The 55,961-nt window shown below is 70.7% G+C and carries 59 protein-coding genes and 4 pseudogenes (1 of these 63 only partly in view); 45 read left to right on the top strand and 18 right to left on the bottom strand.

Annotated elements, in window-relative coordinates; all coding sequences use genetic code 11:
• From AB0M97_RS03100 to AB0M97_RS03090, 3 genes are all read left to right on the top strand, one after another.
• Positions 1–271: the 3' portion of a HAMP domain-containing sensor histidine kinase gene (locus tag AB0M97_RS03100; protein WP_365958943.1), read on the top strand. 962 nt of this gene lie to the left of the window's left edge; only the last 271 of its 1,233 coding nucleotides appear in the window; its start codon lies beyond the left edge, outside the window; the stop codon is at positions 269–271.
• A gap of 392 nt (positions 272–663) precedes the next feature.
• Complete coding sequence (locus AB0M97_RS03095) at positions 664–960, top strand: DUF4193 domain-containing protein (protein WP_003993510.1); 297 nt, start codon at positions 664–666, stop codon at positions 958–960.
• Between the two features lie 13 nt (positions 961–973).
• Complete coding sequence (locus tag AB0M97_RS03090) at positions 974–1,891, top strand: hypothetical protein (RefSeq protein WP_365958942.1); 918 nt, start codon at positions 974–976, stop codon at positions 1,889–1,891.
• A 28-nt stretch (positions 1,892–1,919) separates the two neighbouring features.
• Here AB0M97_RS03090 and AB0M97_RS03085 read toward each other — a convergent pair whose 3' ends face one another.
• Positions 1,920–2,393: a DUF3093 domain-containing protein gene (locus AB0M97_RS03085; protein WP_365958940.1), complete on the bottom strand. Its 474-nt coding sequence runs from the start codon at positions 2,391–2,393 to the stop codon at positions 1,920–1,922.
• A 58-nt stretch (positions 2,394–2,451) separates the two neighbouring features.
• Here AB0M97_RS03085 and AB0M97_RS03080 point away from each other — a divergent pair, with 58 nt between their 5' ends.
• The 7 genes from AB0M97_RS03080 (at position 2,452) to AB0M97_RS03050 (ending at position 9,052) form a co-directional block, all read left to right on the top strand.
• Positions 2,452–3,036, top strand: a complete 585-nt coding sequence (locus AB0M97_RS03080; protein ID WP_365958939.1) for a PaaI family thioesterase — start codon at positions 2,452–2,454, stop codon at positions 3,034–3,036.
• The gene (gene dut / locus AB0M97_RS03075) at positions 3,033–3,584 is read left to right on the top strand and encodes a dUTP diphosphatase (RefSeq protein ID WP_365958938.1); all 552 of its coding nucleotides are present in this window, start codon (positions 3,033–3,035) and stop codon (positions 3,582–3,584) included. The genes AB0M97_RS03080 and dut overlap by 4 nt, the downstream gene beginning before the upstream one ends.
• 1 nt (position 3,585) lies before the next feature.
• Positions 3,586–4,350 (top strand): DUF3710 domain-containing protein, encoded by a 765-nt coding sequence (locus AB0M97_RS03070; protein WP_365958937.1) that lies wholly within the window; start codon positions 3,586–3,588, stop codon positions 4,348–4,350.
• Positions 4,351–4,573: 223 nt separating this feature from the next.
• Positions 4,574–7,126: an ATP-binding protein gene (locus AB0M97_RS03065; protein ID WP_365958936.1), complete on the top strand. Its 2,553-nt coding sequence runs from the start codon at positions 4,574–4,576 to the stop codon at positions 7,124–7,126.
• A complete protein-coding gene (locus tag AB0M97_RS03060) occupies positions 7,123–7,803 on the top strand; it encodes a response regulator (protein ID WP_365958934.1) in 681 nt (226 codons plus the stop codon). Before AB0M97_RS03065 ends, AB0M97_RS03060 begins: the two co-directional genes overlap by 4 nt.
• Positions 7,804–7,876: 73 nt before the next feature.
• Positions 7,877–8,275 (top strand): OB-fold nucleic acid binding domain-containing protein, encoded by a 399-nt coding sequence (locus AB0M97_RS03055; RefSeq protein ID WP_365958933.1) that lies wholly within the window; start codon positions 7,877–7,879, stop codon positions 8,273–8,275.
• 3 nt (positions 8,276–8,278) lie between these two features.
• The gene (locus tag AB0M97_RS03050) at positions 8,279–9,052 is read left to right on the top strand and encodes a DUF3159 domain-containing protein (protein ID WP_365958932.1); all 774 of its coding nucleotides are present in this window, start codon (positions 8,279–8,281) and stop codon (positions 9,050–9,052) included.
• 104 nt (positions 9,053–9,156) lie between these two features.
• Here AB0M97_RS03050 and AB0M97_RS03045 read toward each other — a convergent pair whose 3' ends face one another.
• A complete protein-coding gene (locus AB0M97_RS03045) occupies positions 9,157–9,834 on the bottom strand; it encodes a TrkA family potassium uptake protein (RefSeq protein WP_365958931.1) in 678 nt (225 codons plus the stop codon).
• The gene (locus AB0M97_RS03040) at positions 9,834–10,505 is read right to left on the bottom strand and encodes a TrkA family potassium uptake protein (RefSeq protein ID WP_365958930.1); all 672 of its coding nucleotides are present in this window, start codon (positions 10,503–10,505) and stop codon (positions 9,834–9,836) included. The genes AB0M97_RS03045 and AB0M97_RS03040 overlap by 1 nt, the downstream gene beginning before the upstream one ends.
• Before the next feature lie 398 nt (positions 10,506–10,903).
• On the opposite strand from AB0M97_RS03040, the gene AB0M97_RS03035 reads away from it, so the two are divergent.
• The 7 genes and pseudogenes from AB0M97_RS03035 (at position 10,904) to AB0M97_RS03005 (ending at position 17,842) form a co-directional block, all read left to right on the top strand.
• Positions 10,904–12,952 carry an APC family permease gene (locus AB0M97_RS03035; protein ID WP_365958929.1) on the top strand — a complete coding sequence of 683 codons (2,049 nt, stop codon included), beginning with the start codon at positions 10,904–10,906 and terminating at the stop codon, positions 12,950–12,952.
• Positions 12,953–13,042: 90 nt separating this feature from the next.
• On the top strand, positions 13,043–14,371 hold the full coding sequence (locus AB0M97_RS03030) for a TRAM domain-containing protein (protein WP_365958928.1): 1,329 nt from the start codon (positions 13,043–13,045) through the stop codon (positions 14,369–14,371).
• A 117-nt stretch (positions 14,372–14,488) separates the two neighbouring features.
• Complete coding sequence (locus tag AB0M97_RS03025) at positions 14,489–14,683, top strand: ribbon-helix-helix protein, CopG family (RefSeq protein WP_359553012.1); 195 nt, start codon at positions 14,489–14,491, stop codon at positions 14,681–14,683.
• On the top strand, positions 14,680–15,072 hold the full coding sequence (locus tag AB0M97_RS03020; protein ID WP_365958927.1) for a Fic family protein: 393 nt from the start codon (positions 14,680–14,682) through the stop codon (positions 15,070–15,072). Before AB0M97_RS03025 ends, AB0M97_RS03020 begins: the two co-directional genes overlap by 4 nt.
• 48 nt (positions 15,073–15,120) lie before the next feature.
• Positions 15,121–15,444 (top strand): annotated as a pseudogene (locus AB0M97_RS03015) (glycogen debranching protein); the annotation flags it as partial.
• A gap of 37 nt (positions 15,445–15,481) precedes the next feature.
• Positions 15,482–15,760, top strand: coding sequence for a DUF5710 domain-containing protein (locus AB0M97_RS03010; RefSeq protein ID WP_365958926.1), 279 nt, complete (start codon positions 15,482–15,484; stop codon positions 15,758–15,760).
• A gap of 141 nt (positions 15,761–15,901) precedes the next feature.
• Entirely contained in the window at positions 15,902–17,842 is a 1,941-nt protein-coding gene (locus AB0M97_RS03005) for a DUF2075 domain-containing protein (protein ID WP_365958925.1), read from the top strand.
• A gap of 370 nt (positions 17,843–18,212) precedes the next feature.
• On the opposite strand, the gene AB0M97_RS03000 is transcribed toward AB0M97_RS03005, so the two are convergent.
• Positions 18,213–18,881, bottom strand: a complete 669-nt coding sequence (locus AB0M97_RS03000) for a class I SAM-dependent methyltransferase (RefSeq protein WP_365958924.1) — start codon at positions 18,879–18,881, stop codon at positions 18,213–18,215.
• Positions 18,882–19,008: 127 nt separating this feature from the next.
• On the opposite strand from AB0M97_RS03000, the gene AB0M97_RS02995 reads away from it, so the two are divergent.
• Complete coding sequence (locus AB0M97_RS02995) at positions 19,009–19,347, top strand: non-heme iron oxygenase ferredoxin subunit (protein WP_365958923.1); 339 nt, start codon at positions 19,009–19,011, stop codon at positions 19,345–19,347.
• Between the two features lie 412 nt (positions 19,348–19,759).
• The gene (locus tag AB0M97_RS02990) at positions 19,760–19,885 is read left to right on the top strand and encodes a hypothetical protein (RefSeq protein ID WP_365958922.1); all 126 of its coding nucleotides are present in this window, start codon (positions 19,760–19,762) and stop codon (positions 19,883–19,885) included.
• A gap of 30 nt (positions 19,886–19,915) precedes the next feature.
• Here AB0M97_RS02990 and AB0M97_RS02985 read toward each other — a convergent pair whose 3' ends face one another.
• Complete coding sequence (locus AB0M97_RS02985) at positions 19,916–20,524, bottom strand: TetR/AcrR family transcriptional regulator (protein ID WP_365958921.1); 609 nt, start codon at positions 20,522–20,524, stop codon at positions 19,916–19,918.
• A gap of 141 nt (positions 20,525–20,665) precedes the next feature.
• On the opposite strand from AB0M97_RS02985, the gene AB0M97_RS02980 reads away from it, so the two are divergent.
• The 10 genes from AB0M97_RS02980 (at position 20,666) to AB0M97_RS02935 (ending at position 31,816) form a co-directional block, all read left to right on the top strand.
• Entirely contained in the window at positions 20,666–21,265 is a 600-nt protein-coding gene (locus tag AB0M97_RS02980) for a hypothetical protein (protein WP_365958920.1), read from the top strand.
• A 144-nt stretch (positions 21,266–21,409) separates the two neighbouring features.
• Entirely contained in the window at positions 21,410–23,023 is a 1,614-nt protein-coding gene (locus AB0M97_RS02975) for an MFS transporter (protein ID WP_365958919.1), read from the top strand.
• 16 nt (positions 23,024–23,039) lie between these two features.
• A complete protein-coding gene (locus tag AB0M97_RS02970) occupies positions 23,040–24,152 on the top strand; it encodes an FAD-dependent monooxygenase (RefSeq protein ID WP_365958918.1) in 1,113 nt (370 codons plus the stop codon).
• 46 nt (positions 24,153–24,198) lie between these two features.
• Positions 24,199–24,765 (top strand): ester cyclase, encoded by a 567-nt coding sequence (locus tag AB0M97_RS02965; protein WP_365958917.1) that lies wholly within the window; start codon positions 24,199–24,201, stop codon positions 24,763–24,765.
• A gap of 110 nt (positions 24,766–24,875) precedes the next feature.
• Entirely contained in the window at positions 24,876–25,436 is a 561-nt protein-coding gene (locus AB0M97_RS02960) for an ester cyclase (RefSeq protein WP_365958916.1), read from the top strand.
• Between the two features lie 109 nt (positions 25,437–25,545).
• Positions 25,546–27,060: an NAD(P)/FAD-dependent oxidoreductase gene (locus AB0M97_RS02955; RefSeq protein ID WP_365958915.1), complete on the top strand. Its 1,515-nt coding sequence runs from the start codon at positions 25,546–25,548 to the stop codon at positions 27,058–27,060.
• Between the two features lie 62 nt (positions 27,061–27,122).
• Positions 27,123–27,671, top strand: a complete 549-nt coding sequence (locus tag AB0M97_RS02950) for an ester cyclase (protein ID WP_365958914.1) — start codon at positions 27,123–27,125, stop codon at positions 27,669–27,671.
• Between the two features lie 28 nt (positions 27,672–27,699).
• Positions 27,700–29,094: a cytochrome P450 gene (locus AB0M97_RS02945; protein WP_365958913.1), complete on the top strand. Its 1,395-nt coding sequence runs from the start codon at positions 27,700–27,702 to the stop codon at positions 29,092–29,094.
• A complete protein-coding gene (locus tag AB0M97_RS02940) occupies positions 29,094–30,671 on the top strand; it encodes a cytochrome P450 (RefSeq protein WP_365958912.1) in 1,578 nt (525 codons plus the stop codon). The genes AB0M97_RS02945 and AB0M97_RS02940 overlap by 1 nt, the downstream gene beginning before the upstream one ends.
• A gap of 470 nt (positions 30,672–31,141) precedes the next feature.
• On the top strand, positions 31,142–31,816 hold the full coding sequence (locus AB0M97_RS02935) for a sigma-70 family RNA polymerase sigma factor (RefSeq protein ID WP_365958911.1): 675 nt from the start codon (positions 31,142–31,144) through the stop codon (positions 31,814–31,816).
• Between the two features lie 228 nt (positions 31,817–32,044).
• Here the strand turns inward: AB0M97_RS02935 and AB0M97_RS02930 are convergent, their stop codons facing one another.
• The 13 genes from AB0M97_RS02930 to acpS form a co-directional block, all read right to left on the bottom strand.
• Entirely contained in the window at positions 32,045–32,317 is a 273-nt protein-coding gene (locus AB0M97_RS02930) for a hypothetical protein (protein WP_365958910.1), read from the bottom strand.
• Positions 32,318–32,461: 144 nt separating this feature from the next.
• Positions 32,462–33,424 carry an ACP S-malonyltransferase gene (gene fabD / locus AB0M97_RS02925; protein WP_365958909.1) on the bottom strand — a complete coding sequence of 321 codons (963 nt, stop codon included), beginning with the start codon at positions 33,422–33,424 and terminating at the stop codon, positions 32,462–32,464.
• A 93-nt stretch (positions 33,425–33,517) separates the two neighbouring features.
• Complete coding sequence (locus AB0M97_RS02920; protein WP_365958908.1) at positions 33,518–34,054, bottom strand: flavin reductase family protein; 537 nt, start codon at positions 34,052–34,054, stop codon at positions 33,518–33,520.
• Positions 34,055–34,068: 14 nt separating this feature from the next.
• Positions 34,069–35,157, bottom strand: coding sequence for a 3-oxoacyl-ACP synthase III family protein (locus tag AB0M97_RS02915; RefSeq protein ID WP_365958907.1), 1,089 nt, complete (start codon positions 35,155–35,157; stop codon positions 34,069–34,071).
• Between the two features lie 13 nt (positions 35,158–35,170).
• A complete protein-coding gene (locus AB0M97_RS02910; RefSeq protein WP_365958906.1) occupies positions 35,171–35,572 on the bottom strand; it encodes a phosphopantetheine-binding protein in 402 nt (133 codons plus the stop codon).
• A 332-nt stretch (positions 35,573–35,904) separates the two neighbouring features.
• Positions 35,905–37,446: an acyl-CoA carboxylase subunit beta gene (locus AB0M97_RS02905; protein ID WP_365959035.1), complete on the bottom strand. Its 1,542-nt coding sequence runs from the start codon at positions 37,444–37,446 to the stop codon at positions 35,905–35,907.
• A 59-nt stretch (positions 37,447–37,505) separates the two neighbouring features.
• Positions 37,506–38,273, bottom strand: coding sequence for a 3-oxoacyl-ACP reductase family protein (locus AB0M97_RS02900; RefSeq protein WP_365958905.1), 768 nt, complete (start codon positions 38,271–38,273; stop codon positions 37,506–37,508).
• A complete protein-coding gene (locus AB0M97_RS02895; protein WP_365958904.1) occupies positions 38,270–40,660 on the bottom strand; it encodes a beta-ketoacyl-[acyl-carrier-protein] synthase family protein in 2,391 nt (796 codons plus the stop codon). The genes AB0M97_RS02900 and AB0M97_RS02895 overlap by 4 nt, the downstream gene beginning before the upstream one ends.
• Positions 40,661–40,662: 2 nt before the next feature.
• Entirely contained in the window at positions 40,663–41,964 is a 1,302-nt protein-coding gene (locus AB0M97_RS02890) for a beta-ketoacyl-[acyl-carrier-protein] synthase family protein (protein ID WP_365958903.1), read from the bottom strand.
• On the bottom strand, positions 41,961–42,344 hold the full coding sequence (locus AB0M97_RS02885; RefSeq protein ID WP_365958902.1) for a hydroxymyristoyl-ACP dehydratase: 384 nt from the start codon (positions 42,342–42,344) through the stop codon (positions 41,961–41,963). Before AB0M97_RS02885 ends, AB0M97_RS02890 begins: the two co-directional genes overlap by 4 nt.
• Positions 42,341–43,624 (bottom strand): beta-ketoacyl-[acyl-carrier-protein] synthase family protein, encoded by a 1,284-nt coding sequence (locus AB0M97_RS02880; RefSeq protein WP_365958901.1) that lies wholly within the window; start codon positions 43,622–43,624, stop codon positions 42,341–42,343. Before AB0M97_RS02880 ends, AB0M97_RS02885 begins: the two co-directional genes overlap by 4 nt.
• Positions 43,625–43,647: 23 nt before the next feature.
• On the bottom strand, positions 43,648–44,109 hold the full coding sequence (locus AB0M97_RS02875) for a hotdog domain-containing protein (protein ID WP_365958899.1): 462 nt from the start codon (positions 44,107–44,109) through the stop codon (positions 43,648–43,650).
• Between the two features lie 2 nt (positions 44,110–44,111).
• Entirely contained in the window at positions 44,112–44,501 is a 390-nt protein-coding gene (gene acpS / locus AB0M97_RS02870) for a holo-ACP synthase (protein WP_365958898.1), read from the bottom strand.
• Between the two features lie 266 nt (positions 44,502–44,767).
• Here acpS and AB0M97_RS02865 point away from each other — a divergent pair.
• From AB0M97_RS02865 to AB0M97_RS02790, 16 genes and pseudogenes are all read left to right on the top strand, one after another.
• Positions 44,768–44,896, top strand: a pseudogene (locus tag AB0M97_RS02865) (ribbon-helix-helix protein, CopG family); the annotation flags it as partial.
• Positions 44,896–45,039, top strand: a pseudogene (locus AB0M97_RS02860) (toxin); the annotation flags it as partial. The pseudogenes AB0M97_RS02865 and AB0M97_RS02860, both read left to right, overlap by 1 nt.
• 155 nt (positions 45,040–45,194) lie before the next feature.
• Positions 45,195–45,647: a DUF4383 domain-containing protein gene (locus AB0M97_RS02855; protein ID WP_365958897.1), complete on the top strand. Its 453-nt coding sequence runs from the start codon at positions 45,195–45,197 to the stop codon at positions 45,645–45,647.
• A 195-nt stretch (positions 45,648–45,842) separates the two neighbouring features.
• Positions 45,843–46,385 (top strand): hypothetical protein, encoded by a 543-nt coding sequence (locus AB0M97_RS02850; RefSeq protein ID WP_365958896.1) that lies wholly within the window; start codon positions 45,843–45,845, stop codon positions 46,383–46,385.
• A gap of 91 nt (positions 46,386–46,476) precedes the next feature.
• Positions 46,477–47,532, top strand: a complete 1,056-nt coding sequence (locus AB0M97_RS02845; protein ID WP_365958894.1) for a YihY/virulence factor BrkB family protein — start codon at positions 46,477–46,479, stop codon at positions 47,530–47,532.
• 91 nt (positions 47,533–47,623) lie between these two features.
• A complete protein-coding gene (locus AB0M97_RS02840) occupies positions 47,624–48,142 on the top strand; it encodes a phosphatase PAP2 family protein (protein ID WP_365958893.1) in 519 nt (172 codons plus the stop codon).
• A gap of 216 nt (positions 48,143–48,358) precedes the next feature.
• The gene (locus AB0M97_RS02835) at positions 48,359–48,730 is read left to right on the top strand and encodes a phage holin family protein (RefSeq protein ID WP_365959033.1); all 372 of its coding nucleotides are present in this window, start codon (positions 48,359–48,361) and stop codon (positions 48,728–48,730) included.
• On the top strand, positions 48,727–49,173 hold the full coding sequence (locus AB0M97_RS02830) for a DUF3618 domain-containing protein (protein ID WP_365958892.1): 447 nt from the start codon (positions 48,727–48,729) through the stop codon (positions 49,171–49,173). The genes AB0M97_RS02835 and AB0M97_RS02830 overlap by 4 nt, the downstream gene beginning before the upstream one ends.
• A gap of 3 nt (positions 49,174–49,176) precedes the next feature.
• Positions 49,177–49,443, top strand: coding sequence for a DUF4235 domain-containing protein (locus tag AB0M97_RS02825; RefSeq protein ID WP_365958891.1), 267 nt, complete (start codon positions 49,177–49,179; stop codon positions 49,441–49,443).
• A 241-nt stretch (positions 49,444–49,684) separates the two neighbouring features.
• On the top strand, positions 49,685–50,755 hold the full coding sequence (locus AB0M97_RS02820; RefSeq protein WP_365959032.1) for a glycoside hydrolase family 43 protein: 1,071 nt from the start codon (positions 49,685–49,687) through the stop codon (positions 50,753–50,755).
• A gap of 442 nt (positions 50,756–51,197) precedes the next feature.
• Entirely contained in the window at positions 51,198–51,587 is a 390-nt protein-coding gene (locus tag AB0M97_RS02815; protein WP_365958890.1) for a nuclear transport factor 2 family protein, read from the top strand.
• 415 nt (positions 51,588–52,002) lie between these two features.
• Positions 52,003–53,337, top strand: coding sequence for a hemolysin family protein (locus AB0M97_RS02810; RefSeq protein ID WP_365958889.1), 1,335 nt, complete (start codon positions 52,003–52,005; stop codon positions 53,335–53,337).
• Entirely contained in the window at positions 53,334–54,359 is a 1,026-nt protein-coding gene (locus AB0M97_RS02805) for a hemolysin family protein (protein WP_365958888.1), read from the top strand. The genes AB0M97_RS02810 and AB0M97_RS02805 overlap by 4 nt, the downstream gene beginning before the upstream one ends.
• Before the next feature lie 141 nt (positions 54,360–54,500).
• Positions 54,501–54,890 carry a cell division protein SepF gene (locus AB0M97_RS02800; RefSeq protein ID WP_365958887.1) on the top strand — a complete coding sequence of 130 codons (390 nt, stop codon included), beginning with the start codon at positions 54,501–54,503 and terminating at the stop codon, positions 54,888–54,890.
• 40 nt (positions 54,891–54,930) lie between these two features.
• Positions 54,931–55,266, top strand: coding sequence for a nucleotide pyrophosphohydrolase (locus tag AB0M97_RS02795; RefSeq protein WP_365958886.1), 336 nt, complete (start codon positions 54,931–54,933; stop codon positions 55,264–55,266).
• Positions 55,267–55,447: 181 nt separating this feature from the next.
• Positions 55,448–55,888, top strand: a pseudogene (locus AB0M97_RS02790) (DUF6099 family protein); the annotation flags it as partial.
• Positions 55,889–55,961 lie beyond the last annotated feature (73 nt).

Here is a 55,961-nt window from a genome sequence, read left to right as displayed (position 1 = left end):
GGAGGAGGGCTGGGTGGAGGTCTCCACCGACGTCCAGCACGGCCAGGCGGTGCTGGTGGTGTCCAACACGGGCCCGGTGGTGCCGGCGTACGAGATCGACAACCTCTTCGAGCCGTTCCGGCGGCTGCGCACCGAGCGCACCGGCAGCGACAAGGGCGTCGGGCTGGGTCTGTCCATCGCACGGTCGGTGGCCCGGGCGCACGGCGGCCACATCTTCGCCCAGCCCCGGGAGGGAGGTGGTCTCGTGATGCGCGTCACTCTGCCTGTCTGAGAGCATGGGCCCCGGACACGGGATGTTCGCTGTGCGCGGAATTTCGCAGCCACCACCCGGCGAACACATGTGTGATCGATCACAGCGGCGGTTTTCCGGCCGTCCACTCTCCGTGATCATGGCGCGCCCCGGAAAGCCGGGAAACTCCTGGTTTTCAGGGGTCCTGATCACGGGAAGTACACGGTGAGACGCCTTTGAGGTGCGGCATCCGGACCGTGTACGGTCCCCTTCGCCATCCACGCCGATCACTCGTGAGGAGTCCGGTTGGGTGTCGATTGAGTAACAGACCTTGATGTGAGGCAAAATCTCCGCCTCGGGTCGGGCACAAGTCCGGCCTCTCACGCGTTACGTGCGCTGGAGACACCGAAGACACCCAGAGGGGGAGAGCGACCATGGCCACCGACTACGACACCCCACGCAAGACCGACGACGACGTCGACTCGGACAGCCTCGAAGAGCTGAAGGCTCGACGGAACGACAAGTCGGCCTCCGCAGTCGACGTCGACGAGTTCGAGGCCGCTGAGGGGCTCGAACTCCCGGGCGCCGACCTCTCGAACGAGGAGCTGGCCGTCCGTGTGCTGCCCAAGCAGCAGGACGAGTTCACCTGCATGAGCTGCTTCCTGGTGCACCACCGCAGCCAGCTGGCCCGGGAGAAGAACGGGCAGCCCATCTGCCGCGACTGCGACTGAGGGCGGGTCGGCCGTGACTGGCTCGACCCCTCCTTGGAAGCGCCGCTTCACCAAGAGGGACACCCCGAGGGAAGCGGACCAAGGGCCGGACGGCCCGAACGGCGCGCGTGACGACGAGCGGGGCCCCACCACTTCGGGGGCGGCCTCGCTCGAACCGGCGGCGGGCCGGGGTGACCTCCCGGGACCACCGCGGGATGACGGGCCCGCCGGGCGACGGCGGGCCGCGATCCGTGACAGGGCCAGGGCGGGCGTCCGCAAGGGCGGCGACCGCGCCCGGGCCGGACTGACCTATCTCACCGACCGGATCATCGACCTCGCCCCCCGCGTGCCCGTGCGGGACCTGGCGACCCTGCGCAGACAGTTCCCCGGCCTCGGCCCCGAGCAGCTCGCCGACAGGCTGGTGGCCGGTGCCGCGAAGGCCAGCGCCACCGTCGGCGCGGGCGTCGGAGCGGCGGCGATGCTGCCCGTGCCGCCCGCGATGCCGACGGAACTGGCCGCCGAGATCACCGGAGTCGCCGCGATCGAGCTGAAACTGATCGCCGAACTCCACGAGGTGTACGGCCTGCGCCCGCCCGGCACCCTCAAGGAGCGCTCCGTCGCGTATCTGAACTCCTGGTCGGGGGAGCGCGGCGTCGACGTGACGAAACCGTCGACCGTGAGCTCCGCGCTGAACAGCCGCATGAAGCAGCAGCTGCGTCAGCAGATCATGAAGCGCCTCGTGCGCGACCTGCCGAACCTCCTGCCGTTCATGGTGGGCGCCGCCGTCGGCGCCGTCATGAACCACAAGGACACCCGCAAGCTCGCCGCCCGCATCAGAGCCGACCTGCGCAAGCACCAGGTGCCCTGGGACGCCCTCGGCCCGCTCCCCGCGCTCGAGACCCCGCCGGACGCCCTGGACATGGACAGGGGCCCGAAGGAACTCGGGCCCTGACAGCGGTCACGACGGGATCAGCGGCAGGTCAACTGCCGTTCCCGGGGCCCGTCTTCGCCGCCCGCAGCGCCTGGGCCAGCCGCTCCGGCTCCCGCGTCGACAGATACAGGTACGGCGTCGGGTCGTCGGGGTCGGTCACCTCCACGCGCAGCGCCGTCGGGATGTAGGCCCGCAGCAGCAGGAAGGCCCGGGCGTCCGCCTTGTAGGTGCGCCAGGCGCGGGCCTCCTCCGCGTCCAGCACCTGCGCCTCGCCCAGCGCCGACACGGGGACACGCGCGTCGCCCGCGATCAGGGCGCCGCCCACCACCCGGATGCGCACCGAGCCGTACGAACTGGCGACGACCGCCGCGGCGGCCGTGCCGCCGGCCAGTCCGCCGAGCATCGGCAGCGTGCCGAACGGCAGCAGCACCAGCCCCAGCGACATCCCCACGAGCACGGAGATCAGCCACCAGGAGCGGGGAGTGGTGAGGCGTTCTTCGTAGGCGGTGGCGGAGAGCTGCATGAAGTCAAGCTTGGCACGGTGTCGGACAGGCGCCGACGCGCGGGTAAGGTCTGCGGCTGTGAGTGGTACTTCCGCAGCCCTGCAACCCCCCGCCGACGCGACGCGTCCCGTGCGGCACCCCGACGCCCCCGCCCCCGGTGAACTCCTCGGGGCCCACTACGGCCAGTGCTTCGGCTGCGGCGGCGAGCAGCCCCACGGACTGCGCCTTCAGGCCCGCGCCGCCGAAGGGGTCCGCGTCACCGCCGAGTTCACCGTGCAGCCCGCCCACCAGGGCGCCCCCGGCCTCGCGCACGGCGGCGTGCTCGCCTCCGCCCTGGACGAGACCCTCGGCTCGCTGAACTGGCTGCTGCGCACCATCGCCGTGACCGGCCGCCTGGAGACCGACTTCGTGCGGCCCGTGCCGGTCGGCACCACACTGCATCTGACGGCCGAGGCGACCGCGGTCGCCGGGCGGAAGATCTACTCGACGGCCACCGGCCGGATCGGCGGCCCCGACGGGCCCGTCGCCGTCCGCGCCGACGCGCTGTTCATCGAGGTCAAGGTCGACCACTTCATCGACAACGGCCGCCAGGACGAGATCCGGGCCGCCATGAGCGACCCCGACCAGATCCGCCGGGCCCGCGCCTTCGAGGTGAACCCGTGAGCCGTGCCCCGGTCGAGGTGCTGATCCGCCGGGTCGACCCCGGCGTGCCGCTGCCCGCGTACGCGCATCCCGGCGACGCCGGAGCCGATCTGCGGACCACCGAGGCGTGCGAGCTCGCGCCCGGCGAGCGGGCCGTACTGCCGACGGGGGTGTCTGTGGCCCTGCCCGAGGGGTACGCGGCCTTCGTGCACCCGCGATCCGGTCTCGCCGCCCGCTGCGGCGTGGCCCTCGTGAATGCCCCGGGGACGGTTGATGCCGGGTACCGTGGGGAGATCAAGGTGATCGTGGTGAATCTCGACCCGCGCGAGCGCGTGCGGTTCGAGCGCTTCGACCGGATTGCCCAACTGGTCGTCCAGCAAGTCGAGAGGGTCCGCTTCCAGGAGGTCGCGGAGCTTCCCGATTCGGCGCGGGCCGAGGGGGGCTTCGGGTCCACCGGAGGCCACGCCTCGGTGGGCGGCGAGAGCGGCACAAACGGTCAGGCCGTCGTGGGCGGCCAGGCGGGTGGGAATCGATACGCTTCGGTCGTATCCGACCGGGAAGGACAGTGACGTGTTCGGACGTCGCAAGAAGAGGGATGCCGCCGAGGACGCGGCCGGCGAGGCCGAGCAGGTCGTCGACAGCGTCGACACTGAGGCGGACGAAGAGACCCGGCGCGAGCGCGTGAGGCTCGAGCCGGAGCCCCGGCCCGACGGGCCCTGGGACATCTCCGAGGTCCGCGATCCGGCCGAGGGCCGGGTGGACCTGGGCGGGCTGTTCGTGCCCGGCGTCGACGGCATGGAACTGCGGGTCGAGGTGGCCGGCGACGCGATCGTCGCGGCGACCGTCGTGCTCCGGGACAGCGCCATCCAGTTGCAGGCCTTCGCCGCCCCCAAGCGGGAGGGCATCTGGGGCGAGGTCCGCGAGGAGATCGCCGGCGGCATCACCCAGCAGGGCGGCATCGTCGACGAGGTCGAGGGTCCGCTGGGCTGGGAGCTGCGCGCCCAGGTGCCCGTACAGCTGCCGGACGGCACCGGCGGCTTCCAGGTCGTGCGGTTCGTCGGTGTGGACGGCCCGCGCTGGTTCCTGCGCGGTGTGATCTCGGGCCAGGGCGCCGTGCAGCCGGGCGCCGCCGGACTGCTCGAGCAGATTTTCCGGGACACGGTGGTGGTCCGCGGCGACGGCCCGATGGCCCCGCGCGACCCGATCGTCCTCAAGCTGCCGAACGACGCCCAGATGGTCCCCGAGAGCGTCCAGCAGGACGATCAGGCCGGCTCCCGCTTCTCCGGAGGCATGGGCCAGCTCCAGCGCGGCCCGGAGATCACCGAGGTCCGCTAGCACGCGGGCAGGGGCGACCGAGGGCCGTACCCCGCGGGGTACGGCCCTCGTCCGGTACCCGTGCGGCGGCCGGGCCGCCGGTCGGCACCCGAAGTCGTCCGTGCCACGCCCGTCACCGTCGCGTCAAAGGCCCCCTCCACGCCGTATCCCGGCCCTTTTCGCCGGGAGCGACGGCCGTAAGGTCGATCCTGCGAACGGCGGATGTGACCGGGAGACAGTGGCCATGGGACGCGGCACGTTACGGATCTACCTCGGTGCGGCACCGGGCGTGGGCAAGACCTACGCGATGCTGGCCGAGGCCCACCGTCGCGTCGAACGGGGTACCGACTGCGTCGTGGCGTACGTGGAGCCGCACGGCAGGCCGCGTACGCAGGGCCTGCTGCACGGGCTGGAGAAGGTGCCGTGCCGCAGGCTGGAGCACCGCGGCGCCGTCCGCACCGAGATGGACGTCGACGCCGTGCTGGAGCGCGCCCCGCAGGTCGCCCTGGTGGACGAGCTCGCCCACACCAACGTCCCCGGCTCCCGCAACCCCAAGCGGTGGCAGGACGTCACGGAACTCCTCGCCGCCGGCATCGACGTGGTGTCCACCGTCAACATCCAGCACCTGGAGTCGCTCGGCGACGTCGTGGAGTCGATCACCGGCGTGCGGCAGCAGGAGACGGTGCCCGACGAGCTGGTGCGGCGCGCGGACCAGATAGAGCTGGTCGACATGTCGCCCCAGGCGCTGCGCCGCCGCATGGCGCACGGCAACATCTACCGCCCCGACCACATCGACGCGGCCCTGTCGAACTACTTCCGGCCCGGCAACCTCACCGCGCTGCGCGAACTGGCGCTGCTGTGGGTCGCCGACCGCGTGGACGAGTACCTCCAGCAGTACCGCGGCGAGCACGACATCCGCTCCACCTGGCAGGCCCGTGAACGCATCGTCGTCGGCCTGACCGGCGGCCCCGAGGGCCGCACCCTGATCCGGCGCGGGGCCCGGCTGGCCGAGAAGGGCGCGGGCGGCGAGGTCATGGCCGTCTACATCGCCCGCAGCGACGGGCTGACCTCCGCCTCCCCGAAGGAACTCGCCGCGCAGCGCACCCTCGTGGAGGACCTGGGCGCCACCTTCCACCACGTCGTCGGCGACGACATACCGGCGGCGCTGCTCGACTTCGCCCGCGGGGTCAACGCCACCCAGATCGTGCTCGGCTCCTCGCGCCGCAAGACCTGGCAGTACGTCTTCGGACCCGGCGTCGGCGCGACCGTCGCCCGCGAGTCCGGACCCGACCTGGACGTGCACATCGTCACGCACGGCGAGATCGCCGAGGGCCGCGGCCTGCCGGGGGCGAGCGGCGCACGGCACGGCCGGGCACGCATCGCGTCGGGCTGGCTGGCCGGCCTGCTCGGCCCGGTCGCCCTCACCACGCCGCTCAGCGCCGTCCACCTCGGGCTCGCCAACGACATGCTGCTCTACCTGGCGCTGACCGTGGCGGCGGCGCTGCTCGGCGGCCTGCTGCCGGCACTGGCGTCGGCGGCCCTGGGCTCCCTGCTGCTGAACTGGTACTTCACCCCGCCGCTGCACCACATCGCGATCGCCGACCCCGCGAACGTGATCGCCCTGGTGACCTTCGTGGGCGTGGGCGTCTCGGTCGCCTCGGTCGTGGACCTGGCGGCCCGGCGCACCCACCAGGCGGCCCGGCTGCGCGCCGAGTCGGAGATCCTGTCCTACCTCGCCGGAAACGTGCTGCGCGGCGAGACCCGCCTCGAGGAGCTGCTGGAACGGGTCCGCGAGACCTTCGGCATGGACTCCGCGGCCCTGCTGGAACGCGCGAGCGACCTGGACCCGTGGACCTGCGCCGGCCGGGCCGGGCACGCGGGCGCGGTCGAGCGGCCCGAGGACGCCGACGTGGACGTCCCCGTCGGCGACCACATGGCGCTGGCGCTGACCGGCCGGGTGCTGCCCGCCGAGGACCGCCGGGTGCTGGCCGCGTTCGCGGCCCAGGCCGCCGTCGTCCTGGACCGCCAGCGCCTGCAGAAGGAGGCCGACCAGGCCAAGGAGCTGGCCGAGGGCAACCGCATCCGCACCGCGCTGCTCGCCGCCGTCAGCCACGACCTGCGCACCCCGCTGGCCGGCATCAAGGCGTCGGTGAGCTCGCTGCGCTCGGAGGACGTCGACTGGTCCGAGGAGGACCGGGCGGAACTGCTCGCCGGCATTGAGGAGGGCGCCGACCGCCTCGACCACCTGGTCGGGAACCTGCTCGACATGTCCCGGCTGCAGACCGGCACCGTCACCCCGCTGATCCGGGAGATCGACCTGGACGAGGTGGTGCCGGTGGCGCTGGGCGGTGTCCCCGAGGGCAGCGTCGAACTCGACGTCCGCGAGACCCTGCCCATGGTCGCGGTGGACCCCGGGCTGCTGGAGCGGTCGGTGGCGAACCTCGTGGAGAACGCCGTCAAGTACAGCCCGCCCGGCCGCCCCGTGCTGGTCACCGCCAGCGCCATCGCCGAGCGCGTCGAGGTGCGCGTCGTGGACCGCGGGCCCGGCGTGCCCGACGAGGCGAAGGACCGCATCTTCGAACCCTTCCAGCGCTACGGCGACGCCCCGCGCGGCGCCGGAGTGGGCCTCGGCCTCGCGGTGGCGCGCGGTTTCGCCGAGGCCATCGGCGGCACCCTCAACGCCGAGGACACCCCGGGCGGCGGCCTCACCATGGTCCTCACGCTCCGCGCGGCCCAGCCGCACACCGGGCCGGCGCGCGCCGCAGGCCCCGTAGGAACCGAAAGGCAGGCTTCATGACCCGGGTGCTCGTGATCGACGACGAGCCGCAGCTCGTGCGCGCCCTCGTGATCAACCTCAAGGCACGCACGTACGAGGTCGACGCCGCCCACGACGGCACCGGCGCCCTCCGGCTCGCCGCCGCCCGCCACCCCGACGTGGTGATCCTCGACCTGGGCCTGCCCGACATGGACGGCGTCGATGTGATCAAGGAGCTGCGCGGCTGGACCCGGGTGCCGATCCTGGTGCTGTCGGCCCGGCACTCCTCCGACGAGAAGGTCAAGGCGCTGGACGCGGGCGCCGACGACTACGTCACCAAGCCGTTCGGCATGGACGAGCTGCTGGCCCGGCTGCGCGCCGCCGTACGCCGCGCCGAGCCCGCCGGCGGCGAGGACGACCTGCTGGTGGAGACCGGCGGGCTCACCGTCGACCTGGCCGCGAAGAAGGTGCACCGCGACGGCAGGGACGTACGGCTGACGCCGACGGAGTGGCACCTGCTGGAGGTGCTGGTGCGCAACACCGGGCGCCTGGTCGGCCAGAAGCAGCTGCTCCAGGAGGTGTGGGGGCCGTCGTACGGGACGGAGACGAACTACCTGCGGGTCTACATGGCCCAGCTGCGCCGCAAGCTGGAGGCGGACCCGTCGCACCCGCGGCACTTCATCACCGAGCCGGGCATGGGCTACCGGTTCGAGAAGTGAGCCGGGTCTCCCCGGCGTCGGGGCGCCCACCGGGGGGTACGTAACTGTCGGTGCACCCCGGTACGCTTCAGACATGAGTGCTGTTCCTCGTTCCGAAAGGCCGACGGGCCGGTTCCGGCGGCTGCTCGACCGGCTCTCCTCGTCGCAGGAGGACCTGGAGTCCGAGGAGCTGCGGGAGGACGCCGAGACGGCCGGCTGTACGCGCATCGGCGACTGCAAGGACCGCCAGATCGTCACGGTTACTGGTACCTTGCGCACGGTCACCCTTCGGCCGCGCGCCGGGGTCCCGGCCCTGGAGGCGGAGCTGTTCGACGGCTCCGCCGCGCTGGACGTGGTGTGGCTCGGCAGGCGCTCCATAGTGGGGATAGAGCCGGGGCGCAAGCTGATCGCATCGGGGCGGATCTCGATGAGCCGGGGCCGCCGGGTGCTGTTCAATCCCAAGTACGAACTGAGACCCCTCGGACGGGAGTAGCCGGTGACGTCGCTCGACAAGCCGACCGAAGACACATCCGCGCAGGAAGCCCGGGCGGTGACGGAGGCCGCGCTGTTCGAGGCGTTCGGCGGGGTGCGGGGCATGATCGAGACGGTGCTGCCCGGCCTGCTCTTCGTCACCATCTACACGGTCAACAAGGACCTGCACCTGTCGGCGATCGCGGCGCTCGCCGTGTCGGTGGTGCTGGTCGTGGTCCGGCTGGCCATGAAGGACACCGTCAAGCACGCCTTCAGCGGTGTCTTCGGCGTCGCCTTCGGTGTCGTGTTCGCCATGATGACGGGCAACGCGAAGGACTTCTACCTGCCCGGCATGCTCTACACGCTGGGCCTCGGCCTCGCGTACATCATCACGACGCTGTGCGGGGTCCCGCTGATCGGCCTCATCCTCGGCCCGGTCTTCAAGGAGAACCTCTCCTGGCGCACCCGCAACCCGGGCCGCAAGAAGGCGTACGCGAAGGCCAGTTACGCCTGGGGCGCGATCCTGCTCGCCAAGTGCGCGATCCTCTTCCCGCTGTACTGGTGGGCGGACACCACGCAGCTGGGCTGGGTGCTGGTCGCGCTGAAGATCCCGCCGTTCCTGCTGGCCGTGTGGCTGACGTGGGTGTTCCTGGCGAAGGCGCCCGCGCCCATCGACGTGTTCGCCGAGATGGAGGCGGAGGAGAGGGCCGCGGAAGCCGCGAAGGCGGCGGGGGCGGCCGGGGCCGGGGAGACGGCGGAGGCGGCGGATGCCACGCGGGCCCGGTCGGTCGAGAAGTGATCGCATGGGTCGAGTGCTGACCGGCAGGTGATCAGAAAGGGGCGCCCTGGGCTCGCAGGGCGCCCCTTCTCGTACGTCCGTCCCGGTCGGGTCAGCCGCTCGGTTCAGCTGCCGGCGTCCTCGCGGCGGACCGACAGCAGGTCCTCCAGCTGCTCCTCGCGGGCCTGCGCGGCCACGAACAGCAGCTCGTCGCCCGCCTCCAGGGAATCCTCCCTCGACGGCGTGAGCACCCGGGTGCCGCGGATGATCGTGACCAGCGACGTGTCCTCCGGCCAGTCGACGTCCCCGACCTGCGTGCCGGCCAGGGCCGACTCCTCCGGCAGGGTCAGCTCGACGAGGTTGGCGTCGCCGTGGCTGAAGCGCAGCAGCCGGACCAGGTCGCCGACGCTCACCGCCTCCTCGACCAGGGCCGACATCAGCCGCGGCGTGGAGACGGCGACGTCCACGCCCCAGGCCTCGTTGAACAGCCACTCGTTCTTCGGGTTGTTCACCCGGGCGACGACGCGCGGAACGCCGTACTCCGTCTTGGCGAGCAGGGAGACGACCAGGTTCACCTTGTCGTCGCCCGTCGCGGCGATCACGACGTTGCAGCGCTGGAGCGCCGCCTCGTCCAGGGACGTGATCTCGCAGGCGTCGGCGAGCAGCCACTCGGCGAGCGGGACGCGCTCCACCGAGATGGCGGTCGGCGCCTTGTCGATCAGCAGGACCTCGTGGCCGTTCTCCAGCAGCTCGCCCGCGATCGAGCGGCCGACCGCGCCGGCTCCGGCAATGGCGACCCTCATCAGTGACCGGCCTCCTCTTCGGGCCCCTTGGCGAACGCCGCCTCGACCTTGTCGACCTCGTCGGTGCGCATCATCACGTGCACCAGGTCCCCCTCCTGCAACACCGTCTGCGAGGAGGGCAGGATCGCCTCGCCGAGCCGCGTCAGGAACGCGACGCGCACGCCCGTCTCCTCCTGGAGCCGGCTGATCTTGTGACCCACCCAGGACGGGGCGGTGTACACCTCGGCGAGCTGGACGCCGCCGGTGGGGTCGCGCCACAGCGGCTCGGCGCCCGACGGCAGCAGCCGGCGCAGCATCTGGTCGGCCGTCCAGCGGACGGTGGCGACGGTGGGGATGCCGAGGCGCTGGTAGACCTCGGCGCGGCGGGGGTCGTAGATGCGGGCCGCGACGTTCTCCACGCCGAACATCTCGCGGGCCACCCGGGCCGCGATGATGTTGGAGTTGTCACCGCTGGAGACGGCGGCGAAGGCGCCCGCCTCCTCGATGCCCGCCTCGCGCAGGGTGTCCTGGTCGAAGCCGACCCCGGTGACCCGGCGGCCGCCGAACGAGGACCCCAGGCGTCGGAAGGCGGTGGGGTCCTGGTCCACCACGGCGACCGTGTGCCCCTGTTGCTCCAAGGTCTGGGCAAGCGCGGAACCCACTCTTCCGCAGCCCATGATGACGATGTGCACGACCGTCCTTCCGGTGTCAAGAAGTACTGCTCAGCCCCATCAGGGTCTCAGACAGTCGCCCAAGCTACACACGTGCGGTCGCCGGAGGGCACCCCCGTGCACCGATGCCCCGGCACGCCGCTCAGCGGCGGCCGATGCTGCGGACGCTGGCGCGGGTCAGGAATCCGAGGGCGACGAACGTGACGACGGCTCCGATGAGCTCGGCGGTCGTGTACATGGAACCTCCGGGGCGGCAACGGCCGGGAAACGGACGGGGTTTTGTCATATAGGCATGCCGACGCCCGGACCTGCGGAATCCGCAGCCGCGAAGCCCCCGTAATTCACCCGGAGGGCAGAGGGCCGCGCAATGGGGGTGGCGGGTGGGCAGGCCCGTGTTCGAACGCTTACGATCCTCTGTTGTGTCCAAACTGACCGACGTGCCCAAACGGATTCTGATCGGGCGCGCACTGCGCAGCGACCGGCTCGGGGAAACGCTCCTGCCGAAGCGCATCGCCCTCCCGGTCTTCGCCTCCGACCCGCTGTCCTCCGTCGCGTACGCACCGGGAGAGGTACTGCTGGTCCTGTCCATCGCGGGCGTGTCGGCCTACCACTTCAGCCCCTGGATCGCCGTCGCGGTCGTCGTGCTGATGTTCACCGTGGTCGCCTCCTACCGGCAGAACGTCCACGCCTACCCCAGCGGCGGCGGTGACTACGAGGTCGCCAACACCAACCTCGGCCCGAAGGCCGGCCTCACCGTCGCCAGCGCCCTGCTCGTCGACTACGTGCTCACCGTCGCCGTGTCGATCTCCTCCGGCATCGAGAACCTCGGCTCCGCCGTCCCGTTCGTCGTCGAGCACAAGGTCGCCTGCGCGATCGGCGTGATCGTGCTGCTGACGCTGATGAACCTGCGCGGCGTGAAGGAGTCCGGCACGATCTTCGCCATCCCGACGTACGTGTTCGTCACCGGCGTCTTCACGATGATCGCGTGGGGCGCCTTCCGCGGGGTGGTCCTCGGCGACGACATGCGGGCGCCGACCGCCTCGTACGAGATCCACTCGGAGCACGAAGGGCTGGCCGGGTTCGCCCTGCTGTTCCTGCTGTTGCGCGCGTTCTCCTCCGGCTGTGCCGCCCTCACCGGCGTGGAGGCGATCTCCAACGGCGTGCCCGCCTTCCGCAAGCCGAAGTCGAAGAACGCGGGCACCACGCTCGCGCTGATGGGCCTGCTCGCCGTCACCATGTTCTGCGGCATCATCACCCTCGCCATGGCGACCAACGTCCGCATGGCCGAGAACCCGGCGGCCGACCTGATCCGCGACGGCGTCCCGGTCGGCCCCGACTACGTGCAGCATCCGGTGATCTCCCAGGTCGCCGAGGCCGTTTTCGGCCACGGCAGCCTCCTGTTCATCGTGCTGGCCGCGGCCACCGCGCTGGTGCTGTTCCTCGCCGCCAACACCGCCTACAACGGCTTCCCGCTGCTCGGCTCGATCCTCGCCCAGGACCGCTACCTGCCGCGCCAGCTGCACACCCGCGGCGACCGGCTCGCCTTCTCCAACGGCATCGTGCTCCTCGCGGGCGCCGCGATCCTCCTCGTGTGGATCTACGGCGCCGACTCCACGCGGCTCATCCAGCTGTACATCGTCGGCGTGTTCGTTTCCTTCACGCTCAGCCAGACCGGCATGGTCCGGCACTGGAACCGCCACCTGGCCACCGAGAAGGACCCCGCCAAGCGCCGCCACATGATCCGCTCGCGCGCCATCAACACCTTCGGCGCCTTTTTCACCGGCCTCGTCCTGGTCGTCGTCCTCGTCACCAAGTTCACCCACGGTGCCTGGGTCGCCCTGCTCGGCATGGTGATCTTCTACGCGACGATGACGGCGATCCGAAAGCACTACGACCGCGTCGCCGAGGAGATCGCCGCACCCGAGGGCCCCAGCGACGACATCGTCCGGCCCTCCCGCGTCCACTCCGTCGTCCTGATCTCCAAGATCCACCGACCCACGCTGCGCGCCCTGGCCTACGCCAAGCTGATGCGCTCCGACACCCTGGAGGCGCTCAGCGTCAACGTCGACCCCGCCGAGACCAAGGCGCTGCGCGCGGAGTGGGAGCGGCGCGGCATCGACGTACCGCTGAAGGTGCTGGACTCGCCGTACCGCGAGATCACCCGGCCCGTCATCGAGTACGTCAAGAGCCTGCGCAAGGAGTCGCCGCGCGAGGCGGTGTCCGTGATCATCCCCGAGTACGTCGTCGGCCACTGGTACGAGCACCTGCTGCACAACCAGAGCGCGCTGCGGCTCAAGGGCCGGCTGCTGTTCACGCCGGGCGTCATGGTGACGTCGGTGCCGTACCAGCTCCAGTCGTCCGAGGTGGCCAGGAAGCGGGCCCGCAAGCGGCAGGAGTGGAACGCGCCGGGCTCGGTGCGGCGCGGTCCGGCACAGGAGCGGGCGAAGGAGTCCTCCTCGTCCACGTAGACTGGTGGGCTGTTGTCCGGACCGGCCCTCGCCGGCCGGCCCGGGCCCGCCGTCCGTCGCACCCCCTCGATGTTGTGGAGTCACCCCGCCATGCAGGCAGAACAGAAGAAGTCGCTGGTGGGGGAGGAGTACGAGGTCGAGATCGGCCCCGTCGCCCACGGCGGCCACTGCATCGCCCGTACGTCCGAGGGCCAGGTGCTGTTCGTCCGGCACGCGCTGCCCGGTGAGCGGGTCGTCGTACGCGTGACCGAAGGCGAGGAGGGCGCCCGCTTCCTGCGCGCCGACGCGGTCGAGATCCTCCAGGCGTCCAAGGACCGCATCGAGGCGCCCTGCCCGTTCGCCGGGCCCGGGCGCTGCGGCGGCTGCGACTGGCAGCACGCCAAGCCGGGGGCGCAGCGCCGGCTCAAGGGCGAGGTGGTCGCCGAGCAGCTCCAGCGGCTCGCCGGGCTCACGCCCGAGGAGGCCGGCTGGGACGGCACCGTCGTGCCCGCCGAGGGCGACAAGGTGCCCGCGGGACAGGTCCCGGCGTGGCGCACGCGCGTGCAGTACGCCGTGACCGCCGACGGTCGCGCGGGCCTGCGCCGGCACCGCTCGCACGAGGTCGAGCCGATCGACCACTGCATGATCGCCGCCGAGGGCGTCAGCGAGCTGGGCATCGAGAAGCGCGACTGGACGGGCATGGACTCCGTCGAGGCGATCGCGGCGAGTGGCTCCCAGGACCGCCAGGTGATCCTCACCCCGAGGCCGGGCGCGCGCCTGCCGCTGGTGGAGCTCGACCGCCCGGTGTCCGTCCTGCGCGTCGACGAGAAGACCGGCGGAGTGCACCGCGTCCACGGCCGCCCCTTCGTCCGCGAGCGCGCCGACGGCCGCACCTACCGGGTCGGGGGCGGCGGCTTCTGGCAGGTCCACCCGAAGGCCGCGGACACGCTGGTGACGGCGGTCATGCAGGGCCTGCTGCCGCGCAAGGGCGACATGGCGCTCGACCTGTACTGCGGCGCCGGCCTGTTCGCCGGCGCCCTCGCCGACCGCCTCGGCGAGCAGGGCGCGGTGCTCGGCATCGAGTCCGGCAAGCGCGCGGTGGAGGACGCCCGGCACAACCTCGCGGACTTCCCGCGGGTCCGCATCGAGCAGGGCAAGGTCGAGTCGGTCCTGCCGCGCACCGGCATCACCGAGGTCGACCTGATCGTCCTCGACCCCCCGCGCGCGGGCGCGGGCCGCAGGACGGTGGCGCACCTGGCGTCGCTGGGGGCACGCAGGATCGCGTACGTGGCCTGCGATCCGGCGGCGTTGGCTCGGGACATCGCGTACTTCCGGGACGGGGGGTATCGCGTGCGGATGCTGCGGGTGTTCGATCTGTTTCCGATGACGCATCATGTGGAGTGCGTGGCGATTCTGGAGCCGGCGGGCAAGGGTGCCTGACCAGGCTCTCCTGTGCCTGCGCGGTTGCGATGCGAGTGGCCGCCTGATCCCACGCTCCGCGGAGCCGAGAGCGCGGTCCGACCGCGCCATTTGATACCGGCCTGGTATCATCTCCGTATGGCGATGACACTTCGACTCCCCGACGACCTTGATGCCAAGCTCACCGAGCGGGCTCGTCGGGAGGGTCGCAGCAAGCAGGAACTTGCCATTGAGGCTATCCGTGAGGCCCAGAACCGGGCCGAGCTGAAGGTCGATGACGTCTTGGCCGAGCTCATGGACAGCGATGCGGAGATCCTGGACTACCTGAAGTGACCGAAGTGCGCTACATCCAGATCGACGAGATCCTGGCCATCGCCCGCACGGTCAACGGCACCGAGCACAGCGTGCGGGACATGGGACTTTTGGTGTCAGCGATCGAACGGCCCCGGACGAACATGTTCGGGGCCGAGTTGTATCCCGCGCTGCACGAGAAGGCGGCGGCGCTGCTGCACTCCGTGGCTCGCAATCACGCACTGATCGACGGCAACAAGCCCACGGCCTGGCTTGCCATGCGCGTCTTCCTGCGGTTCAACGGCGTCAGCGCCAGTACCCTTCCGCCGCCCGTCTCCATTGCCGGCCCGTTCGTCGAGCAAGTCGCGCAGGACCACATCGATGTACCGGTCATTGCCAAGCGCCTGTCGGCCTGGTTCCCCGTCACCTGACGTCCGGCTGACGGGATCCAGACGGCCGGCGGGGGTGGTCTGCCGGCGCACTGGATGGACAAGGTCTGGAGCTGGGACCACTGCTTCAACGCCCTGGCCCTGGCACCCGGACAGTCCGAACTGGTCTGGGACCAGTACCACTTGCCCTTCGACCACCGGGACGGGACCGGGGCACTGCCCGATTCGGTCACCCACTCCGAGGTCCTCCGCGACTTCGTGAAACCGCCCATCCACGGCTGGGCGTTCGGCCACCTGCTGCGTCGGCCGACCATGCCACCCGGCCCGGCGGAGCAGGCCGGGACGGACGACAGGCTGACACGCTGGACGGACTTCTGGCTCACCAGACGACGTGCGCCCGGGGGCGCACTGCCTCAACCTGCTGGCCAACTCGGGCCCCACGGATCTCACGATGCGGCTCACCGATCCGTCCGCGTGCGAGCGTGTCGGCCGCGTGATCGAACGGGCCCGCAAGGAACGGGCCGCCTGTAACCCCCGGCCCTCCAAGCGGCCAGATGCCTCAACGACGGCCCCAGGCGGGAGACGGTTGTGCTTGGACGTGCCGTACGCGGAGGACGACGCGAAACGGCTGCTCGGTGCGCGCTGGGATGCTCAGCGACGGCAGTGGTACGTCGACGCCGACCGAGTCAGCCGTGGACAGGCAGCACGATGGCTGCCGCGTCAGTCCTGAACGGTCACGACTGTCAGCACCGCGAGGTAATCTCGAACACGCCATCAACGCGGCCCGACGGGCTTCCGCTCCATCCCGGTGGAGTTTCGAAGGACATGCCCCCACCCGCACGAGTCTCTTCGTGCTGCCTGGGGGAAGTCCTTGCTGTTCCGCGCGTCCGCGAAAACGGTCGCCGTCATGGCACTCGACGGTTCGCTGTTCCTGCACCTGACCGATCAGTTCGCCCACATGCACGGCTACCGCCCCGGCGCATCGGAGGTCCGCTCCTGGGAGCGCAGCATCCCGGTCTTGGCCGCCGCCCTCAACGATGCGGGCCTGGGCGACGTGGAGGTCATGCTGGAGTACGCACTCCCGTTGAACAGCAAGCGTGCGGATGTCGTGCTCGCTGGTGCACACCCGACGACAGGCGAGCCGTCGTACGTCGTGGTGGAGCTCAAACAGTGGAGTCAGGCAGTGCCCCACGAGGACGACCCCACCTTGTGTCACGTCGACGCCTACGCGCATCCCGTGCTGAACCCGATCGAGCAGGTACGCCGTTACTGCGACTACCTGGTCAACTTCAACGGTGCCGTGGCCGAGCACCGGGATCGCGTCAACGGCGTGGCATTCCTGCACAACGCCACCGAGTTCGGGGTCGCAGGCCTGCGCGAGATCGAACGAGACGGTCACGGACTGCTTTTCACCGGAAGGCGGCGCGGCGCCTTCCTGGAACATCTCCGTTCGAGGCTGAGCGACAAGCATCCCGGGGCACGAGCGGCGGATGAACTGCTCGCTGGTGCCACGGTGCCGTCGAAGCAACTGATGGCCGTGGCCGCCGAAGAGGTGCGGGAACGGCAGCAGTTCGTGCTCCTCGACGAGCAACAGGTCGCCTACCGCATGGTGCTCAACGCCGTGGAGAAGGCCAAGCACGCCGACCGCAAGGAAGTCGTGATCGTCACCGGCGGGCCCGGTACCGGAAAGAGCGTGATCGCCCTCCAGCTGCTCGGCGAGCTGTACCGACGCGGAGTTCCGGCGCTGCACGCCACCGGATCGCAATCGTTCACGAAAACTATGCGCAAGGTCGCCGGATCTCGGAAGCGGGACGTACAAGACCTGTTCAAGTACTTCAACAGCTTCATGACCGCGGAGAAGAACAGCCTGGGCGCTCTGATCTGCGACGAGGCCCATCGAATCCGTGAGACCTCGGCCAACCGCTACACCCGTGCCGCGCTTCGGACCGGCAGGGCGCAGATCGACGAACTCATCGACGTCGCGTACGTTCCCGTCTTCTTCCTAGACGAGCACCAGGTCGTGCGCCCCGGCGAGATGGGCACCGTGGCCGAGATCAAGGCGGCGGCGGCCGGACGAGGCATTCCCTGCCACGTCGTCCCCCTGGACAGCCAGTTCCGCTGCGGAGGCAGTGACGCCTATCTGCGCTGGGTGGTCCGGCTCCTCGGCCTCGAGTCCGGCGGGCCGGTGGTCTGGGAGCCCGACGACCGCATGCAATTGCTGGTCGCCGACAGCCCGCAGGAGATGGAGGCGTTCCTCGAAGCCCGTCGCGCCCGGGGATACAGCGCTCGTATGTCCGCCGGTTACTGCTGGCGCTGGTCCCCAGAGCCCAAGCCCGGGCAGCCGCTGCCTTCCGATGTCGTCATCGGTGACTGGGCCCGACCGTGGAACCTGCGCGGTGACCGCTCGGTCTCCGGCGCGCCGCCGGCCGCGCTGTGGGCCACCGATCCGGCGGGCTTCGGACAGGTCGGCTGCGTCTACACCGCCCAAGGTTTCGAGTACGACTGGTCCGGCGTCATCATCGGCCCCGATCTGGTCTGGCGTGGCGACCGCTGGGTCACCGACCGTACGGCGTCCAAGGATCCCGTCTTCAAGAAATCCACGCCGGACACGGACGTGGACCGGCTCATCCGGAACACCTACAAGGTCCTCCTGACCCGCGGCATGGTCGGCACGATCGTGTACTCCACGGACCCCGAGGCACGGGCGAAGCTGCGGGAACTGGTGAGTGGCCGACCGGACGCGCGGACTTCCGCGGTGGCCGAGTCGGTTGTTCGGACCTGGTCGACGCCGGCCGCGGAAAAGTCGAGATGATCGGCGAGTGCGGTTGCCGCCCTGGCGAGAGCGAACGCCCTGGCGAACCCAGCTCATCGATGTGGTGCTCATGGGCCGTCGCCGTACAACGCCACGGACGCATCGGTGCGACCGTTGGCCGATGTGAGGTACGAGCGACCGGTGCCGACGCCCATGTCCATGCGAACGACCGGCGCGAGCAGCTGATCCCGGATCTGTGGAGGCACTTCGGCGACGGGGGCACTGCCTCGGCAGCCGAGCTGTTGCTGCGCAACTGGGTCAAGCGCCGGACGACTGCGGAAGGGCTCGCCCCGCGGGCGCGGATCGTGCCGGTGTGTGCGGATGACGGGCCGAAACTGAGGGCCGACGGCGACGCCGGAACCGGGGCGGTTCAGACCGTGGCCTCGAAGAGGGCGACCGAACCGCGCACCGACACCTCGTGCCGCGCGAACCTGCGGTCCAGTTCGGTTTCCAGCTGCTCCAGCGAGTCGTTTCTGTTGTGGAAGACCTGCCGCCGGTTGAGGAGATCCAAGTGGGCTCGGGAGATGGGGGTGTGCCCGACCCCGTGGGCGAGCACCGTGCTGCCGAAGACGCGGGCGCCGGGGTCCAGATGCGGCAGCAGATGGTCGAAGACCGCCGACTTGCCGGACATGCCGCCGGGCAGACAGTGCAGTACGAAATTGAGCGAGGCCGAGGAGAAGCGCAGACCGCCGAGGTCGTAGGGCTGCAGGATGTTGTGCCGGTGAACGGTGGGCCGGTAGCGCTCGACCCGGCGCCTGGCCCTGTCCAGCACCATCGGGTTCAGATCGAGCAGCGCCAACTGCGGCTGCGGGGAGGGGAACCGGCAGCGGCCGAGGAAGTAGCCGGTTCCGGGGCCGATGTCCAGATGCCGTGCGGACACATGACGGTCGTACTGCGCGGCCATCACCTTCCGGGGGCACCGCCACACCGCCGGGCTGACCACACCGAGCACGAACGCGTCGTACACCATGAGCGTCGAGGAGGTGTAGACGGCGGTCGCCGCGGTGACCTGGCTCTGCTGCGCGGCATGACGGTCCATCGGGAGCCTCCCCTGATCGGTGGAGCTGATCCTAAGGGCGTATCCACGGCGCCTCTTCGCGGATCGGAGAGGCGGAGGACGGCTGTGGCTGAGGCCGGAGCCCCGTGGACCGAGAGGAAACAGCGCTGTGGACATCAAGGAAGAACTCCGCGTGGCGAAGCTGGCGGACGTGCCACCGGGAGGGCTGCTGAGCGTGGACTTCGGCGGAGCCCAGGTGTTGCTCGCCCATGCCGACGGCGAGATTCACGCGGTGCGCGACGAGTGCTCGCACGAGGCGGCGAAGCTCTCCGACGGGGAGCTGGAGGGCGCCGCGGTGGAGTGTCCCTGGCACTTCAGCCGGTTCTGCCTGCGCACCGGGACGGCTCTGGACCTGCCGGCTGTGGATCCGATCGACACCTATGCGGTGCGGGTCGCGGACGGGGAGATCTTCCTGTCCAGGGCGGCCGGGGGTGCGGCGGCTCGGTGAACGAGGAACTGCCGAAGGGGACAGTGTGCCGGTCGGCAGGGAGCCCGGATTCCGTCCCGTCGCGAGGCCGTTGACGGGTTGCCCGGGTTCGCCCGGGCCGCTTGCGGGGGTGCCGCGCACGGGGCGGTACATCGGGCTGACCGAGATCACCATGTGGCGCTTCGACGGCGCGAAAGCAGCCGAGCTCTGGTACCAGGGGACGACCTGAGGGTGCTCGGCCGTTGGGCCTCGTGCCACCGGACTGCCTGGGCTGCTCGGCCGGATCGGCGTACTGCCGTCGGCGGACGCGGGGCGGTTGCGGCAGCTCGCCCCCGTGGTGGCGGGCGGCGGGCCCGTTGAGCGGTGTATCCGGCCCGGTGCGCCGCGGATCTGAGAGGGCGTACACCGTCAACGCCCTTTCGAGGAGATCCACATGGCAACTGCTGAATTCCCGGGCCAGGACGACCAGTCGGCCGCCGGAGGCCGCAAGCGCAAGCTGATGCTGCTGGGCGCCGTGCTGTCCCTCACGGTCGTGATGGTGGCCCGGCGCAAGCGCTGAAGCCTCGCAGCCCCGGCTCCGGGCGGACCTTCAACCGCTTGAGAGTTCGCCGCAATGGGCGATGAGCCCGGCGGCCACCACCGATGCGACGGTGTCCAGCTGGGCGCTGTCCATCGGGTGGGGGGTGACGAGCGGGGCGAGGAAGAGCGGGCCGCCCAGCAGCAGATGCGCCAGCGCGGGGTCCGGCGCCCGACGCAGTTCGCCACGGTGCAGGGCGCGCTCGACGATCGCCGCGAGGTCTCTGCGCTCCCGGGCGACGAAGGTGTTCTGGAGCCGGGCGGCGAGCTCGGCGTCGCGGGACATCTCGGCCAGCAACGCGGGGATCACTTCGCGGGCGGCGGGGCTGGAGAGGCGTTCGTGGATGATGCGGGCCATCGCACAGAGGTCTTCGCGCAGCGAGCCGGAGTCGGGCGGGGGCTCGATGTCCATGCCGTGCACGGCGGCGGCGAAGAGCAGCTCGGCCTTGGAGCCGAACCTGCGGTAGATCGCTGCCTTGCCCACTCCCGCGCGGGCGGCGGTCGCATCCATGGTCACGCGGGTGTAGCCGGCCTCGGCGAGGAGCTCGCGCGCCGCGACCAGCACGGCCTGGTCGATCTGGCTGTCTCTGGGGCGGCCCAGGCGGGATGCGGAGTTCTGCATGACCCCACTATACGATACTGAAGTTCCGGAACTGCGGTACTGTAAGTCCTGAGGGCCTGGATGCCCGTCCCGGCCACGCCGTCAAGGAGGACCCATGCTGAAGCGTGCGCAGGCCAGGGATGGCGCGAGGGCTGAAAGATCATGACCGGGAGCCTGGACGCGTGGCTCCCCGTGAGCCACTGGAGCACTCGCCACGACCGTTTCGTCGCCGCGCCGCCCGAGACCGTCTCCCGGGCGGTCCGCGAGGTGCGGACCCGCGAGATGCGACTGGTGCGACCGTTGGTCGCGGCGCGCAGCCTGCCGTCCCAGCTGCTGCGCCGGGGTGCCGAGCAGCGTGCGGCGGCGGATGCAGACACGCTGAGCGCCATGCGGCAGTTGGGCTTCATCGTGCTGGACGACGTGCCGGGCGCGGACCTCGTGCTGGGCTTCGCCGGCCAGCCGTGGAACCCGATCGTGTCCAGGGCGGTGGTGCCCGACCTCACGCCGGCGGACTTCGACGCGTTCAGGCGTCCTCACTTCGTCAAGGGCGCCTATGCGTTGTGGACCGAACCCGAAGGCGCCGGAACCCGGCTGTTCACCGAGACCCGGGTCTATGCCATCGACCGCGGCGCGGCGCGGCGCTTCCGCCCGTACTGGCTGCTCATCGAGCCCTTCAGCGCCCTGATCCGCCGTGACTGGCTGGCCGCCATCGGCCGTCGGGCCGAGGGCGCGGCACGCACGGGTGGGACCGGCATTACCTGACGCACGGACCAGGCGGTCCGGCACACGCCGGACTCCGCGGCCTCCTGCTGTATCCAGCCTCCCGCCCCGCGGATCTCCATGAACGACAGGCAACTGTCGCTCCCTGTCCGGGCGCGGTACCCACACAACGAAAGAGAGATGACCGTGGACCGTTCAACCGTTCATCGGCACCGCTGGAAGATCCTGGCCGTGCTGTGCATGAGCCTGGTGCTGATCGGCCTGGACAACCTGATTCTCAATCTGGCGCTGCCGAAGATCCAGACGGATCTCGGGTCGACCGGCACCGAGATGCAGTGGATCGTCGACTCGTACACGCTGGTCTTCGGTGGACTGCTGCTGCTCAGCGGCAGCCTGGCCGACCGGTTCGGGCGACGCCGCATGCTGATGACGGGCATGGTGCTGTTCTTGGCGTTCTCGCTGGCGGCCGCCTTCTCCACCGACTCCGCCATGCTGATCGCGATGCGCGCGGCCATGGGCGCCGGGGCGGCGATGATCATGCCCGCCACCCTCGCCATCATCAAGGACGTCTTCCCGGCCGGGGAACAGGCCAAGGCCATCGGTATCTGGGCCGGTACGGCCGCGCTCGGTGTGCCGCTCGGCCCTGTGGTCGGCGGCTTGCTGCTCGACCACTTCTGGTGGGGCTCGGTGTTCCTCATCAACGCACCGGTAGTGATGGTGGCCCTCGTGGGAGGCGCCGTCCTGATCCCCGAGTCGCGCAACCGGAACCACTCGGGCTCGCTGGACCTGCTCGGTGCGCTGCTGTCGGCCGCAGGGCTCGCGGTGCTCGTCTACGGACTGGTGGAGGCCTCCAGGAACGGCTGGAGCGACGGGATCACCCTGATCTCGCTCGCCGTCAGCGTGACGCTGCTGATCGGGTTCACGGTCTGGGAGCGGCGGGCCAGGTTCCCGATGCTGGCCCCCGAACTGCTGCGCGACAAGCGGTTCAGCGGCTCCGCGCTGGCTATCACGGCGATTTCCTTCGGCATGTTCGGCGCACTGTTCGTGCTCACCCAGTACCTGCAGTTCGTGCTCGCCCATGAGCCGCTGGACGCGGGGCTACGACTGCTGCCCATCGCCACAATGATCATCGGTGCTCCGCTCAGCCCGCGGCTCGTGGAGCGGATCGGGCTGAAGGCCGTGGTAGCACTGGGACTCTCGCTGATCACCGCAGCTCTCGTACTGACGGCGGGGGCCGGGACCGACTCCGAACTTCGCATCCTGTGGAGCCTGGCGTTCTTCGGCCTCGGAATGGGGCTGGCCATGCCGGCCGCGGCCGACGCCATGCTGGCCGCCGCCCCGTCCGGGCAGTCCGGTGCCGGCTCCGCGGTGACCGACGCCTCCATGCAGGTCGGCGGTGCCCTGGGCATCGCCGTCATCGGAAGTGTGCTCTCCACTTCCTACCGCGACGCGCTGCCCGCGCTCGACAGGATGCCCGCCGAGGCGGCAGATGCTGCGTCGGACTCGGTCGGCGCCGCCGACGGAGTGGCCGCCGGGATCGGGGGCGAACCGGGCAGGCAGTTGCTGGCCGCCGCACATGAGGCGTTCGTCGAAGGGCTGGGCGACGCCATGCTGATCGGTGCCGGGGTCACCGCGCTGGGTGTGCTCGCCGCTCTGCTGGTTTTTCCGCGGAGGGCGGCCAAGGGGCCGCTGGCCGTCGGCGGCGACACGACGCCGGGCGAGGCGGACACCGGTACGGACGACCTGACGGCAAGTGGAGCGGCGCGCCGTGAGGCGTCCCGAGCTCCGCGACCTACCTGAAGGGGAGTAGAACTCGATGGCTGTCCGGAAAACGATCATCACGGGTGGTGGCATAGGCGGGCTCACGCTCGCAGGCGCCCTCACGCGCCGTGGCATTGACGTGACGGTGCTGGAGAGGGCGGACGCGGTGCGCGCCCGCGGCCTCGGCTTCACGGTCTGGCCCAACGCCACCGCGGCGCTGCGCAGCGCGGGCCTCCTCGACGCGGTGCGGAAGGTGGCCGAACCCATCACGTCCGCGACGCTGCGGGTCAACAGCGGACGGAAACTCACCGTCATCGACATGAAGGGCTGGGGGGAGCGCGTCGGTTTCCCCGCGCTCAGCGTCACCCGACCCGAGCTGCTCACCGTGCTCGCGGAGGAATGCGGGGCGGACATCCGCTTCGGCTCCGAGGTGGACTCGGTCACCCCGCAGGGCGGCGTCAGGCTCACCAGCGGGGAGGAACTGCGGGCCGATGTCGTCGTCGGTGCCGACGGCGTCGGCTCGGCGGTGCGCCGTTCTCTGCTCCCGGCCCATCAGAACAAGCTGGACCAGCCCATGATCACCGGCTGGCAGGGAGTGGTCCCCAGGCCCTGGTCGGGCGGCATCGGACTGGACATGATCTTCGGGCCGACCGGTGCGGCCGGCATCCTTGGCCTCCCGGGCGACCGTACGTACTGGTTTCTGCAGGCCCCGACCGTCCGGATGCCGGTCGACGGGTCGCCGTACACCGAGGGCTGGTCTTCGGTGATCAAAGAGCTGGTCGCGGCCACTCCGGAGGACTCGCTGTGGCGGGACGACATCCGGGACCGCAAGCCGGTGGCCGACTGGGGACGCGGAGCCGTCACCCTGCTCGGCGACGCCGCCCACACCATCATGCCGAATCTGGGCCAGGGCGCCTGCCTGGCAATGGAGGACGCGGCGGTGCTCGCCGTGCGCCTTGCGGACGCCGGCGACCCGACGACGGCGCTGCGCGACTACGAGAAGGCGCGCTTCCCCAGGGTCCGCGACATGTACGTCAACGCCCGGCGCGCAGCCCGCATGCAGCGCCTCACTCCGCTCGTACGGGACGGGCTGCTGTCCGTTGCTCCGTTCGCCCTCAGCCGCATGTTCACCAGCCCTGGCAGGCCCATCCCGGTGCTCGCTCCGTAGGCCGCCGAGACCTCTGCTCTCCACTCACCCCGTGAAGGAACACCTCATGGCGAAGCCCGAAGAGACCACAAAGCCCGAAGAGACCACGGCGCCCGATCAGCTGCCCGAATTGAAGGAACTGGCCGCCTACATCGCGGATCGGGTCTGGAACCACGCCGATCTCGACACCATAGACGAGTACTTCCTGCCGCACTTCGTCGGCCATTTCCCGGGACTTCCCGATGTGCACGGGCCCGCGGACTTCAAGAAGATGGGGGCCGATCTGCGCAAGGCGCTGCCCGACCTCCAGGAGCGGATCCTCGTCCGGGTACAGGAGCGCGACCGGGTGTTCATGAAGGCTGTGCTCACCGGCACGCACCGGGGCGATCTCATGGGCATCCCGCCCACAGGCGCGGCCACCGTGCTCACCGAAATGATCATTCTCCGGTTCGAGGGCCGGAAGGTCGCCGAGCTGTGGCAGCAGGCCGACTACATGGGGGTGATGGAACAGCTCGGCGTGGTGCCGCCCAAGGACGCGGGCCCGCTCGGCCAGATCGCGCACACCTTCAAGCTCATGGGCCGATTCGGCGTACTCAAGGCGAAGGACGCCCTGCGGCAGCGGTCCGCCGCGTGAACCGGCCCAAGCACCGCGGGCCCCACATCTGAACCGTGAGCCGCACCGCCGGACACGAGGACCACGCAAGCGCACGGGGCGGCAGGCCCCGGCGGAAGGAGAGAGTCACCATGACCAGCACCACTTCTTCGGGAAAGGCCGCGGCGGTCGACGGCGCCCCCGTCCGCCGCGAACCCAGGGACGCCGCCCATGAGCTCCTCGAGCGCTGCTGGCGCGTCAAGGACGTGACGGTGCTCAACGAGATGGCCGATCCGGAATGCACGTATACCCTGCCCGGCCACCCGCAGCTCGACAACAAGCAGTTCCTCGATCTGATGCAGCAGATCTGGCGGGCCAAGCCGGATCTGCGTATCGATCTGCTCGACATGATCGTCGAAGGCGAATGGGTGGCCAGCCGGGTGCGGTTCAGCGGGACCCAGACCGGAGAGCTGCTGGGCATCCCGCCGACCGGCCGTTTCGTGTCCATCGACGAAATGATCCTCGAGCGCTGGGACGAGCAGGGCCGCCTGCTGGAGTTCCACCAGGAGGCGGACTTCGTGGGCATGCTGACCCAACTGGGCGTGGTGCCGCCGAAGGAAGCCGGTCCGCTCGGTCAGCTCGCCCACACCTTCACCAGCGCTGCACGGTTCACCTGGCTGAAGCGCAAGGCCCGCCGTAACAGCGGGCGTTAGTGCGGCCTGAGACGTATCCCCGGACGTCCTACGCGGATCTCTACGGGTGAGACCGGTCGCGAAGCCGGTCGTGAAGACCAGTGAAGCACCTCAATCCCTTGGGAGAGCCATGCCGACGAAGGAACCACCCACCACCGCTGCCGACTACGACGTCATCGTCGTCGGCAGCGGTCTGGGCGGCCTGGCAGCCGCCGCCTTCCTGGCCAAGTTCGGACGGCGCGTCCTGGTGGCCGAGAAGGCGCAGGGCATCGGCGGATACGCGCACGCTTTCCGGGCCGGTAACCGTTACTACGACCCGGCCATCCATGTCGTGCCCGGTGCGGCGGAGGGCGGCACCATCGACGTACTGCTGCGCTATCTCGATGTGCACGAGCTGTGCGAGTTCGTCGAGTCCGACGCGCTGTACCGGGTCGTCATCGACGACGACGTGCTGGACGCGCCGTTCGGCTCCGAGGCGTTCATCGCCTCGCACATCGAGCTCTTCCCGCACGAGGAGGAAGGGATCAGGGGCTTCTTCGGGCTCTGCGAGAAGTTCCTCGAAGAGGCCCACCAGGTGCCCCTCCAGCTCTCCCCGCAGGAGCTGGGCGAGGCGGTCGAGAAGTTCCCCACCCTTTTCGGGAACCGGATGTCCACGCTCGGCGACGTCATGGACCGGTTCATCAGGGATCCGCGCTGCAAGGCGTTCTGCAGTGCGGGCTGGCCCTACATGGGACTGCCGCCGTCGCAGCTCTCCTTCGAGCTGTTCGCCCGCTTCCTCTACACCCAGATGCACGGGCTCTACCACTGCAAGGGCGGCTTCCAGCACCTGGTCAAGGCCTTCACCACGGCGATCGAGCGCGACGGCGGCAAGATCGTCACCAACTCCGGCGTCGAGAAGATCCTGGTGAAGGACGGTCGCACCGAGGGTGTGGTGCTGGCCGACGGGCAGGAGCTGCGCGCACCGGTCGTGATCTCCAACGCGGACGCAACGCACACCTTCCACGATCTGGTGGGCCTCGAGCATCTGCCGAAGGCGTACAACCGCAGGCTGCGCTCACTCAAGGGCTCGATGTCGATGTTCGTGGTGTACGCCGCGACGACCCTGGACATCGCCGCGGCGGGTGGCGCGCACGAGACCTTCATCTATGAGACGGACGACCACGACGCCAGCTTCGCCGGCTTCTCCGCGGGCGAGGCCCCGGCCACCGTGGTGGTCGTGCCCACGCTCCTCGACCCGAGCCTCGGCCCGCCCGGGGAGCACCTGGTCACCTCGACGGCACTGGCTCCCTACGAAGGCCCCGAGCCCTGGCCGGAGCTGAAGCCGAAGCTGGAGCAGAAGTACCTCGATCTGATCGAGCGGCTCTACCCGGGCTTCAAGGACGGGCTCACCTTCGTCAGCAGCTCGACCCCGCTGACCCTGGAGCGCTTCACGGGCAACCACCGCGGTGCTGCCTACGGCTGGGAGAACACCCCGGCGCAGGCCGGCAGCAAGCGGCTCACGTACCACACCCCGATCGAGGGGCTCTATCTCTCCGGCCACTGGGCGCAGGCGGCCAGTGCGCTCCGGGTGATCGTCTCCGGCACCCAGACCGCCCAGCAGATCCTGCGCGCCGACTCAGTCACCGACGTCGGCCCGGAGCTGTGAGCCGTACGGCGTCCTCGTCCCGCACCCGCACCGCACCGACGTATCGTCCTGGAGGATTTCTGATGTCCCGTCCCGCGTTCATCGACACCCAGACCGCCGCCAACTTCGACGGCTCGCTCGACAAGACGTACTACGAAATGGCCCGCCGCTACATCGAAGAGGTCTGGGACAAGAACAACGCCGAGACCGAGCGCGAGCTGCTGTCGGCCGACTGGAAGGACCACATGCCGCTGCCGGGCTGCCCGCAAGGGCCTGCCGGGCACCGCGCCGCCGTCCAGTTGATGCACGACGCCTTTCCCGACCTGCGCTTCTCGCTCGACGACGTGACGATCATGGGCGACAAGGTCGTCGACCGCTGGACCGCGACCGGCACCTTCCACGGTGAGCTGTACGGATTCCCGGGCACCGGCAAGCGGATGACGATGACCGGCCTCGACTTCCACATAGTCCGTGACGGCAAGTTCTCCGAGCTGTGGCACGAGGAGAGCACCGCGTCGATGGTCGAGCAGTGCGGTATGGCGCCCGAGCCGGGCAGCGGCCTCGGCACGATCCTCAAGCTGACCTTCGGCAACATCCTGCACGTCGCCAGGCACAAGATCCGCACCCGATGACCCCCGGTCACCAGCAGAGCGAGGCACCATGAGTCCGACGTCGAGCGGCCGCCTCCGGCAGGCCCCCGGTCCGCGGGGGTATCCGGTGGTCGGCTGCGGCCCCGACCTGGTCCGTGACCTGGTCGGCACCTTCACCCGGTCCTGGCGGGAGTACGGCGACATCGTCCGCTTCCGGCTGCCGGGCAAGCGCGCTCTCTTCCTGATCGCGCACCCGGACCACATCAAGCACGTCCTCGACGACCGCCAGCCCAACTACCCCAAGGATCCGCTGTCGGTCGGCAAGTTCGAGCCCTGGGTCGGTCAGGGCATGTTCACCAGCAACGGTGAATTCCACTTCCGGCAGCGTCGTCTCGCCCAGCCCGCCTTCAAGGGCTCGCGGATCTCCGGCTTCGGTCCCGCGATGGTCGACGCCACCAGTGATCTGGTCAGGGAGTGGCGGGGGCGGGCCTCCCGCGAGGAGACCTTCGACATCACACCGGAGATGTTCCGGCTGGCGCTGACCATCGTCATGCAGACGCTGTTCAGCACCGATGTGAGCAGCAGGGCGGGCGAGCTGGCCCGCGCGGTGCGCATCTGCAACGCGTACACCAATGTGCGGCTGCAGCGCTTCGTGGAGCTCCCGCAGTCGCTGCCGAGCAAGGCCCGCACGCGGTTTCTCCAGGCGCGCTCGACGCTCGACTCCTTCGTCTACGGGCTCATCGCCGACCGGCGCAGGGACCCGGCGCCCCCGGACGACCTGCTGACCCGTTTCCTGAACGCGCAGGACGAGCAGACCGGCGACCGGATGTCGGACAAGCAGTTGCGCGACGAGGTCGTCACGATGTTCCTCGGGGGCTACGAGACGACCGCGCTGTCGCTGGTGTGGGCGTTCTCGCTGATGTCGCGGTACCCGACCTCGGAGCGCAAGGCGCGCGCCGAGATCGCCGAGGTGTGCGGGGACCGGGTGCCGGCCGCGTCGGATCTGCCCAAGCTGCGCTATCTGCGCGCCTTCTACCAGGAGGTGCTGAGGCTCTACCCGTCGGTGTGGACCATGTCGCGCAGTCCGGTCGAGGACGACGAGATCGGCGGCTATCACATACCCGCCGGGTCCCAGGTGTTCATCAGCCCTTATCTGATGCACCGTCACCCGAGATTCTGGGAGAACCCGGAGGGTTTCAGGCCCGAGCGGTTCGAGAAGAGCGCGACCGGTGGCGCACCGCTCTATGCGTACATCCCGTTCTCGCGGGGCCCGCGGCTGTGCCCGGGCTCTTCCGTGGCCGTCCTGGAGGCGCCGCTGGTCATCGCCCGGATCCTCCAGGACTACCGGCTGACGCTGGCCGGCGGGCACGTCTGCGAGCCGACGTCCAATGTGTTCCTGTATCCGCGCGGCGGCATGCCGATGCGGCTCCAGCATGCCCGGGCCGCCGGGGAAGGAGCCGCGTGATGCCGGGGCGCAGTGGTACCGGTACGCGGCGGCGTCCGCCGGGCCCGCTCGGCCTGCCGCTGCTCGGCTCCGCGCTCGACTTCCGCCGCAACCCCCTGGAAACCTTCGTCAAGGCCTGGCGCGAGCACGGCGACCTGGTGCGGTTCAGGGGGCCTGTGCCAGTGGTGCTGGTCACTCACCCCGACGACCTCAAGCACATCCTGGCGGACAACTTCGAGAACTATCCGCACCCGGACGACTTCAACCGCAAGGTCGGGGTGTCGGTCGGCCAGGGCCTGGTCACCACCGAGGGCGAGGTGTGGCGTGCCCAACGGCGCACTGTCGCACCGACGTTCCGCAGGGAGCCGCTGGAGCGGTTCGCCAGTGTGATGGTGGACAGCACGCAGCGAATGCTGGACCGGTGGGACGGAATCGCCCGGCGCGGCGAGTCGCTGGACGCCAGGACGGAGATGCAGAGCCTGACGCTGGAGATCCTGGCACGCTGTCTCTTCCAGGCGGACTGGTCGCGTGACGCGCTTGCGCTCGGCTCGGCGGTCGCCACCCAGCTGGAGCACATCAACGCCAAGTTGATCGCGGTCGCGGACATCCCGGAGAAGGTGCCGACCCCGCGAAACCGCCGGTTCACGGCGGCCCGCAAGCTGCTCGACGACACGGTGTACCGGCTGATCGCCGAGCGCCGGGCCGGGCCGGCCGACGGTGAGGCCCAGGACCTGCTGTCGATGCTGATGCACACTGCCGACCCGGAGACGGGCCGGCTGATGACGGACGAGCAGCTGCGCGACCAGGTGATGACGCTGTTCATCGCCGGGCACGAGACGGTGGCGGCGACCTTGTCGTGGATCTGCCATCTGCTCTCCACCCGCCCCGCGGAGACCGACCGGGCCAGGGCCGAGGTCCTCCAGGTGCTGGGGGACCGGCCGCCGACCATGGAGGACCTGCCGCAGCTGAAGTACCTGAAGCTGTTCATCCAGGAGGCGCTTCGGCTCTATCCGCCCCTGTGGCAGGTGGCACGCATGCCGCTGAAGGACGACGTGCTGAGCGGCTGCCGCATCCCCGCGGGCTCCTTCCTGCTGCTCAGTACCTACATCACGCACCGCAATCCGGAGTTCTGGGACAACCCCGAGGGCTTCGACCCCGAGCGGTTCACCCGCGAGCGCTCGGCGGGACGGCCGAGGTACGCCTACGTGCCGTACGTCGGAGGCCCCCGCAACTGTGTCGGGATGGCCTTCGCCAACATGGAGCTGACCATCGTGGTGGCCTCCCTGCTCCAGCGGTTCCACCTGGACATGGTGCCGGGTCACCCCGTCGTGATGCAGCCGGACATCTCGCTGCGCGCCAAGCACGGCATCCGGATGACGCTCCGTCCGGTGACGGACCGGAGCCCCGGGGCGGTTGAGGAGCCGGACATCATCCTTCCCGGCGCAGCGCTCCAGCCCGCTGCGGCCGGCTGCCCGGTCGCGAACGGCGCGCCCTCCGGAGGCCCGGAGGTCGTTCCCGCGGGCGCCGCAGGCGCAGGGTCCGCGGCGCCCGTGGCACCCCCGGAGGAGGCTCCACAGTGCCCCTACCGTCCGGCGTAGGCGGGGCGGGAATAGCAGGAGCCGGTGATGCGTCGCACCGGGCCACCAAGGGCGGTCCGGTGCGACGCATTTCCCTTCCGTTTTCTCGATGAGTCCACCCGCAGGGCCTGTTCCGGACACCGGGGAACGAAATCCTGGAATAATTCCGCCCCGCCCCATGATCTGTGCGATGCGCCCACCGAGTTGGTCGCGAATTGGCCACATTCACAAGTAAGTCCGGTACGCTCGAGGGCGTGATGCCGGGCCGGCGGCGGGTGTGATAGGCCGCAGTGCTTCCCCCGCCGATATCACGGGCCCCTCGCGGCACCGGCTCCGGCTGTGTCTCCAATAGATCGGAAGGAACTATTCCGGGCTGGGCTACGCCTGAGTAAGCGTTGACACTGCGCCTTGGGGCCGCCGTATAGTTGACGCCTGTAGTGAGGGACAGTGGTGTGAAACCCTGTTTCTCACGTGAGAGCGACGGGGGAGAAATGGAAGGCTTTGCTCTGCATGAACTCGTGGACGAATGCCTGGACGGAAACCAGGAGAGCTGGAACCGGATCGTCGACCGCTATGCACCGCTGATTTGGGCCATAGCCCGCGGCCACCGGCTCTCCGCGGCCGACTGCGAAGATGTCAGCCAGACGACCTGGATGCGGGTCATCCAGCATCTGGGGAAGCTGAGGGATCCGGAGAAGCTGGCCCACTGGATCTCCGTCTCGGCCCGCAGGGAGAGCCTCAAGCACATCCAGAAGTCCGGCCGGAGTACGCCGATCGAGGACCCGGAGGTGTTCGACCGGCCGCAGCCGTCGGCGAACCAGCCGGAACAGACGGCACTTGACCGCGAGACCCGTGACGAGGTACTCCTCGCCTACTGCTCCCTGTCGCCGAGGTGCCAGGCGCTGCTGGGCCTGCTGGTGGCCGAGCCGCCGATGTCGTACGACGAGGTGAGCGCCACGCTGGGGTTGGCCCGCGGGTCCATCGGGCCCATTCGTGGGCGCTGTCTGAAGCATCTGGAGCGCGCACTGAAGCGTGAGGCGGGCCGTTCCGAACAGGCCAAGGAGCTCTTCGGTTCCATCAAGAGGATGGGCCTGCGGGCATTCGCCGAGGAGAGCGGCTCCGAACTGGGGGCAGCGTCCCGGTGCAGCCGGGTGTCGGCCGGCTGACTGATCGTCGCGGAATGAGATCCGCAGCCCCGTAAGGGGACCTCGTGCGGTGGGGCCGGGCCGCAGGCTTCGGTCTGTCACGCGTCCAGGCCGTCACGACGTCCGACGTCGCGGCGGCCTGGACGGGGAAGCAGTGGGGGCTGTGCGTTCCCGCTGGACATCAGGGACGAGATCATCCGACACCCACAGAACTCCGCCGCCACCCACTGCCAAGCGCCACGACACATCTCACTCTGAAACGATCAGTGAGTCGGAAGGCCGGCCTTCCAGCGCGGCCAGCGACTCTTTGCCGTCCATCGCTTCGTTGTCGATCGCGTCGTTTCCGACTGCGTCATTGTCGATCGCTTCGTCGTGGATCCCTTCGTCGTCCATCGCCGCTGCGAGCGCGATGAAGGGAAACAGGGCCTTGGCGTTCTCGGCCGCCTCCCGCGAGGGTTCCCCGAGGGCTTCCGAGAGCTTGCCCAGCGCCGCGCTGTCGGCGTCCTCGTCGGCGTCGTGCAACCCCTTCACCTCTACCGTTTAGTTCGTTCCTTAACTAGATAGAGAGTAAAGGAGAGTCCCGCGAACCACAATACTGGTGGGTATTTCGTTCGCGGGACTCGCCCTTTCCGGCCATGCCCTTGGGTGTGAAAGGGCGAAGTTCCGTCAGGCGGGTAGCGGCGCTTCCTGCTCAACGGCGCGGAGCAGCCGGTCGATACGCCGGATCTCACCCCCGGGATGGCACACGGCTTCCGGCAGCGTGCTGCGGCAGAAACCGCTCAGCACCCGACCCGGTCCCGCCTCGACAAAGGTGTGGACGCCACTGTCCGCAATCGCCCGCAGGGTGTCCGACCAGTGCACGGACCCCGCCAGCTGCCGCCGCAGCAGGTGCTTGGCCTCGGCTCCGGTACGTATCCGGGTCGACGTCACATTTGCCAGCACGGGCAGCACCGGGTCCGAGAAAATGACCTGCTCCAGCTCGGCCGCGAACTCCTCCTCCAGCTCGTTCATGAGGCTGCAGTGGAAGGGGGCGCCGACCTTCAGCATGACCGAGCGGTCGGCGCCGACAGCCTTGGCGGCCGCCATCGCCGCGCGTACCGCCTCGCGTTCGCCGGATACGACATGCTGCCTGGGATCGTTGTAGTTGGCGACCTCGACGACCGCGCCGTTGCTCTCCCGTATCCCGGCGCAGAGCTCTTCGACCTGGTGGGCCGACAGGCCGATGACGGCCGCCATCGCTCCGGGCGTGCGCTCATTGACGCCGGCCATCAGCTCCCCCCGCCTGCGTACCAGCCGCAGGGCGTCGGTCCACTCCAGCACCCCGGCGCAGACCAGTGCCGCGTACTCGCCCAGGCTGTGCCCCGCTGTCACGGACGGGGTGACGCCATGGCCGCGCAATACATCCAGGACAGCGATGCTGGTGAGGAAAACGGCGGGCTGGGTGATCTCGGTGGGCACCAGATCCTCGGCGGAGCCCTCCAGGCACAGTCGCGAAAGTCCGAATCCCAGCAGTTCGTCCGCGGGGCGGTAGTAGCGCTCCAGCAGTTCCGGGTGACGTTCCAGCAGATCGCTTCCCATACCGGGTCGTTGGGACCCCTGCCCGGGGAAGAGGAAGGCGATGTCATTCATGAGTACCTCCGTGGGGTGTCCGGTCGCGTGCTGTGCGACAGAGGGCAGGCGCGTGGTCCGCGCTGGCCCCCATCGACCCCGCTGCCGGGAGTGTCATCGCAGGGACAGGAACCGCCCCTGGTGGTAAGCGAGCGGATCGGCCCGTTCGGCGAATCCGATGCCGGTGACTTCTCCGATGAAGATGCTGTGGTCGCCCGCGGAGACCTCCTGGACCACCCGGCAGTCCAGGTGGACGACGGCTCCGTCGAGCACCGGGACGCCCGAGTCGCCGATGCTGTGCGGTACGCCGGCGAAGCCCGCGCTGCCGAGCGGCCGTCTCGACGAGGCGAACCAGTCCGCCAGCTCCGACTGGTCCCGCCCCAGCACGTTCACGACGAAGACACCGGTGGAACCGATCGTCCGGGCGCCGCGCGACGCGTGGCCCAGGCAGACCAGCAGCATCGGCGGTTCGAGGGAAACCGAGGCCAGCGAGGAGACCGTGGTCCCGTGCGGCCCGTCGGGGCCGCACGAAGTGACCACCGCCACGCCGGTGAGGAACCTCCCCATGGCCTGCCGGAACTGCCCGGCGACGACCCCGCCGCCGGGTGCCGTCTCGGCCGCGGACGGCTGTGGGCCGGTACGGGACGTCATGGCCGTTTCCCTTCTCAGCCCGCCGGAGCGGCTGCGGTCCAGTCCACGACGGCGCCCGCGTAGATCCACTTGGTGGACTCGACACCGACCAGCATCAGCCGGTCGCCCGGCTTGATCCGGCCGGTGCGCCAGGCGTCGTCGAGGAAGAGCGGCACCGCGGCGCAGCCGACGGCCCCCATGGTGGAGAGGCTGTCGAAGACCTTCCCGTCGAGCGCCTTCCACTCTGCGGTGTCGAGGCCCAGCTCCTGGAGCGCGTCCAGCATCCAGCCGACGTTGCCCTCGGGGACCAGACAGAGGTCGACCGAGTCGACATCCACCTTGCTGCGCCGCAGCGTGTTGCTGATCGCCTCGGTGACCATCACGGGCGTGAAGTCCCCGGCGCCGACCACGTCGACCTTCAGGTCGACGAGCCGCTTGGCCTTGAGCTGCTCGTGGATCGGCGCATGGGTGCCGCCGCCCACCGAGTGGATGCCGGCCTTGCGGTCGCCGCCGATGGCTTCCATCGCGGCGCCCAGCAGACCGCCGGACTCCGCGTTCTCGTCGGCGCGCAGCACGATCGCTCCCGCGCCGTCGCCGAACATGTAGACCGGCATCCGGTCCCGCATACGGATCTTGTACGGGTCCTTGCCGAGGAAGATCGGCGCCAGTACGGGGGAGATGGCCTCGCTCCCGATGACCAGCGCGGTCTTGTAGACCCCCGACTCCAGGTACATCCGGGCGACGTCGAGGCCCTGGACGACGCCCGCGCCGCCCGAGCGGATTTCCAGGGTGGCGCAGCGGACCAGGCCAAGACGCTCCTGGACCATGTTGACCAGTGGCGGCAGCGGGTAGTCGGGGGTGCCCGTGGCGAGGATAATCAGGTCGATGTCACCGGCCTCAAGACCGGCCGAGTCCAGGGCTCGTACCGCGGCCTTGTAGGCCATGTCCGAGTTGTTCTCGCGGTGTTCGCCGGTGGCCGGGTCGATCATCCAGAACCGGCGCTCGATGGAGAGGCCCTCGCGCACCTCGTCGGGCAGCGGCCCGACGAGGCGTGCGATCTCCTCGGTGGAGATCGGGTCACCGGGCTGGTAGCCGCCGGTGCCGATGATGTGTACTGCGGTCACTGGGTGGTCCCCCTCAGACCGTGGCGAGCGCGGCGCGGTGCTCGACCAGGCCGACCAGGTTGTCGACGGTGAACAGGCCCATGACCTGGGTGGCCTGGAGCTTGCCGGTGAGCTCGTCGGTGTCGATCTGCGGCATGACCTTCTTCAGCTGGGCCAGGCCCGCGGCCGAGACGATCTCGTTCTCGTCGCCGAACTCCTCGTCCGGTATGCCGCCCTGCACATAGGCGGCGAGCTCCGCCGCCTGGATCTTGATGCCGAGCGAGCGCTCCAGGCGGAAGAGGATGTCGAGCAGGTCGATCGACTCCGCCCCGAGGTCGTCCAGCAGGGTGGCCTCGGGCACGACCTCGTCGGTCTCGGCGCCCAGGGCGTCGATGACGGCTTCGGTCACGGCTTCGACGATGGTGTTGCGGTCCATGGAAAGTCCTCCGGGACTGATGTGGGCGAAGTGGCCTTCGCAGAAACTGAGGTGGCGGCGCTGCGGCTGCTTCGCGCTCTCGTTCGTGCTCGTATGTCAGATCCGGCGGTGAGGCCCCCGGATACACCGGCGATCAGCCGGCCCAGGAAACCGGCGAGACCTGCGGCGCCGACCGCGGCACCGGCCAGGGACCGGTGGGACGCACGGACCGGGGCCGTACGGGACGGTCGGCACCGTCGCCGGCGGCCGTCGCCAACCGGAGGGCCACCAGCACCGCGCAGAGCTCCTCGGGATGGGGCTGCCACTGACCACGGTCAGCTCCACGGGGCCGCTCACTGCGGCTGGTTCCCGTGCTTGCGCTGCACGAGCGGTACGTACTTGGCGCGCAGCAGAGCCAGTGAGCGGATCAGCACCGACCGGGTCTCGCGCGGGTCGATGACATCGTCGACCAGCCCGCGCTCCGCCGCGTAGTACGGATGCATCAGGGTGCGTTTGTAGTCCTCGATGACCTCGGCGCGCTCCGCCTCCGGATCGTCTGCCGCGGCGATCCGCTTGCGGAAGACGACGTTGGCGGCGCCCTCGGCGCCCATCACCGCGATCTCGTTGGTGGGCCAGGCGAACGACAGATCGGTGCCGATGGAGCGGGAGTCCATCACGATGTACGCACCGCCGTACGCCTTGCGCACGATGACCTGGATCCGGGGGACGGTGGCATTGCAGTACGCGTACAGCAGTTTGGCGCCGTGCCGGATGATCCCGCCGCGTTCCTGGTCGGCCCCGGGCAGGAAGCCCGGCACGTCCACCAGCGTGACCAGCGGGATGTTGAAGGCGTCGCAGGTCTGGACGAACCTGGCGCCCTTCTCCGAGGAGTGGATGTCCAGTACGCCGGCCATCTGCATCGGCTGGTTGGCGAGGACACCCACCGTCTGGCCGTCGAGCCGCGCCAGGGCGCAGATCAGGCTGGTGCCCCAGCCCTCGTGCACCTCGAAGAAGTCGCCGTCGTCGACGATTTCCGCGATCACCCTGCGCATGTCGTACGCGGCCTGCGGATCGACGGGGACGATGTCGAAGAGCGCGTCGCCCGAGCGGTCCGCCGGGTCCTCGGGGACCTCGGCCGGAGGCATCTCCCGGTTGTTGGAGGGCAGCAGCGACAGCAGATGGCGGACGTCCTCGAAGCAGGACTCCTCGTCGTCGTGGGCGAACGCCGCGAGACCGGAGACCTGGGAGTGCATGTCGGCGCCGCCCAGTTCGTCCTGGGTGAGCTTCTCGCCGGTGACGGCCTGGACCACCTCGGGCCCGGTCAGGAACATCTGCGAAGTGCCGCGCACCATGAAGACGAAGTCGGTCAGTGCCGGGGAGTAGGCGGCGCCGCCCGCGCAGGGGCCGAGCACCACGCTGATCTGCGGGATGAGCCCGGAGGCCCGGACATTGCGGCTGAAGATCCCGCCGTACCCCGCGAGCGCGGTCACCCCTTCCTGGATGCGGGCCCCGGCTCCGTCGCAGAGCGAGATCAGCGGTACGCCACTGGCCTCGGCCAGGTCCATCACCTTGTGGATCTTCTGGGCGTGCGCCTCACCGAGCGCACCGCCGAAGACCCTGAAGTCGTGCGCGTAGACCAGGACCTCACGGCCGTGCACCCGGCCCCACCCGGCGACGACACCGTCGCCGTGCGGGCGCCTGCGGTCCATGCCGAAGTCGGTGGCACGGTGCCGGCGCAGCGGCTCGATCTCAGTGAACGAACCCTCGTCCAGCAGGAGGCCGATCCGCTCCCGGACGGTCAGCTTGCCCTTGGCGCGCTGGCGTTCGGTGGCGGCCGGGTCCCCCGCGTGCAACTCCTCCTTGATGACGCGCAGTTCGTCGGCCCGCTGCTCCATCGTCTCGCGCGGCAGCTCACCGCGGGCGGCAGTGCGCAGCGCGGTCTCTCCGGGGCTGCTCACGGGCGCCCCAGACCCAGTGCGGTCATCGCGCCGCCGTCCACGTTGACCAGCGATCCGGTCATGTACGAGGACTCGGGGCCGCTCAGGAACCGGACCACGTCCGCGATCTGCTCGACCTCGCCGAAGTCGCGCATCGGGATCTGCTTCTTGATGGAGCGGCCGGTGGCGCCCTCCGTCAGGCCCGCCACCAGGTCGGTGGGGGCGAAGCCGGGCAGCACCGCGTTGACGCGGATGCCGAAGCGCGCCGACTCCATGGCGCAGCAGCGGGTGAAGGCGTTGACCGCTCCCTTGGAAGCGGCGTAGTTGGACTCGCCGACCCAGCCGCGCTCCCCCATGACGGAGGAGACATTGACGATCACGCCCGAGCCCTTGCTCATGAAGTGCGGCAGCACGGCCTTGGTGCAGTGGAAGACGCCGCCGAAGTTGACCTTCATGACGTCGAGCCAGTCGTCCATCCCCATATTGAAGATGAGCGCGTCCTGGGCCACCCCGGCGTTGTTGACCAGGATGTCCAGGCCGCCGAGGTCCTCGATGGTCTGGCGGACCATCTCCTCGGCCGCGGCGGGGTCCGCGACATCGCCGTGTACGGTGATCGCCCGCCCGCCGGCCGACTCGATCTCGCGGGCCAGCTCCTTCGCCGGGCCCTCGGAGCTGCGGTAGTTGATGGCGACGGCGGCGCCGTCGGCGGCCAGCCGACGGCAGACGGCGGCGCCGATGCCCCGGGATCCGCCGGTGACCAGGGCGACCTGTCCTTGGAGCTTCATCGGGCTTCTCCAGTCTCTACGGATGCGGTGGTGGTGCGGGATTCCTCGGCGCCGCAGCGCACAGCCAGCGACACATGGCTGCCGCCGAGCGAGGAGCTGTTCAGCAGTACCGGGCGGCCCCCGAACCGGCCCTGGTGCAGGGCCAGCGCGAGCGTCAGCGCCCCGCCGACGCCCATCGGCTCGCCGAGGACGGTCTTCGGCGCGTGCAACGGCGGAGCCCCGTAGGGGTGGAACAGCCGCCGCACGGCCCGGCTCTCGGCGGCGTCGGCGGCGCGCAGCCCGGCCGAGGCGAGCCAGACCGCGCCCACCCCGGTCGGCGCCAGACCGGCGTCGTCCAGGGCCGTGCGCATCGCGCGCTCCAGCCCCCGGCCGCGGGCGTCCCAGAGCCGGGCCCGGCTGGCGTCCGACGCCATGCCGTGGCCGAGCAGCTCACCGAGGATCCGGGCGCCGCGGGCCAGCGCGGCGGAGCGCCGTTCCAGTACGACGGCGACGCTGCCCTCGGCCGGCGTGAACCGGCCGTCGGCCGCCTTGCCCGGCTCCCGCGTCGAGGCGGCGCCGACGGCCGCGTACGCCCGGCCCACCTGCTCGGTCAGCGTGTCGGTGACCGTGCACACCAGGGCGTCGGCATGCCCTGCCGTCAGCAGATCGGCGGAGTAGGCGAGCGCGGCGGCACCGGTGGCGTGGCCGACCGAGAGCGTGGACGTCGGTCCGCGCAGGCCGAGATGGATCGCGACCTGCCCGGCCGCCTGGTTGTAGACGGTGTTCGGGAAGACGGACGGGTCGGCGGCGGCGGGACCCTCGGCGAGCAGCGGAGCGGTGAACTTCTCCATCGCCTCCATCGGTCCCGTGCCCGTGCCGAAGACGATGCCGAGCGCCTCGGCCGCCGCGCTGCCGGGCTCGAATCCCGCATCCGCGAGGGCCTTGGCGCTGGCGGCGATGGAGAACTGGGCGAGCCGGTCCATCCGGCGGCGCTCGCGCCTGGTCAGATACGGGTCGGGGTCGAAGTCCACCCGGCAGTGGCGCAGTCCGCCGTCCCACTGGACCGGGACGTCGCCACGGGTGTACGCCGACCAGACCTCGGCCGCCGTGGAGCCGGCCGGGCTGAGCAGCCCGACACCGGTGATCACCACCCGGTCCGTCTCCGGCTGCGGAGGGCGGTGGCCGTCCGCGGCCCTGGTCAGCACCAGCGCGGCGTTGGCCCCGCCGAAGGCGAAGTTGTTGGAGAGCGCGGCCCCGGTGTCCAGGGGCCTGGCAGGTCCCTGGACGTAGTCGAGCGGGCAATCGGGGTCGGGCGTGGAGTACCCGGCGGTGGGCGGCGCCAACTGGTCGGCCAGCGCCTGCGCCGTCACGATGGCCTCGGCCGCCCCGGCGGCGCCGAGCATGTGACCGATCACGGATTTGGTGGAGGAGACCGGTGTACGGGCTGCCTCCTCCTCGCCGAGGGCCAGCCGGATGGCGTTGGTCTCGGCCGGGTCGTTCTTCGGGGTGCCGGTGCCGTGCCCGTTGACGTAACCGATCTGCTCCGGCGTGATCCCGGACAGCCGCAGCGCCGACTCGATGGCCCTGGCCGCGCCCTTGCCCTCGGGCTGGGGCGCGGTGGAGTGGAAGCCGTCGGCGGACAGGCCGTAACCGGCGACGTCGGCGATGCCGGTCAGCCCGTGCTCGCGGGCGAAGCCGGCACGGACCAGAACGACCATGCCGCTGCCCTCACCGAGCGAGAGCCCCTGCCGCTCCGCGTCGTACGGGGTGGAGGGCTCGGGCGACAGCGACTGGAGCGCGTTGAACCCGGCGAAGCAGACGTCCGAGAAGGCGTCGCTGCCCCCGGCGAGCACGGCGTCGGCCCGGCCCGCGCGCAGCAGATCGGCGGCCAGGCCGATCGCGTTGGCGCCCGAGGCGCACGCGGTGTTCACCGCGAGCACCGGGCCGCGCAGCCGGAACGCCGCGGCCACCGACTCGGCCAGCCCCTGCGGGGTGACCAGCAAGGGCAGCTCCGGGTCGGGGACTTCGCCGGCCTGTACGGCACGCAGCCATTCCCGGGCCGAGAGCAGCCCGGCGTTGCAGGTGCCGAGCACCACGCCGAACCGCTCGCGGTCCACCAGACCCGCGGGAAGCGCCGCCATCGCCTCCTCGGCCGCCACCAGGGCCAGTTCGATCACCCGCTCACGGAACCCGTCCGGCCGCCGGTAGCCGCGCGAAGGCTCCACCGGGTCCGTCACCTCGCCGCCGAGCTTGGTGTCGAGCCCGTTCATCTCCAGGGCCTGTACGGGACGGATGCCGACCCGGCCCTGCCGCGCGCCGTCCCACAGGTGCCGGGCGGTGGGACCCAGTGCTGAGATCGCGCCCGCGCCCACCACGGTCACGCCACTGCTCTTGTGCTGTGGGTCCATCGTCAATTCCCCCTGTGGAGCTGTTCGGTGGGGGCGCTCAGCACGAGCGCCGTCTGCTGTCCTTCCAGCCCGCGGCCGATCGCCACGGTGTGCCGCACCCGTGTCTCGCGGGCCTGCCCGGCCACCCAGTCCATCCCCGCGCACTCCGGGTCGAGCCGGTCCAGGCCGAGTGTCGGCGGCAGGGCCGAGCCGTCGATCGCCATGGCGCAGACCGCCGCGTTGAGCGCGCCCGCGCCCGCGACGAGATGCCCGGTGGCAGGCTTGACGCTGCCCGCCGCCGTAGCGGAGTCGCGGCCGAAGACCCGGGTCAGCGCACGCGCCTCGGTGCGGTCGCCGAGCCGCGTCGCACACCCGTGGGCAGCCACGTAGTCGACGTCGCCGGCATTCACCTCTGCCTCGCGCAGCGCCCGCTTCACCGCGGCGGCCAGCGGCTCGCCGTCCGGGTGCGGGGTGACCAGATCGGGGTCCTGGGTCGCGCCGAAGCCGCGGAACTCCGCGTACACATGGGCGCCGCGGCGCCGCGCGGACTCCCACTCCTCAAGGACGAGGAAGGCCGAACCCTCGCCCAGCACCGAGCCACTGCGCTTGCGGTCGTACGGGCGAAAGGCGGCCCGGCCGGCCTCGTTGAGGGTGGTGAGCACCCCCAGGCCGTCCATCTTGGACATCACCCACCACGACGCGGCGTCGTCGAAGCCGCCGGCGATCACCACGTCGGACTCGCCGTGGCTGATCGAGCGGAAGCCTCGGGCGAGCGCCGTGACGCCGGCGTCGGCGGTGCCGTGGTAGTAGGAGTTGGCGCCCTTGAACCCGTGGGCGTGCGAGAGATGGAAGAGCGAGGCGGACTGCAGGCCCTCCACGAAGTACAGCGGGTAGAAGGCGGACGAGGCCCGCTCGCCGAGCTGCCGCAGATCCGCCCTGCCGTCCTCGCGGCGCCCGGCCAGGCTGCCGTTCAGCAGGTGCTCCGGGTTGGAGATCTCCTTGTTGCCCCCGACGAACACTCCGGCCCGCTCCGGGTCGTAGCCCGCCGCCTCGAGATCGAGCCCGGCGTCCTCGACCGCCAGCGCTGCTCCCGCGATGGCGAGCTGGTCGTTGCGCGTGGTCATCCGCAGGGACTTGCGGTGGGCGTACCGGGTGGGCTCGAAGTCCGCCAGCTCGGCGGCGATCCGGGTACCGAGCGACGACGCGTCGTACCCCTGGATCGGCCCGATGCCGCTGCGCCCGTCGAGCAGCGCCTTCCAGGTCTCGCCCCGGCCGTCGCCGATGGCGGTGAGCACCCCGATGCCGGTGACGGCTACTCGCCTCATGCCGCCACCTCGCCCTTGTCCAGGCGCAGTTGACGAATGGTGGTGATGTCCCGTCCGTCCACGCCGACCGTCGCCCTGAAGGTGACGGACGACTCGCTCGCCTCGGTCACGGTGACGCTGATCTCCAGCCGGTCGCCCGGCTGGGCGAAATGGCGGTAGCGCACCCGCCGCGCCTCGGCCAGCACCCACCGGGAGCCCTGCGGCACGGCGGGGGCGGCGAGCCTGGCGGCCCGGACGATGTCGTCCAGGATCAGCACGCCGGGCATGACGGGGAAGCGGGGGAAGTGGGTGGCGAACACGTGCAGGGTGCCCGGGACGTTCCGGACGGCGACGGCCCGCTGGCCCGGCACCACATCGAGGACCTCGTCGAACGCTGTCATGCTGCCTTTCCTTCGCTTGTTCCTTCGCCCGTTGCGGCCTTGACCACGAAGCAGGCATTGGTGCCGCCGAAAGCGAAGGCGTTGACCAGAGCGGCGCGCACCGGACGACGTACGGCCTTGTTCGGCACGTAGTCGAGGTCCAGCTTCGGATCGGGGCGGTCCAGGTTGATGGTCGGTGGGACCAGGCCCTCGCGGAGGGCGCCGAGCGCGGCGATCAGGTTGACCCCCGCCGCCGCCGAGGTGAGGTGGCCCGTCATGGACTTGGGGGAGCTCACGCACAGCTCGTCGGCGTGTCCCCCGAACAGCTGCCTGATGGCGAGGGTCTCGCTGGCGTCGTTGCCGGGCGTGGACGTGCCGTGCGCGGCGATGTAGTCGATACCGTCCGGGCCGAGACCCGACTCCGCCACCGCGTCCCGCATCGCGGAGATCGCGCCGCCGCCGTCCGGCGGTGAGTCGGTGATCCGGTACGCGTTCAACGTCGCCCCGTAGCCGACGAGTTCGCCGTGGATCCGGGCGCCGCGCGCCACCGCGCTGTCCCATTCCTCCAGGGCCGCGATGACCGCGCCCTCACCGAGGACGAAGCCGGAGCGGTCGGAGTCGAAGGGGCGGGAGGCCCGCTCGGGCTCGCCGTTCCAGCGGTCGGTGATCGCACCGAGCAGCGAGAAGCCGAGGACGTCCATCCAGGTCGTCAGCGCATCGAAGCCGCCGGCGAGCATCTGCGTGGACTCGCCCTCCTGGATACGCCGGTAGGCCTCGCCGATCGCGTGCGCGGCGCCCGCGCAGGCGGTGGAGACGCTGACCACGGGACCGCGGCAGTCCCCGGCCCGGGCGACGGCGGCGACCCCCACGTTCTGATTGCGCAGCAGTACGTCCCCGGGGGCCTGCCGGTACAGATCCCGGAAGTCGCTGGTGCTCAACTGGTGCGACATGTCGACAAGTTCCTGGAGCCCGGGTCTGCCGACCGTGCCGGCCACCGCCGCGCCCCGGTCGTACGGATCGGTGGCGTCCCAGCCCTCGCCCGCGTCCGCCACCGCCTCCTGGGCCGCGGCGAGGGCGAACAGCGCGGCGCGCGAGAGATGCCGCCGCTGCCTGGCGGGCGCCACGCCCTTCGGGTCGAAGTCCTTGACCTGGCCCGCGATCCGGACCGGGAAGGTGGAGGCGTCGAAGGTCTCCAGAGCGCTCACGCCACTGCGCCCCTCGGCAAGCCCCTGCCAGGTCTCCGCGGCGCTGTTGCCGAGCGGGGTGACCGCACCGATCCCGGTGATGGCGACCCGCCTCATCGCTTCCGCCGGCCTCATCGGCTTCACCGGTGACCACCGCCGACCGGTACCCGGGTGAGCTGCTCCAGCATCCGCCGCGTGTCCTCGGGGTCCTCCAGGTCGCCGGCGGGCAGCAGGGCGCACATGACGGCCTCGGCCTTCATCACGGTCCTGCCGTTCACCGACGCGGTGCCGGAGATGACCGCGGTCTCCTCGCCCATGGACTCGACGGTCCCTTCCAGCACCAGGACGTCTCCGGGACGCACCGGCTCATGGAAGGAGACCGCGTCCACCGAGAGGAGCGCGGCGCGCTGCCGTACCCCGGTGGTGGCGACGATCAGCCAGGTTCCGGCCTGGCAGAGGGCTTCCAGGATCAGCGGCTCGGGCATCTGGGGGCCGTTGCCCTCGTCCCGCCAGAAGTCCTCCAGCCAGGAGGTGAGTTTGCGGGCGCCAATGGCGCGCCCCGCATCCCAGGTGTCGATTCGGTCGATCAGATGGAAACGCATCGTCATCCTTCGTCTAGGAACATCACGGCCTGGGCGATGGCGTACTCCCCGCTGTGCGAGAGCGAGAGCTCGACCGAGGAGGCCCCGGCCCTCGCCGCCCGGTCGCCGACCCCGCCGGACAGGCGCACCCGGGGGCGTCCCAGGGGGGTGTTGACCACCTCCACGTCGGTCCACCGGGTGCCGGGACCGAGCCCGGTGCCGAGCGCCTTCAGGACGGCTTCCTTGGCGGCGAACCGTGCCGCCAGATGAGCGAGACGATTGCGCTTCGCGGCGCAGTAGGCGCGCTCGCGCCCGGTGAAGATGTCCTCTTCCGCTGTGGGGTTGTCCGTCAGCAACCTGCGGATCCGGTCCACTTCGACCAGATCCACCCCGACCGCGATCCGTGTCGCCACGCCACCATTCCCCCGTCATCCGTTCCGGCACTGCACTGAGAGATCCGCGCCGCGGCATCGCGGATACACCGCCGTGCGGATGTATCCGGGCGCCCACGTGCGGGATCTGTCATGGGGGAGGTGCCGTGCGGGGTCCGTTGCGGTTCTCCCGCATCGCCTCCGCGTCCGGCCCGGGAGAGCATGGGCGCGCGGGCGACGCCGTGCCGAAGCCCCGAGTGGCGGGCGTCACCTCGCCGCGTTCGATACCAGCCCGGTGTCATGCCCGTGTGGCGGTGACGCTCCGGCTCCCCGACGACCTCGACGCGAAGCTCACCGAGCGGGCTCGTCGTGAAGGCCGCAGCAAGCAGGAGCTCGTCATCGAGGCCATCCGTGAGGCCCAGGACCGGGCCGAGCTGTCTTCCTGCGGTTCAACGGCGTCAGCGCCCGTACCGTCGCGTCACCCGTCTCCGTTGCCGGCCCTTTCGTCGAGGACGTCGCGCAGGACCACGTCGACGTACCGGCCATGGCCGAGCGGCTCCCGGCCTGGTTCCCCGTTTCCCAGGCGGGATGGCGGTTCCGCTTCCCTTCGGCGGTGAACCGCCGGCGGCGCGTGTGGACTGTTGTGTGGCATATGTGTCAAATGTGGTACTCGCGCGCAGGAGCCGCTCCCATGCGACTCGTCACTCGCAGGACAGCGAGGAGAGGAACCGCGTCATGACCACACATTCGCGCCGCACAGGCGCCCGCAGTCCCGTGCAGCAAGCCGCCATGCTCGTGGGTGCGGTCTTCCTGCTGGTGGGCATCCTGGGCTTCATCCCGGGCATCACCACGAAATACAGCACGATGGAGTTCGCCTCGCACGAGTCGGGCGCCATGCTGCTCGGGATCTTCCAGGTGTCGATCCTGCACAACCTGGTGCATCTGGCCTTCGGCATCGCCGGTCTGGCGCTTGCCCGCACCGCCGCAGGGGCGTACTCCTACCTGCTGGGCGGTGGAGCCATCTACCTGGTGCTGTGGATCTACGGTCTGGTCGTCAGCCACGGCAGCGACGCCAACTTCGTGCCGTTCAACGACGCCGACGACTGGCTGCACTTCGTGCTGGGCATCGCCATGATCGGTCTCGCCCTCCTCCTCGGCCGGCGTCTCTCCCGCACCGTCGATCGCTGAAGGCCGGCCGCGAGGCAGGAACACCTGTCCCGTCCCGACTCCGGGCTGGTAGCGGCGCTGCCGGGAGTCGGGCGGTTGTCCACAGGCCCGTCCGCGGATCACAGGGTCCTGCCAGACTTGCGTGATGGCCGAGCGCACGACCGGAACCAGGACCCTCGACGCCGCGGCAGCGGCACCCGACCCACCCCGCCTCGCATGGCGCAAGCACATGAGACAGCGCGTACTGGACGCCGCACGCCAGCCGTCCTGCGCCTCCGGCCGGGACCGGGTGGAGCCGGTCAGCCGTGGCGGCGGCCGAGGTGTCCCGCTCCTCGGTCTACAAGGAGTCCGCAACCGCGCGGGCCTCGGCCACCCCCTGGTGGTCAGGGAGACGCACGAGTTCCTGGAGGGCGTGGCGCCCGCCCTCTACCCCGGCCTCCCGGACACACCCGTGCCTCGCTGGAGGAGGCGGTCCGTGTCGTCCTCACCGAGGCCCACCGCAATCCCCTCGTACGGGCGGTCGTCATGGCTGCCCGGGAGGGCTGCGACAGCCTGCCCTACCTGACCGCCCGCGCGGACCCGATCTTCGGCGCGGCCCGGGGCATGCTGCGCGCGTGGCTCACGGAGCGCTTCCCGGACCGGGACGAGAATCTCGTCGACATGGCGGCGGACATCACCGTGTGCATGACCATCAGCCATCTCGTCCCGCCCGGCGCGGACCCCCCGATCACCGCGGAGCGGCTCTCCCGGGGGTGCTGAAGGTGCTGCGGTAGGACCCGGGCCCGGCGGCGTCGCCATCCGGGGCGGTCGGCCGGGGCGTAAGGCGAGGACCCCGGGTTACTCGGCGGGTATGGCCAAACTGCATCTTCCAGGACGAAAAGAACACCACGACACCGAGGAGGAGCGGGCTTCCGAGCAGGCCGGACCCGGGCCCGAGGTCGAGCGGCGGGCGCCGGACGCCCCGACCAAGATGCCCAAGGGGGCGTGGGGCAAAGTGCTCAAGGGCACGCTGCGGGAGTTCAAGGACGACGAGCTGACCGACCGCGCCGCGGCCCTCACGTACTACGGGGTGCTGGCGTTGTTCCCGGCGCTGCTGGCACTGGTCTCCCTGCTGGGCATCGCCGGCGAGTCCGTCACCGACCGGGTGATGGAGAACCTCCAGCAGTTCGCTCCGGGCGCCGCGCGCACCATCATCACCGGGGCCGTGGAGCAGTTGCAGGGCAACGCCGGGGTCGGCTCGGTCATGGCGATCGTCGGCCTGGTGCTGGCGATCTGGTCGGCGTCCGGCTACGTCGCGGCCTTCATCCGCACCTCGAACGCCGTCTACGACATGCCCGAGGGCCGGCCGGTCTGGAAGGTCCTGCCGGTGCGGCTCGGCGTGACGGTCGTGCTGATGGTGCTGGCCGTGATCAGCGCGCTGATCGTCGTCTTCACCGGCGGCCTGGCCCAGCAGGCCGGAACCACCCTCGGTATCGGCGACACGGCGCTGACGGTGTGGTCGATCGCCAAGTGGCCGGTGCTCGTGCTCCTGGTCACCGTCATGATCGCCATCCTGTACTGGGCGAGTCCGAACGCCAAGGTGAAGGGATTCAGGTGGATCACCCCGGGCAGCTTCCTGGCCCTGGTGATCTGGATGATCGCCTCCGCCGGGTTCGCGTTCTACGTCGCCAACTTCGCCTCGTACAACAAGACCTACGGCACGATGGCCGGCGTCATCGTCTTCCTGGTGTGGCTGTGGATCACCAACCTGGCGATCCTGCTGGGCCTGGAGTTCGACGCCGAGACCGTGCGGCAGCGGGCCATCGCCGGTGGGCATCCGCCGGAGGCCGAGCCGTACACGCAGCCGCGCGACACCCGGAAGTGGGACGAGGAGGATCGGCGCCGGCTCGACGACGGCGGTCCCTGATCGCTTCGCCGATACCGGGTGTGTTCCGTGATCCTCGGGATACCCGCAGGTCATGGGGTTGCTGACAGAGGTACGTGAAACTGATCGGCGTATGGCGCAGCGGCTGGCCGCATGGACCTCTTCCGGCGCCCACAAAACGCTGTCGGCGGTGGAGGAGGCGGCGGAGGGCTCCAAGCTGTGGTGCGGTGCCGCCGTGCTGATGGCATGGCGGGGCGGCCTGCGCGGACGCAAGGCCGCAGCGGCGGGTCTGGCGGCGGTGGCCGTGGCGCAGTTCGTGTCCAACGGTCTGGTCAAGCAGCTGGCCGACCGTCCCCGGCCGCCGAAGGAGTGGTTTCCGCACGACGAGGTCGAGGACCGGCCCGACTCCTCCTCCTTCCCCTCCGGGCACACCGCGGCGGCGGTCGCCTACACCGCCGCAGTCGCCCCGATATGGCCGTTGGCCGGCGCGCTGTGCGCGGTGCCGGCCGCCATGGTGGCCGTCGAGCGGGTGCAGAGCGGCGCCCACTACCCCAGTGACGTGGCCACGGGCGCCGTCGTCGGCCTGGCCGGCGCCTGGCTGGCCCGCCGGGCCCCGGGGTTCGTCCTGCGTCGTTACGTGAAGCCGACCTGATCCGGTCTTTTCGGGGTACTCGCGCCTCCAAGGCGTGAAACGGGCCTCTCGGGGCCCGGATCGACGCGTCAACGACGCGGCAAGGACGCGAACGACGCGGCAAGGACGCGAACGACGTACCAACGACGCGGAAGACGGGAGGTGATCGTCGTGTCGAATGCACAACCGCCCTACGCCGGAGCCGGCCGGGACACGCACCGCTCCGGCGACGAGCCGGTGAGTGAGCTGGTGCAGCGGGCTTCGCAGCAGCTGACGGAGCTGGTGCGCGGCGAGATGAGGCTGGCACAGGCGGAGATGAAGGAGAAGGGCAAGCGCTACGGCAAAGGCGGCGGCCTGTTCGGCGGTGCCGGCGTCGTCGGCTTCCTGACCCTCGAGGCTCTCGTGGTCACCGCCATCGCCGCCCTCGCGGTGCCGCTGAGTGTGTGGGCCGCGGCACTGATCGTCACCGCCGTACTCGGCCTGATCACCGCGGTCCTGGCCCTCAGCGGCAAGAAGCAGATCAAGGAGGGCGCACCGCCCACCCCCGAGCAGACCATCGGCAGCGTCAAGGCCGACGTCGCCGAGATCAAGGAGAGTGCACAGCGATGACCCAGCGGCCCCAGGACAAGTCGACCGGCGCCGGCCCCGAGCAACTGCGCGAGCAGGTCGAGGAGACCCGCCAGGAGCTCGGGAAGACCGTCGAGGCGCTGGCGGCCGAGGCGGACGTCAAGGCCAAGGCCCAGGAGAAGGCCGCCCAGGCCAAGCAGCAGGCCGCCGCCAAGGCCGAGCAGCTGAAGGCCAAAGCGTCCGACGTCGCGCACCAGGTGCAGGACCGGCTGCCCGACCCGGTGAAGGACAAGGCGGCCCAGGCCGCGGAGCAGGCCCGGGCCAGGGCCACCCAGGCCGGTCAGCTGATCCAGGAGAAGGCACCGGAACCCGTGCGGGACAAGGCGGCCCAGGGGGCGCAGATGGCGCGGGACAACCGCGGCCTGCTGCTCGCGGCTGCTGCCGGCGCGGCCCTGGTGTGGCTGGTGTACCGCAGGAAGGAGTGAGCGGTGAAGGCCTCGAAGATCGCTTACAAGCCGGTCGGTCTCGCGCTGGGAGCGGTCAGCGGCATGCTCGCCGGCGCCCTGTTCAAACAGGCGTGGAAGATGATCGGCCACGACGAGGACGCGCCGGACGCCACGGACGAGGAGCGCGGCTGGAGCGAGGTGCTGCTCGCCGCCACCCTCCAGGGTGCGATCTTCGCCGGGGTGAAGGCCGCCGTCGACCGGGCCGGGGCCGCCGCCACGCGCGGGACGACCGGGACGTGGCCCGGCTGACGAGCGTCTTGCCCGGCTGACGCCCACCTGATGTGGCCGACGCAGCCGACGGGCGACCGGGGCGGACCGCGGGAGTACGGACGTACTCCCGCGGTCCGCCCCGCTGGTCTGGCCTCATGGCACGTGGCGGCACGCGCGCGCCCATCGCCTCTCCATTGACATGCCCGCTGCAAGTCACGATGCTGGAGAGCGCTCTCATCATCATGCCCCCGGCGTGGAAGTGCAGGTGCGTGCCGTGCGACTGAGACTCTCCCGCCGCCTTGCAGGCCTGGCGGCCTTCCTCCTGGCAGGCGTCCTCGCCGCCGGGATGTCGCTGACCTCCGCCCAGCCCGCCCAGGCGGGGCAGACCTCACTGCGGGCCGCCGACCCGAGTGTCCTGCGCGTCGGCGGCACCTACATCTCCGTGCAGTCGACCGGCACGGGCATCGTCGTACGGCAGGCCGCTTCGACGGACGCGCTGGCCTCCGCGCCAGCCCGGCAGGTCTGGTGGGACACCCGCAACCTCGGGGAGGTCTGGGCTCCGGAGATCGTGCGGGACGGCGGCCGCTACTACATCTACTTCGCGGCGGGCCGCGGCGCCGCCCACCGGATGTACGTCATCAGCTCCACGGCGCCGGACGCCGGATACACCACCGAGACGAAGCTGGCCCTGCCCGACGACAAGTGGGCCATCGACGGGACGCTGTTCACCTTCAACGGCCAGCGCTGGTTCGTCTGGTCGGGCTGGGCCGGTGACACCGACGTCGAGCAGAACCTCTACATCGCCCGGATGAGCAGCCCCACCACGCCGACCGGCGCGCGGTACATCATCTCGCAGCCGCGCGAGAGCTGGGAGCGGGTCGTCGGCACCCCGTACATCAACGAGGCCCCCGAGGCGATCAAGGACCCGAACGGCCAACTGCACATCGTCTACTCGGCCAACGGCAGCTGGAGCGACCAGTACTGCCTCGCCGACCTGAGGCTGCGGGCCGGCGGCGACCCGACGTACGTGTGGGACTGGTACAAGTCCAACGGCTGCCTGTTCGGCTCCAACCCCGCGACGATGATGCGCGGCTGGGACCCGACGCTGTACGTCAACGGCCCCGGCCACCACACCTTCGTGCTGCTCGACGGCGACATCAACACGAGCCCGCCGGCCGGTCCGCGGTTCCCGCTGATGTTCCACGCGGTGCCGAAGGGCACGCCGTACACGTGGGAGAACCGGTACTGGTACACGGGCACGTTCTGCTGGTGGGGCAACACCACGTACAGCCGGGCCAACGTGCCGGGTGCGCACACCAACACGGGCTGGAGCCTGAAGTTCTTCGAGTAGTGGTTACGGGCGCGGGCCGGTCGCCGATGCGGTGAACGCGGTCCAGGCCTCGGGAACGTGCCGCGAACGCCGTTCCGCGCGGCCGTGTTCCCGGGCGGGGCTGCGCCCTGTTCCTGTCGTACGACGAGCGGCGACACGTCGTCCGGGCCGAGGTGGCCGACACGCGTCCCGTGCGGCCGGCCGGTGTCGCCCGGGTCCGCTCCCGCCGCCGACGCCGAGCACGGCCGGTGCCGCTCCTCGCCGACGCGCTCGTGCCGCGGTGGGGCGCCCCGGACCGGGCCGGCCCCGGCAAGACGGTGTGGGCCGAGTGCACGACGGCCGTGCCGGTGCGGCGCGGCGTGCGCCGGGGAGGCGGCGGCAAGCCGCATGATCCAGGGACAGACACGCGCCGGGTGCCGGACTCCCCGGCCGAGGGACACGACCGCGGGAGACGGAAGCCGACATGAACCCCTCACCCGACCTGAAGACACGCGCGGAGGTCATCGACGCCTACCGGGCTCAACTGCGGGCGATGACCGAGGGTGACACGGACGCCCTGGACGCCCTGCTCGACGCCGGATTCACCCTCACCGACATCACGGGGCGTGAGCACTCCAAGGAGGAGTGGATCGCCCAGATCCGGACCGGGGAGTTCGTCTGTCACGGGGTCGAGGAGAAGACCGTGACCGTTAACGCCGATGCCGACGGCGGCACCGCGCGCCTGGTCGGGCGGATCATCGCGGACGCGGACCTGCACGGCTCGCACGCGGACTGGCGGCTCCAGCTGACCACGGCCTACGCCCGCGTGGGCGGCGACTGGATCGCGCTGCGTTCCGTCACCCGCAACTGGTGAGCCGGCGGTCGCGGTCGGCATGCCGGGCGAGGGGGACAGGGGCCGGTGGCCGGTGGCGGGCTCCCTGATATTCCCTGACCGCCCCGCCCCCGAGCCCGGCCCTCGCCCCCGCATCTGGAACCGCCGGAAACCGGGGCCCCTCGGTGATCCGACGACGGCCCGCCCACCGGCTGCCCGGCCCCGTCGCCGTAGCACTCGTGCGAGGGGAAAATCCCGGACGGCGACCTTCTTTTGCGACTCCTTTACAGTAGGTGGGGAGACAGGCGATCCTGCGAACAGCGGCGTTCCTGTCGTGTGAGTGTGTGAGCGTTCGAAGAAGGAGCGACGGTCCCCCCATGGGTGAGCCTCCCAGTCCCAGCCGTGCCCATCCCCGCGGTCCACGGCCCGTGGCCGCGCCGGAAGCGGGGGTGGCACGGTGACCCAGGTTTTGCTGCTTGTGCTCGCCCTGCTGCTGACCCTCGCCTGCGCGGTGTTCGTGGCGGCCGAGTTCTCCCTGACCACCGTCGAGCGCGGCGACCTGGAGCGGGCCGCCGAGGCCGGTGAGCGCGGCGCCGACGGCGCCCTGAAGGCCGTACGGCGGCTCACCTTCCAGCTGTCCGGCGCCCAGCTCGGCATCACCGTCACCTCGCTCGTCATCGGCATGCTCGCCGAGCCGTCCCTCGCCGCGCTCCTCGGCGGACCGCTCCGGGCGGCCGGTCTCGGCGGGGCCGCCTCGTCCGTGGCGACCGTGCTGGGCGTGCTCGTGTCGACCGTCGTGCTGATGGTCGTCGGCGAGCTGGTCCCGAAGAACTGGGCGATCTCCCGGCCGCTGGCCGTCGCCAAGGTCGTCGCCGGGCCGCAGCGCGGCTTCACCGCCGCCTTCGGGCCCCTCATCCGGCACCTCGACAACACCGCCAACCGCTGCGTACGACGGTTCGGACTCGAGCCCGCCGAGGAGCTGGCCTCCGCCCGCAGCCCCGAGGAACTGGTCGCGCTCGCCCGGCACTCCGCCGCCGAGGGCGCCCTGGAGGCCGACTCCGCCGAACTCTTCGTCCGCACCCTGCACCTCGGCGAGCTGACCGCCGAGAACGTCATGACGCCCCGCGTGGACGTCAAGGCCCTGGAGGCGCACGCCACGGCCGCCGACGCCGCCAACCTGTCGCACGCCACCGGCCTGTCCCGCTTCCCGGTCTACCGCGGCAGCCTGGACGAGGTGATCGGCTCCGTCCACATCCGCGACGTCCTCGCCCTGGAACCCGCCCGCCGGGCCTCCACCCCCGTCACCGAACTGGCCACCGAACCGCTGCTGGTGCCCGACACCCTGACCGCCGACCGGCTCCTGGAACGCCTGCGCGCCGCCCGCACCATGGCCGTCGTCGTGGACGAGTACGGCGGCACGGCCGGCGTCGCCACCGTGGAGGACATCGTCGAGGAGGTCGTCGGCGAGGTCCGCGACGAGCACGACCCCGACGAGGCCCCCGGCCTGTCACCCACCCAGGCCACCGGGGACGGCCGGACCGTCTGGGAGGCCGACGGCAGCGTACGGCTCGACGAACTCGCCGCCGTCGGACTCCCCGCGCCCGACGGCCCCTACGAGACGCTGGCCGGGCTGATCGCCACCCGCCTGGCCCGCATCCCCGCCAAGGGTGATCTCGTCGCCCTCGACGGCTGGGAGCTGGAGGTCCTGGCGGTCGAGCACCACCGCGCCGACCGCGTCCGCATCGCCGCGCCCCGCCCCGCCGCGCGGCAGCTCGCGCAGGAGGCCCGATGACCGCGATCCAGCTCGCCGTCGGCGCGCTCACCCTGCTCACCAACGCGTTCTTCGTCGGCGCAGAGTTCGCCCTCGTCTCGGTGCGGCGCAGCCAGATCGAGCCCCGCGCCCAGGACGGCGACAAGCGGGCCCGGGCGACCCTGTTCGCGCTGGAGCACCTCTCCGCGATGATGGCCACCGCCCAGCTGGGCATCACCGTGTCCTCGCTGGTGCTCGGCGCCGTCGCCGAACCCGCCATCGCCCGTCTGCTGGAGCCCGGCTTCGAGGCCGCGCACCTGCCGCACGGGCTGGTGCACCCGGTCGCCTTCGTGATCGCGCTGACGGTGGCGACGTATCTGCACATGCTGGTCGGCGAGATGGTGCCGAAGAACATCGCCCTCGCCGCCCCCGTCCCCAGCGCGCTGGCCCTCGCCCCGGCGCTGGTGGCGCTCACCCGCGCGTTCCGGCCCGTGATCTTCGGGATCAACGCCTTCGCCAACGCGCTGCTGAAGCTGCTCAGGGTCGAGCCGAGGAACGAGGTCGGGGCCGTGTTCACCGACGACCAGCTGGCCCGCATGGTGGTGGACTCCAGCCAGGCCGGACTGCTCACCCCCGCCGACGGCGAGCGGCTCCGGGACGCCCTGGAACTGGGCACCCGGCCCGTCGGCGAGATCCTCGTGCCGGTGCAGCGGATGCACACCGTCGGCGCCACCGTCACCCCGGCCGAACTGGAACGTACGGCGGCCCGCGCGAACCTGTCCCGCTTCCCCGTCACCGACGCCGACGGCACCCTCCTCGGCTACCTGCACATCAAGGACACCCTCGGCGTCACCGACCGCGACCGGCCGTTCCCGCGCAGCGCGCTGCACCGGGTCACCCGGGTCCGCATCGACACCCCGCTGGACGACACGCTGACCGCGATGCGCTCCGACGGCGGGCATCTCGCCGCCGTGCTCGGCGAGAGCGGCAAGGTCATCGGGTTCGTGACGATGGAGGACGTCCTGACGGAACTCGTGGGCCCGGCCCCGGCGGGACGGCCCTGACCCGGAGCCCGTCCGGCCCGCCCGGCGCGAAAGTGACGGTTGTGACGGTCGCGCACCGTGTCGCAGTTGGGCCGTACGGGTGACGTGCCGTAAGAATTGGCTGATGCAGGCAATGGAGGCGAATCGGAACGGGGGGAGCCGGTGAACAGCCACGACGTCACCGATGAACAGTGGGAAGGGCTCGCCCAGGTCGTTCCGCTGCGCGGCCGGGACGCCTGGCCGTCCTCCGTGGACCACCGCGCGCTGCCCGACGACGAGACGGAGACGCGCCGCCGGTTCGTCGTGCTGCGGGTCAACGTCTTCGCGGACGCCCGCGAGGTCGCCGAGACGCTGATGGGGGGCGTCCCCGTGCTGCTCGACCTGACCGGCGCGGAGCCGGACGTCGCCAAGCGGGTCCTCGACTTCAGCACCGGCGTCGTCTTCGGCCTCGCCAGCGGGATGCACCGCGTCGACCGGAACGTGTTCCTGCTGACGCCGGCCGGGACCGAGGTGACGGGGCTGATGGAGGGCGCGGCGGTACCGGGGGTGTGAGTGCGCGGGCGCGTGAGGTGCCGGTGGTACACCTGGAGCCGTGACCGATCTCCGACTCGCCCGGCTCCAGGAACGGCTCGCGCAGTTCGCGGCGGCCCGCAACTGGCAGCCCTACCACACCCCCAAGAACCTCGTCGCCGCGCTCAGCGTCGAGGCCTCCGAACTCGTCGAGATCTTCCAGTGGTTGACGCCCGAGGAGTCGGCGCGCGTGATGGCCGACCCGGACACCGCGCACCGTGTCACGGACGAGGTCGCCGACGTGCTCGCGTATCTGCTCCAGCTCTGCGACGTGCTCGGCATCGACCCGCTGGCGGCGCTCGACGCGAAGATCGACCGCAACGAACGGCGGTTCCCCGTCCCCGGCGAGGAGTCCTAGCGGCGGAACGGCAAACTCCGTTATCACACTGGGTGATGGAAAAACCCTCGGCTCTCGACTTCTTGTCCGAAGATTTCCGTCTTCCTCTAGCTTTTCGCCCCAAGCTCACTCACTCTGGGTAGTGGACGGTGGAGTTCGGGCGGACGCGCGGGCAGCGCGTCGGGACAGACGGGGGCAGCGCATGGACGCGACGCGGCTCATCCTGACGAGCAGGCGTGCCCTGGCGGCGAGCGGGGACGTGCCGGAGGTGCTGGCGGAGGTGTGGCAGGCGCAGGCCCTGGCACAGGCGATAGGCAGTCGGCTGGCGGTCGCCGGACCGCCCGAACTGCGCGGCGAAGCACTGGGACTGACGGAGCTGGCGGGCCGCGGCTGCGGGGTGCTCACCCGGCCCGAGCTGGGCCCGGGCGAGCTGCTGGCGGCCCAGCTCACCGAACTGGGCGACGCGCGGCTGGCGTTGACGCGGCTCGGCGGGTTACTGGGCGAGATAGGCATGGCTCTCGTCGGCATAGCCTGCGCCGCCGACGACGAAGGCACGTACTGGCAGTGCATGGAGGCCATCGACGCGGCCGACGAGTCACGGGACCGGGTGCGGGAGATGCTGCGAAGACTGGCGGACCGGGAGCCGGCGGACCGGGAGGAGGTGCCGGCGGTGGTGTTGCCGGCCGTGCCACGGGAGGGCCTGCTGCCGGAGGTCT

It is taken from the genome of Streptomyces sp. NPDC051207, assembly GCF_040682395.1.
Lineage (GTDB): Bacteria > Actinomycetota > Actinomycetes > Streptomycetales > Streptomycetaceae > Streptomyces.
Note: the sequence above shows the minus strand (reverse complement) of the source record. Positions and strands in the feature narration are given on the sequence as shown.

Bases quoted from the DNA above. Each gene is read 5' to 3' on its own strand.
- AB0M97_RS02960 (WP_365958916.1), top strand. From the start codon at position 24,876: ATGACCAGCACCACTTCTTCGGGAAAGGCCGCGGCGGTCGACGGCGCC.
- AB0M97_RS02935 (WP_365958911.1), top strand. From the start codon at position 31,142: ATGGAAGGCTTTGCTCTGCATGAACTCGTGGACGAATGCCTGGACGGA.
- AB0M97_RS02900 (WP_365958905.1), bottom strand. From the start codon at position 38,273: ATGAAGCTCCAAGGACAGGTCGCCCTGGTCACCGGCGGATCCCGGGGC.
- AB0M97_RS03000 (WP_365958924.1), bottom strand. From the start codon at position 18,881: ATGGACCGTCATGCCGCGCAGCAGAGCCAGGTCACCGCGGCGACCGCC.
- AB0M97_RS02940 (WP_365958912.1), top strand. From the start codon at position 29,094: ATGCCGGGGCGCAGTGGTACCGGTACGCGGCGGCGTCCGCCGGGCCCG.
- AB0M97_RS03065 (WP_365958936.1), top strand. From the start codon at position 4,574: ATGGGACGCGGCACGTTACGGATCTACCTCGGTGCGGCACCGGGCGTG.
- AB0M97_RS02885 (WP_365958902.1), bottom strand. From the start codon at position 42,344: ATGACAGCGTTCGACGAGGTCCTCGATGTGGTGCCGGGCCAGCGGGCC.
- AB0M97_RS02980 (WP_365958920.1), top strand. From the start codon at position 20,666: ATGACCGGGAGCCTGGACGCGTGGCTCCCCGTGAGCCACTGGAGCACT.
- AB0M97_RS02955 (WP_365958915.1), top strand. From the start codon at position 25,546: ATGCCGACGAAGGAACCACCCACCACCGCTGCCGACTACGACGTCATC.
- AB0M97_RS02850 (WP_365958896.1), top strand. From the start codon at position 45,843: ATGGCGCAAGCACATGAGACAGCGCGTACTGGACGCCGCACGCCAGCC.
- AB0M97_RS02990 (WP_365958922.1), top strand. From the start codon at position 19,760: ATGGCAACTGCTGAATTCCCGGGCCAGGACGACCAGTCGGCCGCCGGA.
- AB0M97_RS02880 (WP_365958901.1), bottom strand. From the start codon at position 43,624: ATGAGGCGGGTCGCCATCACCGGGATCGGTGCGGTCACCCCGCTCGGC.
- AB0M97_RS02890 (WP_365958903.1), bottom strand. From the start codon at position 41,964: ATGAGGCGAGTAGCCGTCACCGGCATCGGGGTGCTCACCGCCATCGGC.
- AB0M97_RS02895 (WP_365958904.1), bottom strand. From the start codon at position 40,660: ATGGACCCACAGCACAAGAGCAGTGGCGTGACCGTGGTGGGCGCGGGC.
- AB0M97_RS02845 (WP_365958894.1), top strand. From the start codon at position 46,477: ATGGCCAAACTGCATCTTCCAGGACGAAAAGAACACCACGACACCGAG.
- AB0M97_RS02920 (WP_365958908.1), bottom strand. From the start codon at position 34,054: ATGACGTCCCGTACCGGCCCACAGCCGTCCGCGGCCGAGACGGCACCC.
- AB0M97_RS02965 (WP_365958917.1), top strand. From the start codon at position 24,199: ATGGCGAAGCCCGAAGAGACCACAAAGCCCGAAGAGACCACGGCGCCC.
- AB0M97_RS02950 (WP_365958914.1), top strand. From the start codon at position 27,123: ATGTCCCGTCCCGCGTTCATCGACACCCAGACCGCCGCCAACTTCGAC.
- AB0M97_RS02970 (WP_365958918.1), top strand. From the start codon at position 23,040: ATGGCTGTCCGGAAAACGATCATCACGGGTGGTGGCATAGGCGGGCTC.
- AB0M97_RS02875 (WP_365958899.1), bottom strand. From the start codon at position 44,109: ATGCGTTTCCATCTGATCGACCGAATCGACACCTGGGATGCGGGGCGC.
- AB0M97_RS02910 (WP_365958906.1), bottom strand. From the start codon at position 35,572: ATGGACCGCAACACCATCGTCGAAGCCGTGACCGAAGCCGTCATCGAC.
- AB0M97_RS02840 (WP_365958893.1), top strand. From the start codon at position 47,624: ATGGCGCAGCGGCTGGCCGCATGGACCTCTTCCGGCGCCCACAAAACG.
- AB0M97_RS03030 (WP_365958928.1), top strand. From the start codon at position 13,043: ATGCAGGCAGAACAGAAGAAGTCGCTGGTGGGGGAGGAGTACGAGGTC.
- AB0M97_RS02985 (WP_365958921.1), bottom strand. From the start codon at position 20,524: ATGCAGAACTCCGCATCCCGCCTGGGCCGCCCCAGAGACAGCCAGATC.
- AB0M97_RS02945 (WP_365958913.1), top strand. From the start codon at position 27,700: ATGAGTCCGACGTCGAGCGGCCGCCTCCGGCAGGCCCCCGGTCCGCGG.
- fabD (WP_365958909.1), bottom strand. From the start codon at position 33,424: ATGAATGACATCGCCTTCCTCTTCCCCGGGCAGGGGTCCCAACGACCC.
- AB0M97_RS03055 (WP_365958933.1), top strand. From the start codon at position 7,877: ATGAGTGCTGTTCCTCGTTCCGAAAGGCCGACGGGCCGGTTCCGGCGG.
- AB0M97_RS02805 (WP_365958888.1), top strand. From the start codon at position 53,334: ATGACCGCGATCCAGCTCGCCGTCGGCGCGCTCACCCTGCTCACCAAC.
- AB0M97_RS02855 (WP_365958897.1), top strand. From the start codon at position 45,195: ATGACCACACATTCGCGCCGCACAGGCGCCCGCAGTCCCGTGCAGCAA.
- AB0M97_RS02815 (WP_365958890.1), top strand. From the start codon at position 51,198: ATGAACCCCTCACCCGACCTGAAGACACGCGCGGAGGTCATCGACGCC.
- AB0M97_RS03010 (WP_365958926.1), top strand. From the start codon at position 15,482: ATGCGGCTCACCGATCCGTCCGCGTGCGAGCGTGTCGGCCGCGTGATC.
- AB0M97_RS03095 (WP_003993510.1), top strand. From the start codon at position 664: ATGGCCACCGACTACGACACCCCACGCAAGACCGACGACGACGTCGAC.
- AB0M97_RS03060 (WP_365958934.1), top strand. From the start codon at position 7,123: ATGACCCGGGTGCTCGTGATCGACGACGAGCCGCAGCTCGTGCGCGCC.
- AB0M97_RS02905 (WP_365959035.1), bottom strand. From the start codon at position 37,446: ATGGAGCAGCGGGCCGACGAACTGCGCGTCATCAAGGAGGAGTTGCAC.
- AB0M97_RS03085 (WP_365958940.1), bottom strand. From the start codon at position 2,393: ATGCAGCTCTCCGCCACCGCCTACGAAGAACGCCTCACCACTCCCCGC.
- AB0M97_RS03045 (WP_365958931.1), bottom strand. From the start codon at position 9,834: ATGAGGGTCGCCATTGCCGGAGCCGGCGCGGTCGGCCGCTCGATCGCG.
- AB0M97_RS03025 (WP_359553012.1), top strand. From the start codon at position 14,489: ATGGCGATGACACTTCGACTCCCCGACGACCTTGATGCCAAGCTCACC.
- AB0M97_RS02830 (WP_365958892.1), top strand. From the start codon at position 48,727: ATGACCCAGCGGCCCCAGGACAAGTCGACCGGCGCCGGCCCCGAGCAA.